The 57,236-nt window shown below is 73.2% G+C and carries 50 protein-coding genes and 1 pseudogene (2 of these 51 cut by a window edge); 28 read left to right on the plus strand and 23 right to left on the minus strand.

The genetic code is table 11. The features are described from left to right. From ACQP2H_RS06840 to ACQP2H_RS06875, 8 genes are all read right to left on the minus strand, one after another. Positions 1–24, minus strand: partial view of an NAD-dependent epimerase/dehydratase family protein gene (locus ACQP2H_RS06840; protein WP_219468218.1) — the start only. 870 nt of this gene lie to the left of the window's left edge; 24 of the gene's 894 nt are visible here — the first part of the coding sequence; the start codon lies at positions 22–24; its stop codon lies off the left edge, out of view. Further along, positions 21–860, minus strand: coding sequence for a nucleotidyltransferase family protein (locus ACQP2H_RS06845; protein ID WP_357534874.1), 840 nt, complete (start codon positions 858–860; stop codon positions 21–23). Before ACQP2H_RS06845 ends, ACQP2H_RS06840 begins: the two co-directional genes overlap by 4 nt. A gap of 37 nt (positions 861–897) precedes the next feature. Continuing rightward, a complete protein-coding gene (locus tag ACQP2H_RS06850; protein WP_433231660.1) occupies positions 898–2,427 on the minus strand; it encodes a hypothetical protein in 1,530 nt (509 codons plus the stop codon). Further along, on the minus strand, positions 2,427–4,238 hold the full coding sequence (pelF, locus tag ACQP2H_RS06855; RefSeq protein WP_433231663.1) for a GT4 family glycosyltransferase PelF: 1,812 nt from the start codon (positions 4,236–4,238) through the stop codon (positions 2,427–2,429). The genes ACQP2H_RS06850 and pelF overlap by 1 nt, the downstream gene beginning before the upstream one ends. Before the next feature lie 46 nt (positions 4,239–4,284). After that, positions 4,285–6,420, minus strand: coding sequence for a hypothetical protein (locus ACQP2H_RS06860; RefSeq protein WP_433231666.1), 2,136 nt, complete (start codon positions 6,418–6,420; stop codon positions 4,285–4,287). 1,055 nt (positions 6,421–7,475) lie between these two features. After that, positions 7,476–8,669, minus strand: a complete 1,194-nt coding sequence (locus ACQP2H_RS06865; RefSeq protein WP_357015578.1) for an MFS transporter — start codon at positions 8,667–8,669, stop codon at positions 7,476–7,478. A gap of 235 nt (positions 8,670–8,904) precedes the next feature. Beyond that, entirely contained in the window at positions 8,905–9,441 is a 537-nt protein-coding gene (locus ACQP2H_RS06870; RefSeq protein WP_208567446.1) for a DUF3515 family protein, read from the minus strand. 198 nt (positions 9,442–9,639) lie between these two features. Further along, positions 9,640–9,873 (minus strand): Lrp/AsnC ligand binding domain-containing protein, encoded by a 234-nt coding sequence (locus ACQP2H_RS06875; protein ID WP_088646044.1) that lies wholly within the window; start codon positions 9,871–9,873, stop codon positions 9,640–9,642. 122 nt (positions 9,874–9,995) lie between these two features. Between ACQP2H_RS06875 and ACQP2H_RS06880 the strand changes: the two genes are divergently transcribed. Together ACQP2H_RS06880 and ACQP2H_RS06885 are read left to right on the plus strand one after the other, a co-directional pair. Beyond that, positions 9,996–10,934, plus strand: coding sequence for a thiamine-phosphate kinase (locus ACQP2H_RS06880; RefSeq protein WP_433231668.1), 939 nt, complete (start codon positions 9,996–9,998; stop codon positions 10,932–10,934). Between the two features lie 73 nt (positions 10,935–11,007). Next, on the plus strand, positions 11,008–11,418 hold the full coding sequence (locus tag ACQP2H_RS06885) for a GNAT family N-acetyltransferase (protein ID WP_433233468.1): 411 nt from the start codon (positions 11,008–11,010) through the stop codon (positions 11,416–11,418). Between the two features lie 63 nt (positions 11,419–11,481). On the opposite strand, the gene ACQP2H_RS06890 is transcribed toward ACQP2H_RS06885, so the two are convergent. Both ACQP2H_RS06890 and rpmB read right to left on the minus strand, forming a co-directional pair. Further along, entirely contained in the window at positions 11,482–12,735 is a 1,254-nt protein-coding gene (locus tag ACQP2H_RS06890) for an ATP-grasp domain-containing protein (RefSeq protein WP_433231671.1), read from the minus strand. Positions 12,736–12,845: 110 nt separating this feature from the next. Next, the gene (gene rpmB / locus ACQP2H_RS06895) at positions 12,846–13,037 is read right to left on the minus strand and encodes a 50S ribosomal protein L28 (protein WP_007456456.1); all 192 of its coding nucleotides are present in this window, start codon (positions 13,035–13,037) and stop codon (positions 12,846–12,848) included. A gap of 252 nt (positions 13,038–13,289) precedes the next feature. Between rpmB and ACQP2H_RS06900 the strand changes: the two genes are divergently transcribed. Continuing rightward, positions 13,290–14,915 carry a DAK2 domain-containing protein gene (locus ACQP2H_RS06900; RefSeq protein ID WP_219468241.1) on the plus strand — a complete coding sequence of 542 codons (1,626 nt, stop codon included), beginning with the start codon at positions 13,290–13,292 and terminating at the stop codon, positions 14,913–14,915. Further along, positions 14,912–17,116, plus strand: coding sequence for an ATP-dependent DNA helicase RecG (gene recG / locus ACQP2H_RS06905; RefSeq protein WP_363820368.1), 2,205 nt, complete (start codon positions 14,912–14,914; stop codon positions 17,114–17,116). Before ACQP2H_RS06900 ends, recG begins: the two co-directional genes overlap by 4 nt. 128 nt (positions 17,117–17,244) lie before the next feature. Here the strand turns inward: recG and ACQP2H_RS06910 are convergent, their stop codons facing one another. The 4 genes from ACQP2H_RS06910 to ACQP2H_RS06925 all read right to left on the minus strand — a co-directional run bounded on the left by ACQP2H_RS06910 (position 17,245) and on the right by ACQP2H_RS06925 (position 21,043). After that, positions 17,245–18,015: a MerR family transcriptional regulator gene (locus ACQP2H_RS06910; protein ID WP_219468248.1), complete on the minus strand. Its 771-nt coding sequence runs from the start codon at positions 18,013–18,015 to the stop codon at positions 17,245–17,247. 30 nt (positions 18,016–18,045) lie between these two features. After that, positions 18,046–18,807, minus strand: a complete 762-nt coding sequence (locus ACQP2H_RS06915; RefSeq protein ID WP_208567217.1) for an ABC transporter permease — start codon at positions 18,805–18,807, stop codon at positions 18,046–18,048. Beyond that, positions 18,804–19,679, minus strand: a complete 876-nt coding sequence (locus ACQP2H_RS06920) for an ABC transporter ATP-binding protein (RefSeq protein WP_255597919.1) — start codon at positions 19,677–19,679, stop codon at positions 18,804–18,806. Before ACQP2H_RS06920 ends, ACQP2H_RS06915 begins: the two co-directional genes overlap by 4 nt. A 98-nt stretch (positions 19,680–19,777) precedes the next feature. Further along, positions 19,778–21,043 (minus strand): cell wall anchor protein, encoded by a 1,266-nt coding sequence (locus ACQP2H_RS06925; protein WP_219468250.1) that lies wholly within the window; start codon positions 21,041–21,043, stop codon positions 19,778–19,780. 306 nt (positions 21,044–21,349) lie between these two features. Here ACQP2H_RS06925 and rsmD point away from each other — a divergent pair, with 306 nt between their 5' ends. From rsmD to ACQP2H_RS06970, 9 genes are all read left to right on the plus strand, one after another. Beyond that, entirely contained in the window at positions 21,350–21,913 is a 564-nt protein-coding gene (gene rsmD / locus ACQP2H_RS06930) for a 16S rRNA (guanine(966)-N(2))-methyltransferase RsmD (RefSeq protein WP_433231678.1), read from the plus strand. Next, a complete protein-coding gene (coaD, locus tag ACQP2H_RS06935; protein WP_208567213.1) occupies positions 21,910–22,395 on the plus strand; it encodes a pantetheine-phosphate adenylyltransferase in 486 nt (161 codons plus the stop codon). The genes rsmD and coaD overlap by 4 nt, the downstream gene beginning before the upstream one ends. A 174-nt stretch (positions 22,396–22,569) precedes the next feature. Beyond that, positions 22,570–23,067: a hypothetical protein gene (locus tag ACQP2H_RS06940; RefSeq protein WP_208567212.1), complete on the plus strand. Its 498-nt coding sequence runs from the start codon at positions 22,570–22,572 to the stop codon at positions 23,065–23,067. Between the two features lie 110 nt (positions 23,068–23,177). Beyond that, positions 23,178–23,741: a YceD family protein gene (locus tag ACQP2H_RS06945; protein WP_208567211.1), complete on the plus strand. Its 564-nt coding sequence runs from the start codon at positions 23,178–23,180 to the stop codon at positions 23,739–23,741. Positions 23,742–23,746: 5 nt separating this feature from the next. Further along, positions 23,747–23,920 (plus strand): 50S ribosomal protein L32, encoded by a 174-nt coding sequence (gene rpmF, locus ACQP2H_RS06950; protein WP_088646032.1) that lies wholly within the window; start codon positions 23,747–23,749, stop codon positions 23,918–23,920. A gap of 114 nt (positions 23,921–24,034) precedes the next feature. Continuing rightward, complete coding sequence (locus ACQP2H_RS06955) at positions 24,035–25,057, plus strand: phosphate acyltransferase PlsX (RefSeq protein ID WP_219470756.1); 1,023 nt, start codon at positions 24,035–24,037, stop codon at positions 25,055–25,057. A gap of 108 nt (positions 25,058–25,165) precedes the next feature. Continuing rightward, entirely contained in the window at positions 25,166–25,963 is a 798-nt protein-coding gene (rnc, locus tag ACQP2H_RS06960; RefSeq protein WP_244252296.1) for a ribonuclease III, read from the plus strand. Then, positions 25,956–26,813: a bifunctional DNA-formamidopyrimidine glycosylase/DNA-(apurinic or apyrimidinic site) lyase gene (gene mutM / locus ACQP2H_RS06965; RefSeq protein ID WP_219468259.1), complete on the plus strand. Its 858-nt coding sequence runs from the start codon at positions 25,956–25,958 to the stop codon at positions 26,811–26,813. Before rnc ends, mutM begins: the two co-directional genes overlap by 8 nt. 223 nt (positions 26,814–27,036) lie before the next feature. Next, positions 27,037–29,256, plus strand: coding sequence for an MMPL family transporter (locus ACQP2H_RS06970; RefSeq protein ID WP_433231683.1), 2,220 nt, complete (start codon positions 27,037–27,039; stop codon positions 29,254–29,256). Positions 29,257–29,379: 123 nt separating this feature from the next. Here the strand turns inward: ACQP2H_RS06970 and ACQP2H_RS06975 are convergent, their stop codons facing one another. Then, entirely contained in the window at positions 29,380–30,285 is a 906-nt protein-coding gene (locus tag ACQP2H_RS06975) for an endo alpha-1,4 polygalactosaminidase (RefSeq protein ID WP_357534581.1), read from the minus strand. A gap of 107 nt (positions 30,286–30,392) precedes the next feature. Continuing rightward, on the minus strand, positions 30,393–32,126 hold the full coding sequence (locus ACQP2H_RS06980) for a CAP domain-containing protein (protein ID WP_433231687.1): 1,734 nt from the start codon (positions 32,124–32,126) through the stop codon (positions 30,393–30,395). Positions 32,127–32,500: 374 nt separating this feature from the next. On the opposite strand from ACQP2H_RS06980, the gene ACQP2H_RS06985 reads away from it, so the two are divergent. From ACQP2H_RS06985 to ACQP2H_RS06995, 3 genes are all read left to right on the plus strand, one after another. Continuing rightward, positions 32,501–32,695, plus strand: a complete 195-nt coding sequence (locus ACQP2H_RS06985; RefSeq protein WP_067305353.1) for a hypothetical protein — start codon at positions 32,501–32,503, stop codon at positions 32,693–32,695. A gap of 290 nt (positions 32,696–32,985) precedes the next feature. Beyond that, the gene (gene smc, locus ACQP2H_RS06990) at positions 32,986–36,594 is read left to right on the plus strand and encodes a chromosome segregation protein SMC (RefSeq protein ID WP_357534576.1); all 3,609 of its coding nucleotides are present in this window, start codon (positions 32,986–32,988) and stop codon (positions 36,592–36,594) included. Then, entirely contained in the window at positions 36,594–37,211 is a 618-nt protein-coding gene (locus tag ACQP2H_RS06995) for an HAD family hydrolase (RefSeq protein ID WP_219468269.1), read from the plus strand. Before smc ends, ACQP2H_RS06995 begins: the two co-directional genes overlap by 1 nt. A 16-nt stretch (positions 37,212–37,227) precedes the next feature. Here ACQP2H_RS06995 and ACQP2H_RS07000 read toward each other — a convergent pair whose 3' ends face one another. The 6 genes from ACQP2H_RS07000 to ACQP2H_RS07025 form a co-directional block, all read right to left on the minus strand. Then, positions 37,228–39,516, minus strand: coding sequence for a tetratricopeptide repeat protein (locus tag ACQP2H_RS07000; RefSeq protein ID WP_433231691.1), 2,289 nt, complete (start codon positions 39,514–39,516; stop codon positions 37,228–37,230). Positions 39,517–39,685: 169 nt separating this feature from the next. Then, positions 39,686–40,207 (minus strand): DinB family protein, encoded by a 522-nt coding sequence (locus ACQP2H_RS07005; RefSeq protein WP_433231693.1) that lies wholly within the window; start codon positions 40,205–40,207, stop codon positions 39,686–39,688. A gap of 126 nt (positions 40,208–40,333) precedes the next feature. Beyond that, positions 40,334–40,825: a universal stress protein gene (locus ACQP2H_RS07010; protein WP_219468277.1), complete on the minus strand. Its 492-nt coding sequence runs from the start codon at positions 40,823–40,825 to the stop codon at positions 40,334–40,336. After that, positions 40,822–42,441, minus strand: a complete 1,620-nt coding sequence (locus ACQP2H_RS07015) for an MDR family MFS transporter (RefSeq protein WP_219468280.1) — start codon at positions 42,439–42,441, stop codon at positions 40,822–40,824. The genes ACQP2H_RS07010 and ACQP2H_RS07015 overlap by 4 nt, the downstream gene beginning before the upstream one ends. A 261-nt stretch (positions 42,442–42,702) precedes the next feature. Further along, positions 42,703–43,140, minus strand: coding sequence for a MarR family winged helix-turn-helix transcriptional regulator (locus ACQP2H_RS07020; protein WP_307826066.1), 438 nt, complete (start codon positions 43,138–43,140; stop codon positions 42,703–42,705). Positions 43,141–43,163: 23 nt separating this feature from the next. Continuing rightward, on the minus strand, positions 43,164–44,876 hold the full coding sequence (locus tag ACQP2H_RS07025) for an alkaline phosphatase D family protein (RefSeq protein WP_363820350.1): 1,713 nt from the start codon (positions 44,874–44,876) through the stop codon (positions 43,164–43,166). A gap of 148 nt (positions 44,877–45,024) precedes the next feature. Here ACQP2H_RS07025 and ftsY point away from each other — a divergent pair, with 148 nt between their 5' ends. From ftsY to ACQP2H_RS07065, 8 genes and pseudogenes are all read left to right on the plus strand, one after another. Then, entirely contained in the window at positions 45,025–46,206 is a 1,182-nt protein-coding gene (ftsY, locus tag ACQP2H_RS07030; protein ID WP_357534564.1) for a signal recognition particle-docking protein FtsY, read from the plus strand. 7 nt (positions 46,207–46,213) lie between these two features. Beyond that, positions 46,214–47,077 carry a phosphotransferase gene (locus tag ACQP2H_RS07035; protein WP_172898393.1) on the plus strand — a complete coding sequence of 288 codons (864 nt, stop codon included), beginning with the start codon at positions 46,214–46,216 and terminating at the stop codon, positions 47,075–47,077. 340 nt (positions 47,078–47,417) lie between these two features. Then, positions 47,418–48,830 carry an ammonium transporter gene (locus ACQP2H_RS07040; RefSeq protein ID WP_208567198.1) on the plus strand — a complete coding sequence of 471 codons (1,413 nt, stop codon included), beginning with the start codon at positions 47,418–47,420 and terminating at the stop codon, positions 48,828–48,830. Positions 48,831–48,855: 25 nt separating this feature from the next. Next, positions 48,856–49,194: a P-II family nitrogen regulator gene (locus ACQP2H_RS07045; RefSeq protein WP_067307311.1), complete on the plus strand. Its 339-nt coding sequence runs from the start codon at positions 48,856–48,858 to the stop codon at positions 49,192–49,194. Between the two features lie 13 nt (positions 49,195–49,207). After that, positions 49,208–51,532 carry a [protein-PII] uridylyltransferase gene (locus tag ACQP2H_RS07050; protein WP_219468292.1) on the plus strand — a complete coding sequence of 775 codons (2,325 nt, stop codon included), beginning with the start codon at positions 49,208–49,210 and terminating at the stop codon, positions 51,530–51,532. A 126-nt stretch (positions 51,533–51,658) separates the two neighbouring features. Continuing rightward, positions 51,659–52,561: an ABC transporter ATP-binding protein gene (locus ACQP2H_RS07055; protein WP_219468294.1), complete on the plus strand. Its 903-nt coding sequence runs from the start codon at positions 51,659–51,661 to the stop codon at positions 52,559–52,561. After that, positions 52,551–53,372, plus strand: coding sequence for an ABC transporter permease subunit (locus tag ACQP2H_RS07060; protein ID WP_219468297.1), 822 nt, complete (start codon positions 52,551–52,553; stop codon positions 53,370–53,372). Before ACQP2H_RS07055 ends, ACQP2H_RS07060 begins: the two co-directional genes overlap by 11 nt. A 19-nt stretch (positions 53,373–53,391) precedes the next feature. After that, positions 53,392–53,769: pseudogene (locus ACQP2H_RS07065) on the plus strand (DUF7134 domain-containing protein); the annotation flags it as partial. Here ACQP2H_RS07065 and ACQP2H_RS07070 read toward each other — a convergent pair. Next, positions 53,673–53,948, minus strand: a complete 276-nt coding sequence (locus ACQP2H_RS07070; protein WP_433231701.1) for a hypothetical protein — start codon at positions 53,946–53,948, stop codon at positions 53,673–53,675. The pseudogene ACQP2H_RS07065 and the gene ACQP2H_RS07070 overlap by 97 nt on opposite strands. Here ACQP2H_RS07070 and ACQP2H_RS07075 point away from each other — a divergent pair. The 4 genes from ACQP2H_RS07075 to ACQP2H_RS07090 form a co-directional block, all read left to right on the plus strand. Next, entirely contained in the window at positions 53,937–54,518 is a 582-nt protein-coding gene (locus tag ACQP2H_RS07075) for a sensor histidine kinase (protein ID WP_433231704.1), read from the plus strand. The genes ACQP2H_RS07070 and ACQP2H_RS07075 overlap by 12 nt on opposite strands. Then, positions 54,515–55,171, plus strand: a complete 657-nt coding sequence (locus tag ACQP2H_RS07080) for a response regulator transcription factor (RefSeq protein ID WP_219468303.1) — start codon at positions 54,515–54,517, stop codon at positions 55,169–55,171. The genes ACQP2H_RS07075 and ACQP2H_RS07080 overlap by 4 nt, the downstream gene beginning before the upstream one ends. A 175-nt stretch (positions 55,172–55,346) precedes the next feature. Next, positions 55,347–56,903, plus strand: a complete 1,557-nt coding sequence (gene ffh / locus ACQP2H_RS07085) for a signal recognition particle protein (protein ID WP_208567196.1) — start codon at positions 55,347–55,349, stop codon at positions 56,901–56,903. A gap of 68 nt (positions 56,904–56,971) precedes the next feature. Beyond that, positions 56,972–57,236, plus strand: the 5' end (the start) of a protein-coding gene (locus tag ACQP2H_RS07090) for a Uma2 family endonuclease (protein ID WP_433231707.1). It continues 317 nt past the right edge of the window; 265 of the gene's 582 nt are visible here — the first part of the coding sequence; its start codon is at positions 56,972–56,974; the stop codon falls past the right edge of the window.

The following is a 57,236-nucleotide window of genomic DNA, read 5'->3' on the forward strand; positions in this document are numbered from 1 at the left end:
CCCGAACAGCAGCACCCGGGTCACGTCAGCTCCCCGGCCCGCACGACGCCCGGCAGGTCCGCGACGCCCGACAGGTCGCCGACGGCCAGCGGCTCGGTCCCCTCGGCAACGGCCAGCGGTGTCGTCCCCTCGCCGATGGCGACCTCGACCGGCCCCGACCGGCTGGGCAGCAGGATCGGCTTGAGCTGGGGGAACGAGCGGTTCGCCTCGTCGTAGTCCTCCGGCCGGCCGATGTCGAGCCAGAACCCGTCGAACGGGTACGTCATCGGCGGGTCACCGCCCGCGAGCAGGTCCAGCACCAGTTGGTCGAAGCCGAGGGCCAGTCCGGCCTGATAGGGCTCCAGGGTCCGCAGCGACATTCCGTAGACGCCCATGCTGACCGGGTAGCGCAGCGCCGGCTTCTCCCGGAACCCGACCACCCGGCCGGCGTCCACGTCGAGCACGCCGAAGTCGATCCGGTGCACCCGCTCGGAGGTCGCCAGGGTCAGGCCGGCGCCGGAGAGCTGGTGGCTGCGCAGCAGGTCGCCGTAGTCCAGATCGGTGAGGACGTCACCGTTCATCACCAGGAACTCGTCGGGCAACCGGTCCTTCAGGCCGAACAGCGGGCCCACCGTGGACAGCGGCTTGTCCTCCTCGATGTAGTCGATGGTCAGGCCCCACCGGTTGCCGTCACCCACGAAGGCCCGGATCAGCGGGCCGAGATGGTTGATCGCCAGGGTCACCGAGGTGAACCCGCGCGAGGCGAGCTGGTCGAGCACGATCTGCAGGATCGAGTGGCTGTCCCCGATGGGCATCAGGGGTTTCGGCAGCGTCGTGGTGTACGGCTTCAGCCGCACCCCTTTGCCGCCGGCAAGGATCACCGCGTGCAACCGGACCTCCCCATAGGTCTCGAGTGGACTATCGGTAGTGCCGAACCTGCCCGATCACCGGAATCAGACCGAGCGCGAACAGTGCCTGGAGCAGCAGCACGCTGCCCAGGTACAGCGAGGTGTCGGTGACCGGGCTGCCGCCCTGCCCGAGCAGCGGGGCGACGCCGAGCAGCGCGCCGAGGCCGACGTGCAGCGCGACCACGACCGTCATGGACAGGCACAACCAGCCGTACCGGCCCTGCCCGGCCAGCAGGAAGGCCAGGTAGTACGCCCCGGCGAGGGCGACGTGCGCGGCCGTCATCACCACCCCGGCGGTGGAGAGCACGCCCAGCTGGGTCAGCCCGGCGAGCAGCAGCACCCCCAGTGCCGCCGGCACCGCGAGGCACGCCGCGACCTCCCGGCCGATCGCCCGCCAGATCCCCACGACGAAGCTGCGCGGGAGCCGGGCCCGCCGGGACAACGCCACCCCGGCTGCCCAGAACCGGCTGGTCCGCCACTCGACGAACCCCATCGACAGGATCAGCGGCACCGCCGACGCCGCGACGTCCCACTGCCCCAGCAGGTACGGCGCCTGCGCGTGGAAGAGCAACGCCGCCGAGCAGAACCCGTAACCGGCGACGCCGAGCAGGGTGGACACCGGTGGCCAGAGCGGGTCCCGGGGCGCCGGCTCCGTCGACCGGGCGGCGGAGCGGGTGGCCCAGAGCCCGGCGGCGAAGGCGACCAGCACGCCGAGGGCCGCCGCGCCCACCGCCCAGCGCCGCTCGGTCGCACCGCCGGTGCTCAGGAAGACCGCGCTGCCCAGCACGGCCGGGACCATCGCCCCGGCCAGCCAGCCCTCCCGCCGGTAGAAGATCAGCAACGTGCTGGCCAGCTGGTACGTCAGTTGACAGAGCATCATCGCGGCGAGCGGCAGGCCACCGTAGGGCAGCATCACCGCACCGGCGGTCAGGCCGAGCAGGGGAGCGGTCAACGCGGCGATCCGCAGCACCCGGCTGGCCGAGCGGGCCCGACCGAGGCCGAGCAGGCGGAACGCCGCGTAAGCGACCATCCCCGACCAGATCCAGCCGACCGTCCCGGCGAGGATCAGGCCGACCACCAGGCCCGGTCGTCCCACGACCGACAACACGGCGGGGAACGCGGCGCTCGGCAGCACGTACAGCAGGCCGTGCGAGATCGTCCGCAGGTCGGCCCACCGGTCGCGGTCGGTCGCCGACGTGGTGCGCGGCCCGTCCACCATCTCCGGGGTCGGCCCCAGCCGCCGGAACACCTCCAGGGCCAGGACGAAGACGTCCCGGTAGCCGTACTCGACCTGGGCGGCCCGGTCGGTGTGCCCGTCGGCCTCCAGGGCGGCGGCGACCTGGAGCGCGTCCACCGCCCGGGTCAGCTGGGGCCGGACCCGCTCGACCAGGTCGTCGACCGGGTCGGTGGAGATCCGGGGCAGCAGGATCGTGCGCTCGGGGTTGTCCGCCCGCCCGTCGGACGGCCCCGGTTCGGTGGTCATCGTGGCGGCGGGGCGGAACAACGGGTCGGTGACGTCCGGGTCCTTGGCTCCGGTCATCAGCGGCCACCGCGCAGGATGGCGATCGTCTGCTCGTCGTCCGGGCCCGGTGTGGTCGGTTGCGGCAGCTCCGGCCCGGACGAGTTCGGGTCGTGGTGGGTCCGGTAGGCGGCCGACGAGTACTGCTCGGGTCCACGCTGGCGGGGCACCCGCCCGGCCATGGGGGTCGCTTCCGGCCGGGCGGTGACGGGGGTCGGCTCGGGCCGGGCGACGGGGGCCACCTCGGGTGGGGCGGCGAACGGGGCGGCGGGGCGGGCGGTGACGGACGCCACTCCGGGGCGGGTCGGCCGGTTCGGGACGCGTACCCAGCCCTGGGCCTGACCGCGCAGCCGCTTCGGCGCGGGGGAGGTGGTCCGGGGCGCGGCGAGTCCCTCGTAGATGTCGCGGTACGCCTGCAACGAGCGTTGCAGGGTGAACCGCTCCAGCACCCGGCCCCGGGCGGCCGCCCCGAGGCGCAGCCGCAGCTCCCGGTCGTTGAGCATCTTGACGCAGGCGGCGGCGATCGCGGGTACGTCACGCGGCGCGACGACGAACCCGGTGTCACCGACCGCCTCGGCGACCCCGCCGACGTTGGTGCACACCGTTGGCCGGCCGCACGCCATCGCCTCCACCACCGTGTAGGGAAAACCCTCGGAGATGCTGGTCAACGCCACCAGGCTGCCGGCGTGGTACGCCTCGACGGCACTGCCGACCCGGCCCTCCAGGACCGCGTGCCCGGTCAGCCCGAGTTCGTCGATCAGCGCCTCGCAGCTCTCGTGGTAGACCTTGTTGGCGGCCGGGGTCCCGCCGAAGATGCGCAGCCGGGCCTCGGGGATCTCGGCCCGTACCAGCGCGAACGCCCGGATCAGGGTGTGCAGGTCCTTGAGCGGGTCGATCCGGCCCATGAACGAGATGGTCGGCACGTCCGGCTCGCCGGCCGCGGGTGGGAACTCGTCCGGGTCGACGCCGTTGTACATCGTCCACATCCGCTCGGGGTCGGCGCCGTTGTGCAGCTGCCACCGCCGGTTGTACTGCGAGTGCGGCGCGAGCGCGCCGGTGATCAGGTAGGCCGCGCCGGCCAGCGAGCGGAAGAAGCTCAGCACCAGCACCCGGACCGGGTGCGGTGCGTCGTCGTGCAGGTAGGAGATGTAGCGCTCGCGCAGGTAGATGCCGTGCTCCGAGAGCACCAGCGGGGTGCCGTACGTCCAGGTGGCGGCCATCCCGACGAGGGTGGAGAGACCGTTCATCGACGAGTGCACGATGTCGGCGCGTACCGGTGGCGCGCTCAGCGGCCGCAGCATGTGCGAGATGAGCCAGGCCGCCTCCAGCGCGTCGGCGACGGTGGGGGCGGGCCCGGTCTCCTCGACCCGCAGGGTGTGCCAGGCCTCCAGCATCATCCGCAGCGCCTCGTTGGACAGCAGGGCCGCGCTCAGGTCACCACCGCCGGAGGCGTACTCGAACATGCCGCGCAGGGCGAGCAGGAAGGTGCTGCGGTTGACCGCGCCGGCCTGGGAGCGGGTCGATTCCAGCGGGGTGACCAGGGCCCGCAGGAACACCTCGTAGGACTGCATGAACTCGGTGCCGGGTCGCCCGGCGGGGACCAGCACCCCCCGCCGGGGGCGGCCGGTCGGCCGGCCGCCCCACAGCGGGATCGAGTGCACACGGTCGAGGTTGGCCGGCCGGTCGAACACCGGCTCCTCGGTGCCGTCCACGGTGAGCGCCACGACCTCCCACCGGTAGTCCGGCATTCCCCGGATGAGCTGTTCGCACCAGATGCTCACCCCACCCATCGCGTACGGGTAGGTGCCCTCCGAGACCAGTGCGATCCTCACCAATTGCTCCCGTTTACCTTTGCTGTTCTGAAGTCGCCGTCTCGCCCTACAGGCGAGGCGCGGCGGTGAACGTGACCGGGGTGTTCGCCGCCAGCGTCACCGGGACGGTGACGTCGGTGCCGTAGGTGCCGGCACCGGTGGTGGTGGCGGCCACGCCCCCGAGTTGGAGCGAGCCGGCGGCCGGCGAGGTCACCGTGATCTCACCGGTGGTCCGGTCGTAGATCGCCGACGCCCCGGCGCTGAGCGCGGCGAAGTGGGCCGTACGCGCCCTGGTGTAGGTGGCGATGTCGGTCCACGCCGTGTTCAGCAGCGGCACCGAGTAGTAGGAGCTGTACTTGGTCAGCACCGCGCCCACCCAGTCGGTGACCAGGCTGTTGCCCGAGCCGTAGTCGCGCACGTTGGCGACGTGGAACGTGTGCGCGTAGATCGAGCCGGACGTCACGTGCTGCAGGCCCACCGAGGCCTCGTAGTCCAGGAGCTGGGCGTAGGTGCGGTCGGTGGGCCAGTAGGGGAAGTGGCCGTTCGGGCCGTAGAAGGCGTTGTAGAAGTGCGTCTCCTCGGCCTGGTTGGTGGTGTGGTAGGCGATGTTGGTCGGCCAGCACGGCACCACCGCGATGCTCGGGTCCAGCGGGTGCGCGGTGGCCGCGTTGAAGTGCGCCGGCACGTGACTGGCGAACGACATGTTGCCCGCCAGCGTGGTGATGCCGAGGTCGCCGGCCGCGTCGATCAGGTCCGGGTTGGACGCGGCGAGGCCGTAGTCGGTGAGCACGCCGCTGGAGTTGTTGTAGACCCCGAGGCCGGAGTATTCGGGGGTCTTCAGCACGCTGGCCGGCGGGTTCAGCCCGATCGAGGTGCCCGCGGTCTGGTTCGCGGTGATCTCGTCGTGGGTGGTGGTGTAGTCGGTAGTGTTCAGCGCGGGGTGGGTCAGGGTGTGGTTGATCCACCGGAAGTTGTTCTTCAGGCACTTCGTGGTGGCGGTCAGCGTGGTGGCGTCGCCGTTCGGGCTGCACGTGTTGCCGGCGAACGGGTCGATCTCGGCGCCGTTGTAGGGGACGTTGAAGGTGAACCCGGACGCCAGCGGGTGCGCGGCGCGCAGCGCGGTCTGCTTCGCGTCGAGGTTGACCGCGTCGTGCCCGGTGATCTGGAAGCCGGGGCTGTACTCGACGGTGCCGTCGTCCTTGTAGTGGTCGGAGAAGCTGAACCAGTCGTCGACGTCGACGTTGAGGTGGTGCTTCTGCTCACCGAAGTGCAGGCCCTTGGTCGCCCACCGGATCAGGCCGTAGACCAGCAGGTCCGAGTGGAGCAGGTACTGGTTCGAGGTGAACGTCAGGGCGAGGCGCTCCCGACCGTCGGTCGACGTCGTGCGTACGGCCAGCACGTTGGACCCGTTGGTCAGCAGGGCGTCGGCGTTGCAGCCGCTCTTGATCGACGTCTTGTAGACGTAGGACTGCGTCACCGGGATCTCGGCGGTGCTCTTGAGGTAGTCGAAGACCCCGGCACCGGCGGTGGTCAGCGAGACCGGCAGGGCGGTGTCGCCGACCGCGGTCTCTCCTGCGGAGTTGAGGCAGTAGTCCTCCGGCCAGGTGCCGTAGCTGGTGTAGAGGGCCACCTGCCGGACCTGGAAGTTGCGCTCGTAGGCCCAGAGGGTGGTCCACTCCGTGCTGCTGAGGCCCTCCAGGTAGTTGCCACCCGACTCGTAGATCAACATGCTGTTGGTGAGCAGGACCGCGTTGTACTTGCCGACCCCGTTGGAGTCGACGAGCGTGCTCGCCGAGAGGGTCTGGCTGGCGGTGTAGATGATGTCGTAGCTCGCGCCGACCCGGTCGAGGGTGGTGGTGAGCGTGGCTACGCCGAAGTCCGCCGTGTTGGTGGCCACGATCAGCGACCGGAGAGCGACCTTGTCGTTGATCGCCTGGGTGCCCACGCCGCCGCTGCGGGCACCCGACGACGACGGGGCGACCTTGACGGTGCCGGCCCGGGTGGGCAGCGGGCCGGGGCGGGACTCCTTCTTGCTCGCGACCTGGCCGAGGCCGGGTGCGCTCGGCGGCTGGGCCAGCGTGCGCGGCGCGGTCGGCGGCTGGGCGAGGCCCGGGGTCTGGGTGCCGAGCAGGACCGTGAGTGCGGTCAGCCCGGCGAGGGCGAATCGGTTCGCGCGACGACGGGTAGGTCCGGTGTGGACCATGTGGTGACCTCCGATGAGGAGATGTGAACAATGCCGCCGATCCTGTATGGATGACGGGGTTGCCATCGAAGGCTAGCAATTGTTGGTGCGGATTCCGTGCATGATCCTGTCGCATGTGGACCATTGACGCAAGCGGGGTCGGGTGTTAGTGCCGGGCACCCGGGCGTGACTTCCGGTAACGCGTTTTTTGCTGATCTTGACGGTGTTGCCGGTCGGTGTCAGCCATGCTGACGTGCTCTTTTTCAGAGGAGCCGAAACACCTCATTCACGTTCACTTCACACGGCTGTAGCCGGCGGTGGCCAAAATGTGGGCCGTGGTCGGGCGTGGAACCGGGCTTACCTCAGCCATTCGCTCGGGTTGCGGCAATTGAGGTGCGGCAAGAATGGCCGATCAGTCCATGCTGGCCCGCCGATCAGCCGATTACCCGACCATCCCTTCGGTTGACGGTGCCCCGTGCGGCCGGTACGCGGTGGGCCGGGGCGTGGAGTGATCGACGTTTTCCCAGCTCAAAGCCCTGTTTGGTGGTGCGGGTGGGGTCGTGCGTGCCTTTTGTCGGGCAATCGCTTGATCGGCGGCACATAGTGGAGAATGTTGAGTTTCCTCGACCCTGCGGGTGTGTGAACTCGGCCGGAAATGGCGAATACCACGGCGCTGACCGCCGAATCAGCCAGTTTCGGCAGAAGCGGTTCCCAGCGTCAGGAGTTGCCCATTCCCATCCTTTGGAAGTCGTCCGCTGTCTCCCTTATCAGCACCGTCCGGGCCAAATCGTTTTACTATCCGATCGGTTTCGTGGAACTTCCACGGGACGCAAATGCAGGAGTAGATGTGCGCGTCCTGAGCCGAAGGTGATGCCGGGACGAAACGGCAGACGCCGGATCGGCGCACCCCCCGGCACGGTCCCACTCGGCGGCTCGGTGGACAGGGCCCGACACCATCGGCCGCGCAGTTTCTCCCGGGCCCGGCCGGCCGGCTGTCCGCCGGTGCCACCGCCGACGTGGGCCGACCGGCAGCTCCGGACGGCCCGACGCCTGCGGGTGACACCGGCGTCGACAGGTCAGGGCCGGCGCAGATCGGGTGTCGTGGCCAGCAGGAGCGTCGAGCCGGCCGCCCAGCCGGCCGCCCCGGCGAGGACCAGGCCCGGCGACGCGTGGGACAGCGACCAGGCGAAGACCGCGCCGGCCAGGACCGGCACCACCGACTCGGCGGCGGCCCCGATCCCGGTCAACGCCCCCTGCACGGTGCCCTGCTCGTCGGCCCGCACGATCCGGGAGAGCCACGCCTGCGCGGCGACGCCGCCGACCGTGGCGAGCACACCCACCGCCTGGAGCACGTGGAGCAGCCAGGGCGTCGAGACGAACGCCGTACCCGCCAGCGTGGCGACGCCGAGCACCCCGCCGAACACCGCGGCCCGCTTGTCCCCGAGCCGGCGCACGATCGGCCCGACGGCCCTGGCCTGGAAGAGCGCGCCGGCCAGGGCCCCCGCCGCCAGCACCACGCCGACCCGCGCGGTGCCCCAGGCGAACTGGTGGGTGAGGAAGAACGTCCAGGTCGACTGGTGGGTCATCCGGGCGACGTCGGCGCAGAACCGGGCGTACGCGAGCCGCCCGAGCACCGGTCGACGCAGCACGACGACGATGGCGCTGACCGGGTTCGCCGTCCGCAGGGTCAACGGGGTGCTCCGGTCGCCGGGCCGCGACTCGGGCAGCACGAGCCAGCCGTACCCGACGTTGGCGAAGGACAGCGCGGCGGCGGCGAGGAACGGTAGGCGTACGTCGACGGTGCCGAGCAGGCCGCCGACGACCGGCCCGGCCACGAAACCCAGCCCGAACGCGGCACCCACCGCCCCGAACGCACCGGCCCGGTCCTCGGGTGCCGTGACGTCCGCCAGGTATGCGTTGACCACGGTGTAGGTGCCCGCGCAGGCGCCGGCGAGGCTGTGGAACACCAGCAGCGTCCACGGGCCGGGGGAACTGGCGTGGGCCAGCCAGTCGACGCCGAGGCAACCCAGCGAGACGAGCAGGACCGGCCGCCGGCCGTACCGGTCGGAGAGTTGGCCGAGCAGCGGCGAGACGACGAACTGCAACAGGCCGTAGAGCGAGCCGAGCAGGCCGGACCAGCGGACCGCGGCGGCGGCGTCGGCGGTGACGGCGGTCAACAGGGCCGGCACCGTCGGCACGATCAGGCCGAGCCCGAGCATGTCCAGGAAGACGGTGACGAGCAGGAAGGAGAGGGCGGGCGTCCGACGCATGGCGGCTCCTGGGCGGTGAGGGGGCAGGGCCCCCTCGCCACCCACGGTCAGCCGCAGGTACGGAGGATCAGATTATCGGTGCCGTCAAACGATTTTCCGGACCGTCGCGTCACCCTCACCCCGGTCCGGTCGACCGGTGCGGGCACGGGCACGCGGGTCCGGTGCGGGCACGGGCACGCGGGTCCGGTCGGGTGGGGCGGGCGCGGGCCGGAGCCCGGTCGGGCGGGGTGGAACCTCAGCGTCGGCACCCGGACGGGCCGTCGCCGCCGGACGGCACGGAGGCGACCACCGCGTCGGAGACCGGGGTGAGCCACTGCAACGGCCCCTCGTACGCCCGGGGCACCGTCACCGTGACCGCCGTCTCCCGGTCGAGCGTGGTGAGCACGGTGGCATCCGACCGTTCGTCGGCATACCAGCAGACCCCGTTGACGGTCCACACGTCGGCGGTGGCGTCCACGGTCGGCTCGGGGCCACCGCAGGCGACGGTCAACGCCGGGTCACCGTAGGCGGCGTTCTGCTCGGCACCGGCGGTCACCGGGCGCTGGGCGAGTTCCCGGACGGTGGCCGGCAGCTGCGACACCAGCGCACGGCACACCACCCCCGGGCGCTCGGCCAACGCCGGGGCGGCCATCTCGACCGGGGCGCTGGACTGGGGGCGCAGGGTGGTCGGCGAGGCACTCGGCGCGGCGACCGGCGGGTCCGGGGACAGCTTGGCGAAGGTGAACCCCGCCACGGCCACCGTCACCGGCACGGCGACCAGGGTGGCCCACAACGCGGCCCGCCGGGTCGACCGGTCCGCAGCGGGCCGGTCGGTGCTGTCCCGGTCGCTGGTGGGTTGGCCGGTGCTGGGCCGGCCGGTGCTGCCCTGGTCGGTGCTGGGCCGGTCGGTGGTGGGTGCGCCGGTGGCGGGCCGGTCGGTGCCGGGCGCGGCGTCGGTCGGGGTCTCGGGGGAGGGAGTCTTCTCGTCCACTTACAGGCGCACCACCGAACACGTGAGGGTGCGGGTGATGCCGGGCACCATCTGCACGTTGCTGACGATCAGTTTGCCGAGCTCGTCGACGGTGTTCGCCTCGGTGAGGACCACCACGTCGTACGGCCCGGTGACGGCGTCGACGCGTACCACGCCGGCAAGGTCCGCGATCAGACCGGCCACGTCCCGCGCCCGGCCCACCTCGGTCTGGATGAGGATGTACGCCTGTACCACGACTCGACCTCCGTCCGTCGCCGCCCAGGGGCGGCCCGAAGGGTGAAAATACCCTACGGAGCAGGCGCGATCCCTATCGGTGGTCGAGGTCAAGCAGCTAGCGAGCGTGTCGGAAGGAAGACATGGGTGTCGCGGACGTGGGCGAGTTCGGTCTCATCGACCGGGTGACCGCCCGGCTGACGTACGGAGCGTCATGCCTGCTCGGGCCGGGTGACGACGCCGCCGTGGTGGCCGCCCCCGACCGGCGGGTGGTCGCCTCCACCGACGTGCTGGTCGAGGGGCGGCACTTCCGGCGGGACTGGTCGAGCGCCCGCGACGTCGGGCACCGGGCGGCGGCGGCCAACCTCGCCGACGTCGCCGCGATGGGCGCGACCCCCACCGCCCTGCTGGTGGCCCTGTGCATCCCCGCCGACCTGGACACCGCCTGGGCGGAGGAGCTGGCCGACGGGCTGGCCGCCGAGGCTGCGCTGGTCGGCGCGGGCGTGGTCGGCGGCGACATGTCCGCCAGCCCCACCCTGACCATCGCGGTGACCGCCCTCGGCGACCTGGCCGGCCGGGCACCGGTGGTCCGCTCCGGTGCCCGGCCGGGTGACGTGGTGGCGCTGGCCGGCCGGACCGGGTGGGCCGCCGCCGGGCTGACCGTGCTCTCCCGGGGGTTCCGGACCCCGCGCCTGCTGGTCGAGGCGTACCGGCGGCCGGAGGTGCCGTACCCGGCCGGACCGGAGGCCGCCCGGCTCGGCGCCACCGCCATGATCGACGTGTCGGACGGGTTGCTGGCCGATCTGGGTCACCTGGCGAAGGCCAGCGGCGTCGGGGTCGACCTGCGCCGGGACGCCTTCGAGGTGCCCCCGCAGATGCGTGACGCCGCCCAGGCGCTCGGCGTCGACCCGTACACCTGGATCCTGGCCGGTGGCGACGATCACGCCCTGGTCGCCACCTTCCCGGCGACGGTGGCGCTGCCGGACCGGTGGCGTCCGGTGGGCCGGGTGGTCGAGGGCGTCGGGGTGACCGTCGACGGTGACGCGTACGACGGACCGGCCGGCTGGGAGCACTTCCGGTAAGGGGCAGTCGTACCCTTCACCCGTGAGTGAGATCGAGATCCGGCCGCTCGGCTTCGACTCGCCGGTGGCGCAGATGCTGATCCGGGCGACCATGGCCGACCTGGGCGTCCGGTACGGCGGCAGCGGCGACGACACCCCCATCGACCCGACCGAGTTCGTCCCACCGCACGGTGAGTTCCTCGTCGCCCACCTCGACGGTGCCCCGGTCGGCTGCGCGGGGTGGCGCAGCCACGGCGACGACGCCGCGGAGCTGAAGCGGATGTACACCGTGCCGGCCGTGCGGGGGCGCGGTGCGGCCCGCGCCCTGCTCGCCGCCGTCGAGGAGTCGGCCCGCCGGCACGGTCGCCGGCGGATCATCCTGGAGTGCGGCGACCGGCAGCCCGAGGCGGTCGCCCTCTACACCTCGGCGGGGTACGAGCGGATCGCCAACTTCGGCTACTACGCCGACGCTCCCGGCTGCCTGTCGTTCGGCCGGCCACTCTGACCCGCCCGCCGCAGGGCCGTGCCACCGGGTGAATCCCCGACCCACCCGGCCGGTGCGGCGCTGTCAGGCGACGGTGAAGCGGAACCGGTCGGCACCGGCACGGGCCGTGGCGGTCGCCTCCGCCGGGTCGGCGCCCCAGGCCAGCACGTGCCCGCCGCGCCGCACCGACGAGGTGACGTCACCGACCCGGTCGCCGACCGCCACGTCGAGCTGCACGGCCAGCACACCGGGCACCCGCCGGGCGTCGCGCAGCCCGTCGATCGCGGTGAGCGTCCCCGGCGGTGGCAGCAGGAACTCCACCGCCGCCGCCCCGGACGGCCGGGCCGGGAGCCGGGGCCGCTCGCCGCGCAGCGTCCGCAGGTAGGCGTCGATGAAACCGCACTCGTACGCCACCGAGACCAACGCGGAGATCATGTCGCCGGGCAGCCGGGCGGCGCACTCCACCAACGTCGGCACCCCGTCGGCGACGATCCACTCGCTGTGCAGCACACCGGTGCGGAAACCGGCCGCCGTCGCCAGCCGGGTGGCTGCCTCGACCAGTTCCGCCCGGCGGGCCGCCGGCAGCGCCGAGGGGACCGTGTGCCCGGTCTCCACCGGGCGACGACCCGGCAGCACCCGCTTGTCGGTGACGTTGCCGAAGCACACCTCGCCGTCGGCGACCAGCAGCTCGACGCTGTATTCCGGGCCGACCAGGGTCTGCTCGACCAGCACCTCGGTGGGCAGGTCGCTGGCCGCCTCCACCGGTTCCTCCGGGGCGGCGGTCGCCGACCAGGCCGCCGACACGTCGTCACCGGGGGCGATCAGTTGCACGCCGAGGCTGCCGGAGCGGCGGGTCGGCTTCAACACGCAGCGGCCACCGAACCGGGCCGCGAACGTCGCCGCCCGCTGCGGGGAGTCGACCAGCTCGTACGCCGGATTGGCCAGCCCGGCCCGGTCGGCGAGCAGGCGCATCCGGTGCTTGTCGGAGAAGACGTCGGCGGCCTGCGGGCCGGCCCCGGGCAGGCCCAGCCGGTCGGCGAGCCGGGCGGCGGCACCGACCGCGTACTCCAGGCCGGGCATCACCAGCCGGGCGGTGGTCAGCCCCGGCTCGCGGGCCAGCAACTCCTCGACGTCCAACCCGGTCTGGTAGCGGGCGGACACCACCCGCGAGACCACCGGCAGGCGGGTCACCGTCGTGGTGACGTCCCGCCGGGCGATGATCTCCGGCTCCTCGACGAGTACCACGCTGCCCGGCGGCAGCTCCTCGGCGAACCAGTGCATCATGCCGATCGAGGCGCCCACCACGATCATCTCGTCAGGGCCCAGGTCAAGGTCCAACGGTCGTCCTCCGTACGGGTCGGCCACCGGGTGCGGGGACACGACAGTACCGGCGGGCCAGGACGGCCCGCCGGTACTGTCGGAGCTGGAGCGGTGGTGGTGTTACCTGGTCAGGCGCGGGTGACCTTGCCGGCCTTGATGCACGAGGTGCAGACCTGGAGCTTCTTGGTGTTGCCGCCACCGGCCGGGGTACGCACCGACTGGATGTTCGGGTTCCAGCGGCGGTTGGTCCGCCGGTGCGAGTGGGACACGTTGTGGCCGAAGCCCGGCCCCTTGCCACAGACGTCGCACACGCTAGCCACGGGATACTCCTGAGATTGATACGTTCATGAGGTCGCCGGCAGGCGCTGCGCGGACAACCTGGCCAGGTTACCCGATGCACCCCCGCCCCGCCCAACCGGCCCGTCCCGGCCCCCTGTGGCGGCCAGCCCGCCACCGTCCCGCACGGCGCGCGGACCGGGCCGGCCACCGTCGGAAGGCGTCGCCGCCGGCCGGCCCAGGGACACGCCGGCCGACCCCGGCGGGTGTCGGCCGCCGCCAGTAGGCTTCTGGCCGTGCTGGACACCCTCGACGCCGCCGCGGTACGCCGCTGGTGCGCGAGCGGTCTCGCCGCGCTGCGCCGGCACCAGGGTGAGATCGACGACCTCAACGTCTATCCCGTGCCCGACGGGGACACCGGCACCAACCTCGTGCTCACCCTCACCTCGGCCCAGCAGGCGCTGTCGGTGGGCCTCGGCACCCTGCCGGAGGACGGCGACACCGCGCACGGGCACGCGCTGCGGCTGATGGCCAGGGGTGCGTTGCTCGGTGCCCGGGGCAACTCCGGGGTGATCCTCTCGCAGCTCCTGCGCGGGCTCGCCGAGGCACTCGGCGGTGTGCCCACCGTCGCCGGCCGGGCGTTGGCCGGTGCGCTGCGCGACGCCACCACCGCCGCCTACGCCGCGGTGGCCCAGCCGGTCGAGGGCACGGTGCTCAGCGTGGTCGCCGCCGCCGCGACCGCCGCCGAGCAGGCCGACAGCGACGACCTGCGCACGGTTGTCCGGGCCGCCGCCGGGGAGGCGGCCCGCGCGCTGGCCCGTACCCCCGACCAGTTGCCCGCGCTGGCCCGTGCCGGGGTGGTCGACGCCGGTGGCCGGGGACTCTGCCTGCTGCTCGACGCCCTGGTCGAGGTGGTCACGGGGGAGCCTGCGGCCGGGCCTGCGCCGGTGACCCGTCCGGCCCGTGGGCCGCTGACCGCCGTCCGGGAGACCGGCTCCTCCGACTACGCCTACGAGGTGCAGTTCCTGCTCGACGCGCCGCACGAGGCGGTGACCCGGATGCGCGCCGAGCTGGCCACGCTGGGCGACTCGCTGGTGGTGGTAGGTGACGCCGGTACGCCGGCGGAGTCCGGCACCTGGAACGTCCACGTCCACGTCAACGACGTCGGGGCGGCCGTCGAGGCCGGGGTGGCCGCCGGCCGGCCGTACCGGATATCGGTGACCCGGTTCGCCGACCAGGCCGCGCCGGCCCGGCGACCCGGCCCCGCCGCCGACGGCCGGGCGGCCGTGGTGGTCGCGCCCGGCGTCGGCATCGCCGAGCTGTTCGGCGGGGAGGGCGCGACGGTGGTGCCGGGCAACCCGTCCACCGGCGAGCTGCTGGACGCGATCCGGGCCACCGCCGCCGCCCGGGTGGTGGTGCTCCCCAACGACCCGAACACCCAGGCGGTGGCGAACGCCGCCGCCCGGGAGGCGCACCGGCTCGGGGTGGAGGTGAGCGTGGTGCCGACCCGCTCGCCGGTGCAGGCGCTCGCCGCGCTCGCCGTCCGCGACCCGCAGCGCCGGTTCGCCGACGACGTCATCGCGATGGCCGAGGCCGCCGGTGCCTGCCGGTACGCCGAGGTGTGCCACGCCAGCCGGGAGGCGCTCACCGTGGCCGGCCCGTGCCGCCCCGGTGACGTGCTGGCCCTGGTCGAGGGGGAGGTCCACCTGATCGGCAGCGACCTGGTCGACACCTGCGCCGCCGTGGTCGACCGGATGCTCGGCGGCGGCGGTGAACTGGTCACCCTGCTCACCGGCGCGGACGCCCCCGCCGGCCTCGCCGAGGCGGTCCGGGCGCACGTGACCCGGCGCTGGCCCTTCGTCGAGGTGCAGGCGTATTCGGGTGGGCAACCGCACTATCCGCTCCTGGTGGGGGTCGAATGACGACGTCCGAGCCGGCCACGGTGGACACCGCGCTCACCAAGCTGGTGGGGGAGAAGACCGCCAAGGCGCTCGCCGGTCACCTCGACCTGCACACCGCCGGTGACCTGATCTACCACTTCCCGCGCCGGTACGACGAGCGCGGCGAGCACACCGACATCCGTTCGTTGGACGTCGGTGAGCAGGTCACCGTCCTGGCCCAGGTGCAGCGCACGGCGGTCCGCCCGATGCGGCAGCGGCGGGGCAACCTGCTGGAGGTGACCGTCGGCGACAACTCCGGCGGGACGCTGACGCTCACCTTCTTCGGCAACCAGGCGTGGCGGGAGCGGGAACTGCGCCCCGGCCGGTGGGGGCTGTTCGCCGGCAAGGTCACCGAGTTCCGGGGCAAGCGGCAGCTCAACGGCCCGGAGTACGTCCTGCTCGGTGAGGGGGGCGAGGGTGAGGTGGCGGCCTCCGAGGAGGTCGAGGAGTTCGCCGGGGCGCTGATTCCGGTCTACCCGGCCGCCGCAGCCGTGCCGACCTGGGTGATCGCCCGCTGCGTCCGGGTGGTGCTGGACACCGTCACCCCGCCGGACGACCCGCTGCCCACGCCGATGCGGGTCGGCCGGAAGCTGGTCGGCATCGACACCGCGCTGCGCGAGATCCACCGGCCGTCCAGCAAGGAGGAGCTGTACCGGGCCCGCCGCCGGCTCAAGTGGGACGAGGCGTTCGCCGTGCAGCTGACCCTGGTGCAGCGCAAGCTGCGGTCGGCGTCCTCGCCGGCCACCCCGCGCCCCGCGAAGGCGGATGGCCTGCTCGACGCGTTCGACGCCCGGCTGCCCTACGAGCTGACCCCCGGCCAGCGTGACGTCGGCGTCGAGATCGCCGCCGACCTGGCCACCCCGCACCCGATGCACCGGCTGTTGCAGGGCGAGGTCGGTTCCGGCAAGACGGTGGTGGCGTTGCGGGCGATGCTCCAGGTGGTCGACGCGGGAGGTCAGGCGGCACTGCTCGCCCCGACCGAGGTGCTCGCCGCCCAGCACCACCGGGGCATGCTCGACCTGCTCGGCCCGCTGGCACAGGCCGGTGAGCTGGGGGCGGCCGACGACGCGACCCGAGTGGAGCTGGTCACCGGCTCGCTGGGCGCGGCAGCCCGACGGCGGGCCCTGGCCGAGGTGGCGCAGGGGCGGGCCGGCATCGTGCTCGGCACCCACGCCCTGCTCTACGAGGGGGTCGACTTCGCCGACCTGGGCCTGGTGGTGGTCGACGAGCAGCACCGTTTCGGCGTGGAGCAGCGCGACGCCCTGCGCGCCAAGGCCGACCAGCCACCGCACGTGCTGGTGATGACCGCCACCCCGATCCCCCGCACGGTGGCGATGACCGTCTACGGCGACCTGGAGACCTCCACCCTGTCCCAGTTGCCGCAGGGACGCTCCCCGATCGCCTCGCACGTGGTGCCGGTGGCGGAGAAACCAGCCTTCCTGGACCGGGCCTGGCGGCGGGTGCGCGAGGAGGTCACCGCCGGCCACCAGGCGTACGTGGTGTGCCCGCGCATCGGCGAGGGTCCGGCGGCCGAGGAGGAGCCACCCCGCGAGGACGACAACGGACGACGTCCACCGCTGGCGGTGACCGAGGTGGCGCCGCTGCTCGCCGAGGGGCCGCTGCACGGGCTGCGGATCGGCGTCCTGCACGGGCGGCTGCCCGCCGACGAGAAGGACGCGGTGATGCGGTCCTTCGCCGACGGCGACCTGGACGTGCTGGTCGCGACCACGGTGGTGGAGGTCGGCGTGAACGTGCCCAACGCCACCGTGATGATCGTGCTGGACGCAGACCGGTTCGGTGTCTCCCAGCTGCACCAGCTGCGGGGGCGGGTCGGCCGGGGCGCGGCCCCCGGGCTCTGCCTGCTGGTCAGCGAGGCGGCCGAGGGTTCGTCGGCGCGGGAACGGTTGGACGCGGTCGCCTCCACCACCGACGGGTTCAAGCTGGCCGAGCTGGATCTGGAGCAGCGCCGGGAGGGTGACGTGCTGGGGGCGACCCAGTCCGGTCGTCGCTCGCACCTGCGGCTGCTGTCCCTGCTGCGCGACGCCGACCTGATCCGGGACGCCCGCGCCGAGGCGCTCACCCTGGTCGAGCAGGACCCGCAGTTGGCGCGGCACCCGGCGCTGGCCGCCTCGGTCGCCGCCCTGGTCGACGAGGAACGCGCGGAATACCTGGAGAAGGGCTGACCGCCGCCCCCGGGCGTGGGGGACGGCGGTCGGCCGTCGGGGTGCCGGTCGACCCGTCGGCCGGCGTCCCCGGGACGGGGGCTACCGCCCGGCGGCGTCCCCCGGACGGAGGGCTACCGCCCGGCGGCTCAGGGGCGGCGTTTCTCGACGACGGTCCAGCCGGTCCAGCCCCGGTCGGCGACGAGTCTGCGCAGTCGCCTGACGACGGGATGGGCGGCGTCGGCGAACGAGTCCATCAACCGGACGAACGCGGGGTCCGGGGTGACCTCCTCCTGCATCTCCAGCTCCCCGGCGGCCTCCGCCTGCGCGAACAGGTCGGCCATCAGGTCGGCCGTCTCGCGCAGCAACTCCTCGTCCTGCCAGTTCTCGGCGACCCGGCCGATCAGCCGGTAGAGCTGGATGACCTGGGGGTTGTCCAGCTGGGCCACCTTGTCGGCCATCAGCCCCTTGATGGCGTCCGGCCACCGCGCCGCCATCAGGATCCACCCGTCGCGTTCGGCCTCGACGGCGACCGGTGGCACCCCGGCGGCGCGGAGCCGGTCCAGGTAGTCGACCACCTCCGCGGGGACGGCGAGGGTGTCACCGCCGCTGAGCCGGGCGATCCGCCGTCGGTGCTCCTGCAGCGCCCGGATCTGGGCCCGCAGCTGGCGGTCGATCTCGGCGGTGGCGGCGGTGAACGTCTCCGCGTCGGCGTCGAGCAGTTCGCGGACCCGGGCCAGCGGGACGCCGGCCTCGGCGAGCGTCCGGATCCTCACCAGCCGGACCACCGCAGCCGCGTCGTACGTCCGGTAGCCGGAGGCGTCGCGTTCCGGCTCCGGCAGCAACCCGATCTGGTGGTAGTGCCGTACGGCGCGGATGGTCACCCCGGCGTAGGACGCCAACCGTCCGATCGTCAACATGGCCTCAGCCTGCCCGACCCGGGAGCACCGTCAACCGACCTTGCGGTGGTGGACGGCCATCGCGCCGGCGTACGCGAGGACGAGGAGGCCGGCGCACCAGGCGAGCGCGGTCCAGATGTCGCCGCCCACCGGCTGGCCGGCGAACAGGGCGCGGATCGTGTTCACGATGGACGTCACCGGCTGGTGTTCGGCGAACGCGCGCACCGGGCCGGGCATGGTGTCGGTGGGCACGAAGGCCGAGCTGACGAACGGCAGCAGGATGAGCGGGTAGGAGAACGCGCTCGCACCGTCGACGGAGGTGGCGGTGAGGCCCGGGATGACCGCGAGCCAGGTCAGCGCCAGGGTGAACAGCAGCATGATGCCGGCGACCGCCAGCCAGCCCAGCACGCCGGCCCCCGAACGGAAGCCCATGGCCAGCGCCACCAGCACCACCACCACGAGTGAGATCAGGTTGGCCACCAGCGAGGTCAGCACGTGCGCCCAGAGCACGGCCGAGCGGGCGATCGGCATGGACTGGAACCGTTCGAAGATGCCGCCCTTGAGGTCCAGGAAGAGCCGGTAGGCGGTGTAGGAGATGCCGGAGACGACGGTGATGAGCAGGATGCCGGGCAGCAGGTAGTTGACGTACCGGTCGGACCCGGTTTCGATCGCGCCGCCGAACACGTAGACGAAGAGCAGCAGGAACGCGATCGGCATGATCGCGGTGGTGATGATGGTGTCCGGGCTGCGGCTGATGTGTCGCAGTGACCGCCCCAGCAGGGCGGCGGTGTCACCGAGGAAGTGTCTGGTCATCGGGGTTCCTCAACTGCTCGTGCCGTCGGGGCGACGGCGTCCACGGTGTCGTCGGTGCGGGTGCGGGTGCGGGTGCTGGTGCCGTCGTCGCCGCCGTCGCCGACGATGGCGAGGAACACGTCCTCCAGGGTGGGCTGCTTCTCGACGTACTCGACGGTGGCGGGCGGGAGCAGCCGGCGGAGTTCGGCGAGCGTGCCGTCGGCGATGATGCGCCCGTGGTGCAGGACGGCGATCCGGTCGGCGAGCTGCTCTGCCTCGTCGAGGTACTGCGTGGTGAGCAGCACCGTCGTGCCCTGCCGGGCGAGTTCCCGGACGGCCTGCCACACCTCCAGCCGGCCCTGCGGGTCGAGCCCGGTGGTCGGTTCGTCGAGGAAGATCACCGGCGGGTCGCCGATGAGGCTCATCGCGATGTCGAGGCGACGGCGCATCCCACCGGAGTACGTGCCCACCCGCCGGCCTCCCGCCTCGGTGAGCGCGAAGCGGCCGAGCAGGTCGTCGGCGACCCGACCGGGGTCGCGCAGGTGGCGCAGCCGGGCGACCAGCACCAGGTTCTCCCGGCCGGTGAGGATCTCGTCGACGGCGGCGAACTGGCCGGTGAGGCTGACGGACTCCCGTACCCTCGCCGCCCGGGTGGTGACGTCGAGACCGTGCACGTGGGCCGTCCCGCCGTCGGGTTTGAGCAGGGTGGCCAGGATGCGTACCAGGGTGGTCTTCCCCGCCCCGTTGGCGCCGAGCAGGGCGAGGATGCTGCCCGGTGCCACGTCGAGGTCCACCCCGCGCAGCACGCGCAGTTCCCGGTAGGACTTCGTCAGGCTCCGGACCTGGATGGCGGGCCCGCGGGCCGGCGACATTGTCGATTGATCGGCTGACATGGCGTCAGCATCCGGGGTTGACGCTGCGGCAGGGTCAAGCCCGAAACGCGCGGGGCGCGTCGACCGGTCGGTCGACGCGCCCCGGGGGCGTGCTGCGGTCAGACGGTGAAGTGGATCCGTCGGCGTCGGGCGACGAGGAAGAGCACCGCGCCGGCCACCAGCAGGGTGGCCGCGCCGGCGGCGATGGCGCCGGCCGCCGCACCGGTCACCGGGAGGCCGCCGTCCTGGTCGCCGCCGCCACCGCCACCACCGGTGGACGGGCAGTCCTCCGGCTGCTCCCACTTCACCGGGCCGCCGGAGTCGAGGTCACCGGTGACGGTGACGGTGAGCCCCTTGGTGGCGGGGAAGCTGACCGTCCCGGTCCGTCCCGGTTCGACGGTGAGCTTCTTCGGCTCGCCCTTGTTGGGGGTGAAGACCGAGGTCAGCGGGGTGCCGTCCTCCGGGTTGCTGATCCGGAAGACCATCTTGTCGCAGCTGGACTCATAGCTGGCGTCGGGCGTGCCGACCTCGGGCTGCTGGCAGTCCTCGGGCTTCTGCCACCCACCGGTGAAGTCCTTCATGCCGGCGGCGGCCACGGTGATCTCCTGCGCCTCCCCGGCGCTGAGCTTGCGGGTCTCGATCTTGCGCAGGGGGACGGTCACCTTCTCGGTGAAGCCACCGCTGCCGGTGATGGTGAACGTCGCCGCGGCGTTGCCGCTGCGGTTGACCAGGGTCAGTTCGACGTTGCCGTCGCAGTCGGACTCGGCGATCACCTCGGGGGCCGCCGAGCAGGTGCCCGAACCGCCGTTGAACCAGGCACGCGGGCCGGTGGAGCGGGCGCCGATGCCGGACGGGCTGCCGACCTTGCGGTCGCCGTACCGGTCACTGGTGTCGGTCAGCGGGTCGATCAGCTTGCTGCCGAAGACGAAGTCGACCTGGGTGTGGCAGTTCGGCACCTCGACGGCGAAGTCGAGGGTGGCCACCCCCAGCTCGCCCGGGGCGACCCCGGTGAACTTCTTGATCGACTTGTCGAGCACGTACTGCGGCACGGCGAACGTCGCCGACGGCGTCACGTACGACACCAGGGCCAGGTCCTGCTCCTCGCCCCGGCAGAGTGGGCCGTTGGTCAGGGTGATCGAGGCGCGGCCCGCCGGACCGTCGAAGGTGTGCGTGTAACGCGCGTCGGCGGCGGCGACACAGGACGACGTGGACTGCCCGCCCGCCGGGGTGGTGGCGGTCGCGCTCGCCGTCGTGGTGGGCGTGGGGGACGGCGAGGGTGAGCTGGCGCCCGCCGGGGTGGTGCAGGCGAGGACCGTGGCCAGGCCGGCCAGGGCGGCGGCGGTCACGGCGAGCGGTCGCCGGAGCGACAGCTGGGGACGGATCACGCGTACTCCCGGGGTGAGGGTGCGTCAGGGCGCGGCGGGGGTGGCGTTGCCTGGTCACGGCGCGTGTCGGGAGCGCCGTGACGACGCCGTGCGACGCCCTGGCCGGCGGAGCGGCACCGGCACCGGGCCGACCCTAGTGGGCCCGTCGATACGGACATAGTGCACGGCGGGCACCGGGAGTGTTGTTATGTATTTGAGATCATTGATTCACTGGGGGTGATGTTTCGGTCACCCGGACGGGGCGCACCGCGCCGCCGGCCCGCGTCGGTGGTCGCGTAGCGTCACAGGCATGCGCAGGGAAAGACGGTGACCCGGATCGTGGCCGGCACGCTCGGCGGTCGGCGGATCGCCGCACCCCCCGGCGCCGGCACCCGCCCCACCTCCGACCGGGTGCGCGAGGCCCTGTTCAGCGCCGTCGCCGCCGAGGTGGACCTGGTCGGCGCGCGCTTCGCCGACCTGTACGCCGGCTCCGGCGCGGTCGGGCTGGAGGCGCTGTCCCGGGGGGCCGAGCACGTGCTGCTGGTCGAGTCCGATCCCCGGGCCGCCCGGGTGATCCGGGAGAACGTCGCCGCGCTCCGGGCCGCCCCGGCCGCCCGGCTGGTCACCGGCAAGGTGGCCGGCGTGCTCGCGGCCGGCCCCGGCGACGCGTCGTACGACGTGGTCTTCGCCGACCCCCCCTACGCGGTGCCGGACACCGAGATCACCGCCCTGCTGACCGCGCTGGTGGAGCACGACTGGCTCGCCCCCGACGCGCTGGTGGTGGTCGAGCGGTCCACCCGTACCGGCCCGGTCGACTGGGTGCGGGGCATCACCGCCGAACGCAGCCGGCGTTACGGCGAGACCACTCTTTGGTACGGTCGCCGATCATGAGACGTGCGGTGTGTCCCGGCTCGTTCGACCCGGTCACCAACGGACACCTCGACATCATCGGACGGGCCAGCCGGCTCTTCGACGAGGTGATCGTCGGTGTGCTGGTGAACCAGTCCAAGAGTGGCCTGTTCACCGTCGAGGAGCGGATCGACATGCTCCACGAGGTGACCTCCTCGTACGGCAACGTGCGGGTGGCGTCCTTCCGTGGGCTGCTCGTCGATTTCTGCCGGGCGCAGGAGGCGAGCGTGCTGATCAAGGGCCTGCGGGCGGTCAGCGACTTCGACTACGAGTTGCAGATGGCCCAGATGAACATCGGCCTGGCCGGCGTGGAGACCCTGTTCATGCCGACCAACCCGCTCTACTCGTTCCTCTCCTCCAGCCTGGTCAAGGACGTGGCCAAGTGGGGCGGCGACATCTCCTCCCACGTCCCCGACACCGTCCGGCAGGCGCTCGCGGCCCGGCTCACCACCCCGCGCCCCTGACCGCCCGCCGCCGGCCCACCGACGCCGGGGCAGCGGATCGGAGGCGGGCGGCGCGTCGGGGCGGGGTGGTGAGGGCGGTGGTGGCCCGGGCACGACATCATGTGGTGCAGCGCCGAAGTCGGGCGCAGGCCGCATCATGTAGGTCGGCAGACGAACGACAGGGGTGAGGTACCGGTGGACCCGCTCGATCGCATCGACGAACTGATCGGCGTGCTGGAGCAGGCGCGCTCCGTCCCGATGTCGCGCAACAACTGCATGGTCGACCGGGGCGAGATGATCGCGGCTCTCGACGAGATGCGCGCCGACCTCCCTGCCGACCTGCGTCGCGCCGCCGCCCTCCTGGAGGAGCGCGACAAGATCATGGATGCCGGTAAGCGGGAGGCCGACCGGATCATCAGCGAAGGTGAGGCGGAACACGCCCGCCTGGTCTCGGTGAACGAGATCACGGTCTCCGCCGAGCACGAGGGGGCCCGGATCATCGCCGAGGCCCGCGCCGAGGCACAGCGGCTGCGGGAGGAGGTCGACGACTACGTCGACACCGCGCTGGCGAACTTCGAGCAGTTCCTCACCCGGGCGCTGGCGTCGATCGAGCGTGGGCGGGACAAGATGCACGCGCTGCGGGAGATCGGCACCTTCGGTGGGGACGAGGCGGAGCGCCCGCTACCCTTCTGAGCGGCACCTCATCGCACCGACGGACGGGTCGGGCGTCGCCCCCGGTTCGACGATCCGGCGGTCGCCCAGGTAACCTTTTTTGTCGGCCTCTCACCGGCCGGAGTCTGACTATGCCCAAACACTCGCCTTCATCACTCAACCCCAGGGCGCCGCTGGTCCTCGACACGAGGGACCTGCCGCGTCGCCCTGGTGCGTTGCGTACGCATCGGCGGGTCGTGCCGGCACCGGCGGACCTCGGCGGAGAGTTGATCAGCGTGCCGGAGGGTGCGGACCTCGACCTCGACCTGAGGTTGGAGTCGGTGTCCGAGGGCGTGCTCGTCTCCGGGACCATCACCGGTCCCGTCCAGGGCGAGTGCGGTCGTTGCCTGCGCGCGATCGACTACTCGTTGACCGTGAACGTCCAGGAGCTGTACGCGTACGAGAACAGCACCACGGACATCACGACCGACGAGGACGAGGTGGGCCGGATGCAGGACGATCTGATCGACCTGGAGCCGGCGCTGCGGGACGCGGTGGTGCTCACGCTGCCGACCAACCCGCTCTGCCGGGAGGACTGCCCAGGACTGTGCCCCGAGTGCGGGGTGCACTGGGACGATCTGCCGGCCGATCACAGCCACCAGCAGATCGACCCGCGTTGGGCGAGCCTGTCGCAACTGAACCGTACAGAGGAGTAGGAACCGTGGCCGTCCCGAAGCGCAAGATGTCGCGCAGCAACACCCGGTCCCGCCGGGCGAACTGGAAGGCGGCTGTGGTCGCGACCGTGGCCTGCCCGCAGTGCAAGTCCCCCAAGCTGCCGCACGCGGCGTGCTCCGTCTGCGGCACGTACAACGGCCGCCAGGTTCTCGAGGTCTGACCTGGACGCCGAGTGACACCCCCGACCACAGGTCGGGTGGCGCGCGCACCCCGGCGATCGCCCGGTGCCCCGGCTCCCTCCGACGTCGACCGGCCCGCTCCGGCCGGCGTGGCGATGGAGCCGGGCACCGCGCGGATCGCCGTTGACCTCCTCGGCGGGGACGATGCTCCCGCCGTCGTGGTTGACGGCGCTCTGCGGGCGGTGCGTGCCGACCCGGACCTGCACCTGCTGCTCGTCGGCCCGACCGAGGTCGCGGCCGGGGTGGTCGACGCCCTGACCCCGGAGCAACGGACCCGGATCACCATCCGCGCGACCCGTACCGCCGCCGGGCCGGCCGACCACGCCCCACGGGCCGACAGCACCGTCCGCGCGGCCGTCTCCGCCGTCCGCGACGGCGCCGCCGACGCCCTGGTCTCCGCCGGGTCCACCGGCGCCACCGTCTCCGCCGCCGCCCTCGGCTTCGGCCGTTGGGCCGACGTGCGCCGGCCCGCGCTGGTGGCGAGCCTGCCGGCCGTCTCCGGCCCGGTGATCCTGCTCGACGTCGGCGGCTCGCTGGAGCCCCGCCCCGCCACCCTGGCCCGGCACGCCGTGCTCGGAGCGGCCTACGCCGCCGTCGCGCACGCCATCGTCGCACCCCGGGTCGGCCTGCTCTCGGTGGGCACCGAGACCGGCAAGGGGGACCGCCCCCGCCGCACCGCCGACCCCCTCCTCGCCGCCGCCCCACTGCCCTGCGCCGCCCGCTACGTCGGGCTGGTCGAGGGCTACGACGTGACGCTCGGCCTGCGCGCCGACGTGGTGGTAACCGACGGTTTCACCGGTAACGTCCTGCTCAAGGCCATCGAGGGGGCGTACACGATGACCGGGGGCCCACCCGCCGGCGGTGACGCCCCGCGGGCGGCGGCCCTGCTCGGGGTGGCCGGCACCGTGGTGGTCTGCCACGGCGCGGCGACCCCCGACGACGTCGCCTCCGGCATCGCCCTGGCCGCCCACCTGTGGCGTCGCCGGGCCACCGACCGGGTCCGGGAACAGGTCGCCGGCCTGCCGACCGGCGGCGGCACCGACCAGGAGGACCCGCAGGCATCGGCCGGGTCCGATCCTCCCGGTGCGGATCGCCGCGAGCCGAGGAGACGGCCATGAGCACCAGGTGTGCGCCGGCCAGCCTCGCAGTCCTGAACGAACAGGTCACCGGCGTACGGGCCATGAGTCCGCGTACCCCGCCGGCGGGAACGGAGCAGAGGTAGGAGCATGACCAACGACAAGCGGCGGCGCGCGCCCGTCGCCCACCTGGAGACGGCGTTCGGGGTGACCCTCGACCCCGAGCTGCTGGAGCGGGCGTTGACCCACCGGTCGTACGCCTACGAGAACGGTGGGCTGCCCACCAACGAGCGGCTGGAGTTCCTCGGTGACTCGGTGCTCGGCGTGGTGATCACCACCGCGTTGTTCCGCAACCACCCTGACCTGCCCGAGGGGCAACTGGCGAAGCTGCGGGCCAGCGTGGTCAACATGCGTGCCCTGGCCGACGTCGCCCGGGGGCTCGGCCCCGACGGGCTCGGCGCCTACCTGCTGCTCGGCAAGGGGGAGGAGAGCACCGGCGGCCGGGACAAGGCGAGCATCCTCGCCGACACCCTGGAGGCGTTGCTCGGCGCGATCTACCTCCAGTACGGGCTGGACACCGCAGCGGAGGTCATCCACCGGCTGTTCGATCCGCTGATGGCCGAGTCGGCGGGCCGGGGCGCCGCCCTGGACTGGAAGACCAGCCTCCAGGAGCTGACCGCCGCGCTGGGGCTGGGCGTGCCCGAGTACCGGATCGAGGGCACCGGACCCGACCACCTGAAGACCTTCACCGCCTGGGTGGTGGTGGCCGGCAACCGCTACGGCGGATCCGAGGGGCGCAGTAAGAAGGAGGCCGAACAGCGGGCCGCCGACGCGGCCTGGCGGGAGCTGACCGCGCAGGCCGAGCGGGACCGCGCGGACGCCGCACCACCCGACGCGCAGGAGCCGGCGGCCGACGAGACCGCCGAGGCGGGTCTGGGTCGTGCCTGAACTGCCCGAGGTCGAGACGGTGCGGCAGGGGCTGGCCCAGTGGGTCACCGGTCGACGGATCTCGACGGTGGAGGTGCGCCACCCCCGGGCCGTGCGGCGACACGTCCCCGGCCCGGCGCACTTCGCCGACGTGCTCGCCGGCCGGACGGTGACCGACGTACGCCGGCGCGGCAAGTACCTCTGGCTGCCACTGGACAGCGGTGACGCGCTCGTCGGCCACCTGGGCATGTCGGGGCAGTTGCTGCTCCAGCCGGCCGAGGCGGCCGACGAGCTGCACCTGCGGGTCCGGTTCCGGTTCACCGACGACGGCCCGCAACTGCGCTTCGTCGACCAGCGGACGTTCGGTGGGCTCGCGGTCAGCGAGGGCGGCGCCGTTCTGCCCGCCGAGATCGCGCATATCGCCCGCGACCCGATGGACCCGGAATTCTCCGACACCGGATTCGTCACCGCCCTGCGCCGACGGCGTACGGAGGTCAAGCGGGCCCTGCTGGACCAGACGCTGATCTCCGGGGTGGGCAACATCTACGCCGACGAGGCGCTGTGGCGGGCCCGGCTGCACGGGGCCCGCCCCACCGACGCGGTGACCGCCCCCGCCGCAGGTCGGCTGCTCGGGCACGTACGGGACGTCCTGGCCGAGGCGATCAAGCAGGGCGGCACGAGCTTCGACGACCTGTACGTCAACGTCAACGGGGAGAGCGGCTACTTCGACAGGTCGCTCAACGCCTACGGCCGGGAAGGGGAACCCTGCCGGCGTTGCGGGGCGCCGATCCGCCGGGAGGCGTTCATGAACCGGTCGTCGTACAGCTGCCCGCGCTGTCAGCCCCGCCCCCGGGGTGCCCTCAGGGGGTGACCCCGACCCGGTTCGGGGTTGCACCGGTGTGCCGCGCCGACGGCACTCCGGGCCGGTGCCGGATTTACGCTGATCCACCCGGTCGGTCGTCCCGGGCGGCCCGGCCCGGCCGCCTCCGCGGCGTCCGGGGTGGGCCGGGGCCGATCCCCGATGTGCCCCGGCGTCGCCGTCCCTAGCGTCAGCACGGTCGGCAGGGCGCCGACGGGAAGGGGGCCCGACGGAGATGGGCGGCAGACCGGTGACGGTGCGGTTGGCGCGGTGGAGCGCCGAGCACCCGTGGCGCGCGATCGCGCTCTGGGTGGTCTTCGTGGCGGTGTGTTTCGTCGGTGGCAACGCCGCCGGCCTGAACGAGGCCACCGGCGCGGACCAGGCGATCGGCGAGTCCGGTCACGCCGACGTGATCGTCACCGAGGGAAAGTTCACCGATCCGGCGGTGGAGAACATCCTGATCACCCCGCGTACCGGCACCCTGGACCGGGCCGCCGCGCAGGCCGCGGCGACCGACGCGGCCGACCGGCTGCGGCAGATCACCGGGGTGGCGTCGGTGGGCGAGCCGGTGCCGTCGCGCGACGGTGCCGCGCTGCTGGTGCCGGTCACCATGGCCGGCGATCCGGAGACCGCCGCCGACCGGGTGCAGCCGCTGCGTGACGCCACCGCCGCCGCCCAGGCCGCCCACCCGCAGTTGCGGATCGAGCAGGTCGGCGGCCCGTCGATCAACCAGGCCCTGGACGACACCCTGGGCCGGGACTTCAAGCGGGCCGAGTTGCTCAGCCTGCCGGTCACCCTGGCCATCCTGATCGTCGCGTTCGGCGCGCTGATCGCCGCCGGGGTGCCGGTGCTGCTGGCGCTCTCCTCGGTGGCCGCCGCGATGGGGCTGTCCACCCTCGCCTCCCACCTGGTGCCCGCCACCGACACCACCTCCAGCGTGATCCTGCTGATCGGGATGGCCGTCGGGGTGGACTACTCGCTGTTCTACGTCCGACGGGAACGGGAGGAACGGGCCAAGGGCCGGTCCGGGCTGGACGCGGTGGAGATCGCCGCCGAGACCTCCGGGCACGCCGTGGTCGTCTCCGGCTTCGCGGTGATCATCTCGATGGCCGGCCTGATGCTCGCCGACGACGTGGTCTTCTCGTCCCTCGCCGTCGGCTCGATCCTGGTGGTCGCCGTCGCGGTGACCGGCTCGCTGACCGTGCTGCCGGCACTGCTGGCCAAGCTGGGCCGCTGGGTGGACCGCCCCCGGGTGCCGCTGCTGTGGCGGCTCACCGCGCCCCGCACCGGACGGCACGGGCAGCCGGCCCGGCCCCGGTTCTGGCCGGCGGTGCTGCGGCCCGCGCTGCGCGCGCCCCGGGCCACCCTGATCGTCTCGGTGGGGCTGCTGCTCGCCCTGGCCGCCCCGGCGCTCGGCATGAAGCTGAAGTTCCCCGGCATGGAGGACCTGCCCCGGACCACCCCGGCGATGCAGGCGTACGACCGGCTGACCGCCGCCTTCCCGAGCACCGGCACCAGCCACACGGTCGCCGTCCGGGCCCCCGCCGACCAGGCCGAACAGGTGCGCGCCGCGCTGACCGGGCTGGCCCGCACCGCCGCCGCCGACCCGCTGTTCGCCCCCGTGGAGGCGGACGGCCCGAAGATCGAGGTGTCGGCGGACCGCCGGGTGTCGGTGCTGGAGGTGGCCACCCCGTACGCCAGCCGGGACGACCGGTCGGTGAGCTCCCTGCACGAACTCCGCGACGACCTGCTGCCCGCCGCACTGCGTGGCATCCCCGGCGTCGAGTACGCCGTCGGTGGCGGGGTGGCCGCCAGCGAGGACTACGCCCGGCACATCCGGGAGAAGCTGCCGCTGGTGATGGCGTTCGTGCTGGCGCTGACCTTCCTCGTGATGACCTGGACGTTCCGGTCGGTGGTGGTCGCCCTCACCTCGATCCTGCTCAACCTGCTCTCCGCCGGGGCCGCCTACGGCCTGCTGGTGCTGGTCTTCCAGGGCGACTGGGCGCAGGACCTGCTCGGTTTCACCTCGATGGGGGCGATCGTCTCCTGGCTGCCGCTGTTCCTGTTCGTGGTGCTCTTCGGGCTCTCCATGGACTACCACGTCTTCGTGGTCAGCCGGATCCGGGAGGCGGTACGCGCCGGCCGGTCCAACGCCGACGCGGTCGCCTACGGCATCACCTCCTCGGCGGGGGTGGTGACCAGCGCGGCGATCGTGATGGTCGGGGTGTTCGCGATCTTCGCCTCGCTCAGCACGATCGACATGAAGCAGCTCGGCATCGGGCTGGCCGCGGCGATCCTGCTGGACGCCACGATCATCCGGGCGGTGGTGCTGCCGTCGGTGATGACCCTGCTCGGCGAGGCCAACTGGTGGGCGCCCCGCTTCCTGCGCGGGCGCAGCCGGCCCGCCGCCACCCCACCGGCCGACCCGACGCCGGAGCTGGTCGGGGCACACTGACCGGCCGTTCCACCAGCGCCGGGGCCGCCGCCCTGCCCACTCGCCGCCGGTGACCGCCCTTGCGGGTGGTGCAGCGCCGTGGCCGGCGGCGCGGGTGACCCGGACCGCAGCTCGCGGTCCGGGTCACCCCGGCGTGCCGGGGACCGGCCCGGGGACGGTGGGACAGGGCACGCGCCAGGCGTCCAGGGTGCGGTTCTTGCGGATCGAGGCGAAGCCGTAGCCGACGGTCGTCACGCAGAAACCCGCCGGGTCCCCGGCGTACTCGACCTGGAAGACCGGCTTGTCCGCGTCGGCGAAGGGGAGCAGCTTGGCGCAGCGGCGCAGCCGGACGCACTCCTCGTCGACCGCGAAGTCGAATTCCGGGGCCAGCGCGGCCACCTGCGCGACGTCGCCGACCAGGCCGGGGGAGAGACCCAGGGCCCGGGCCAGCGCGGCGGACCGCCGGTTGAAAGCCAACTGGTCGTCGAAGTCGAGCGGGAAACCCGACCGGTGGGCGTACCCGTCGGCGTCGACGAGGGCCACCGCGCCGAAACCCTTGCCCCGGCAGAGCCGGAACCGGTCGGCCAGGACGGGACGCAGCAGGTCCCACCGCCGGATGTCGACCCACCGGCTCCCGGGCCGCCCGGCCGCACCGCCGCCGACCGCCGCCGGGTAGCGCGCGGCGTCCGGATCCGTCCCGGCGTACGTCCCGACCGGCACGTGACAGATCAGCCGCCGGTCGCGCCGACGCAACGCCCCGGTCTCGGCGGTGCTCACCCGGACCGGGTCGAGGAGGAAGACGTCGGCGTCGACGGTGGTGTCGACCGGGCCGGTGAGCTGCCACTGCCACCGCCACTGCCGGGCCGTGCCGGGCGGCCACGGGGTCGGTGCGCCGGGCGGGCCGAGGTCGGGACGGCAGGCGTACACCGGGGTCAGCAGGGTGAGTGCCAGCGTGGCCGACAGCACCCGGCGGGCCGGGTGGCGCAGCGGTGGCCGGGTGGGCAGCGGCGAGCCGCCGCGCGTCGCGGACGCTGACGGCCGGATGCGCATCGGCGGCTCCCGGGTCCCGTGCGGTACGTCGCACGCCTCACCCGGTCAAACGAGAAGCCCCCGGCGACGACGCGGTCACGTCGTCGCCGGGGGCCGGCCGTCCCCGGTCAGCGCGGGGCGGCGAAGTCCTGCGTCCAGTACGGCCCGTTGCTGTCGGCCACACCCACGCCGATCTCGGTGAACGCGCAGTTGAGGATGTTGGCCCGGTGGCCGGAGCTGTTCATCCAGGCGTCCATCACCGCAGCCGGGGTCTGCTGGTTCCAGGCGACGTTCTCGCCGTAGGTGCGCCAGGTGTAACCGGCCCGGTCCAGCCGCTGGCCGGCGTCGCTGCCGTCGCTGCCGGTGTGCGTCATGTTCTTGTGGTCGGCCTGGTCCTGGCTGTGCTGCTGGGCGGCGAGGGTCAGCTTGGCGTCCACCGTGACGGCGGCGCAGCCGGCCTTGGCCCGTTCGGCGTTGACCAGGTCGACGACCTGCTGGACCTGGCTGCCCCCGCCGCCGCTGACCGCGGCCCGGGTGGTGGTCGCCGCGGTGGGGATGCTGCCGCCCCGGGTGGTCTGCCGGGACGCCGGCTGGGTCCGGCTCGGGGCGGGCGTCGGCGTGACGCTCCGGCTCGGCGACGGGCTCGGCGACGCCGCCGACGGGCTCGGCGACGGGCTGGGGGAGGTCGGGGCGGTGGTGCTCGGTGCGGTGTCCGGGATGACCGGCGCGGTGGCCACCGGTTCGTCGAGGGCGGCCGGGTCGGTGCGCTCGTCGTCGGGCAGCATCAGCGCGCCGATGCCCAGGCTCACCACCAGGGTCGCCGCGGCGGCGGCCCCGCCGATGAGCAGTGGACGCTTCAGCCGGCGACGCGGCCGGCCGGGGCCGGTGGGTGTCGGCCGGACGTTGCCGGTGGGTGTCGTCGGTCCGCCGGCCGGCACGACCGCCGAGGCGAGCGCGGTGGCGTTCCGGTCGGCAGGCCCGCAACCGGCTCCGCTCAGGTACGCCTGCCGCCCGTCCGGTTCGCCCACCCAGGGCCCGTCCTGCCCGGTGGCCGGGTGCGTGTCCCCACCCCACGTCCCGGCCGATTCGCCCTGCCACCGCCCGGTCTGCTCGTCCTGCCACCGGTCGGCCGGCTCGCCGTGCGTGTCCTGCCAGCGGTCGGCGGCATCGCCGTGCCACGGCCCGGCCTGCTCGCCACCCCGCGGCCCGGCCTGCTCGCCGTGCCACTGGTCGGTCTGCCCGCCCTGCGTGTCCGGCCACCGGTCGGCGTGCCCGCCCTGCCAGCCACCGGCCGGTTCGCCCTGCCACTGCCCGTCGGTTTCGCCGTGCCACGGCCCGGTCGGCGTGTCCTGCCACGAACCGGCGGGCCCGCCCTGCGTGGGACCGGTCTGGTCAGCCTGCCAGCGGTCGGTCCGGTCGTCCTGCCAGGTCCCGGTCGGTCCGTCCTGCCAGGTCCCGGTCGGTTCGTCCTGCCGACGGTCGGTCCGGTCGGCGGTCGGCCACTGCCCGACGGCCGCTGCGGTCCACCGGCCGGTCGGCTCGTCGCGCCACCGGTCCGCCGGCTCGTTCCGCCACGTTCCGGTCGGTTCCGCCGGGTGCTGGCCGGGTGCCGCGTCGGGCCGGTGGTCACCGGCGGGTGGCGGTCCGGCGGCCCAGCGGTCGGGTCCACCCGCGAAGCGCCCGGCGGAGGTGCCGGCCGGGTCGGGGCCGGTCCGATCCGGGCCGTCCGGCGTCGGGTCGTCACCGAAGAGGTACGCCGAGCGGGGCTCGGGACGGTCGGTCAGCCAGGCCGGGTCGTCCGCCAACGGCTGCGGCCGTCGGTATGCGGCGTCCGGGTCGTTCGGATCGGTCGAGCCGTACACGCCTGTCGCCTCCACGGGTCGGTTGCGGGCCGGGGTGACGCTACGGCGGCAACGGGAACAGCGGCAACGCGGCTAAGGAAGAGTTAAGGCCGGGCAGACATCCAGGGTCACCGTAGCCGCCGGGGAAGGCGTAGAGTCAAGAAGTCCGGACAGAGAGTGTCCGAGCCTTACGGCCCCCGGCGCAGTCGTCAGGGTAGGCGTGTAGATGATCTACGGCCTGCGAGAACTTGACGAACGGCGGATTATCGCTCAATATGTAGGTGTCGCCAGTCGCGCCCAGCCACGCCCGGAACTCGGTGGCCCGGTAGTAGTCGCGAACACGAAATGGGCGCGCGTTGGCCGGCTTTTCCGGCAGCGCATATCAAGGAGTTAGCATGGCGAAGGCCCTGTACGGCCACGTAGGTGCAGCGCCCGACCGGCGTCTGCTCGACGAGGTCACCCGACTGCGTTCCAGGGTGCAGGCCCTGGAGTTCGAGATCACGCGCCTGCGCGCCGACAATGATCGGCTCGCGGCGGCTGCGGCGGAGGTGGACGACCTCCTCCGGCTGGCCGAGCCGGCGCTCACCTGATCTTCGGCACCGCAGAAAACTGAACAGCACCACCGCGAAATAGCGCGCCGACACTTTTTTGTGCCGGCGCGCAGTGCTGTCGCCGGCAATTCTCCCGGGCGTCAATTCGTGATCTTGTCACTCGATGTGGCGTAGCACACCCGATCATTTTCCGGACCGTACGGGGTGCGGCACCGGGGGCCGGGGCGGGTCGCGTGCCGGCCACCGCGTACCGACGGGTTAGTCTGCGGGTTCACCAGGTCCGCGCAGCCCGCGACGCCTGCGGTGGCCACCGGACGAGGATCGGACAGGTGCATCTCAAGAGTCTGACGGTGAAGGGGTTCAAGTCCTTCGCCTCCGCCACGACGTTGAAGCTGGAGCCCGGGATCACCTGCGTGGTCGGCCCGAACGGCTCCGGCAAGTCCAACGTCGTCGACGCGATCGCCTGGGTGCTGGGCGAGCAGGGCGCCAAGGCGCTGCGCGGCGGCAAGATGGAGGACGTCATCTTCGCCGGCACCGCCGGGCGGGCGCCGCTGGGCCGGGCCGAGGTCACCCTCACCATCGACAACACCGACGGCGCGCTGCCGATCGAGTACACCGAGGTCTCCATCACCCGCCGGATGTTCCGCTCCGGCGAGAGCGAGTACGAGATCAACGGCGACTCGTGCCGGCTGCTCGACATCCAGGAGCTGCTCAGCGACTCCGGCATCGGCCGGGAGATGCACATCATCGTCGGTCAGGGCCGGCTCGACGGCATGTTGCACGCCAAACCGGAGGACCGCCGCTCGTTCATCGAGGAGGCGGCCGGCGTGCTCAAGCACCGCAAGCGCAAGGAGAAAGCGCTGCGGAAGCTCGACGCGATGCAGGTCAACCTCAACCGGCTGACCGACCTCACCGCCGAGCTGCGCCGCCAGCTCAAGCCACTGGGCCGGCAGGCCGAGGTGGCCCGCCGGGCCGCCGCCATCCAGGCCAACCTGCGCGACGCCCGGCTCCGGCTGCTCGCCGACGACCTGCACACCCTGCGGGTCACCCTGGACAAGGAGATCGCCGACGAGACGGCGCTGCGGGAGCGGCGCGAACAGATCGAGGGCGAGCACACCGAGGTGCAGGGCCGTCTCGGTGAGCTGGAGGCGGCGCTCGCCGAGGACGCGCCGCTGCTCGCCGCCGCCCAGGACACCTGGTACAAGCTCTCCGCCCTCGCCGAACGGTTCCGCTCGGTGGAGCAGGTGGCCCGGGAACGGCTGCGCCACCTCAGCGCCACCGGCGACGACGAGCGACCCGGCCGGGACCCCGACCAGCTGGAGGCCGAGTCGCAGCGGGTCCGCGAGCAGGAGGAGGAGCTGCGCGCGGCGCTCACCGACGACCAGATCCGGCTCGCCGAGGCCGTCGAGCACCGGCAGGAGCTGGAACGCCAGCTCGCCGCCGCCGAACGGGAACTCGTCGCCGCCGCCAAGGCGATCGCCGACCGGCGGGAGGGCCTGGCCCGGCTGACCGGGCAGGTGAACTCGGCGCGGGCCCGCACCACCAGCGCCGGCGAGGAGATCGACCGGCTCGCCGCCGCGCATGCCGATGCCCTGGCCCGCGCCGACCAGGCCCAGGCCGAGCTGGACGCGGTCGCCGAACAGTCCACCGAGGCCGACCGGGACAACGCCGAACTCGACGACCGGCACGCCGAGGCGGTGGCCGCCCACGAACGGGCCCAGGCCATCGTCCGGGCGTTGACCGACACCGAGCGGGCCGCCGAGAAGGACGCCGCGACGTGGAAGGCCCGCGAGGAGGCGCTCGCCCTGGGCCTGCGCCGCAAGGACGGTGCCGGGGCGCTGCTGGCCCGCGCCGACGAGGTGCCCGGCCTGCTGGGCAGCCTGGCCGGGCTGCTCACCGTCGCCGCCGGCCATGAGGCGGCGCTCGCCGCCGCGCTCGGTGGGCTCGCCGACGCGGTGGCGGTCACCGGGGTGGACGAGGCCGTCGAGGCGATGCGGCTGCTGAAGATCTCCGACGCCGGCCGGGCCGGCCTGCTGGTCGGCGGCCCCGCCGGACCCGGCATGACCGGCTCCGCCGACGCGCTGCGCCCCCGGCTTCCGGAGTCCGCCCGGTGGGCGCCGGACCTGGTGGAGTGCGCCCCCGAGCTGCGTCCCGCCGTACACCGGGCGCTGCGTGACGTGGCGCTGGTCGACGACCTCGCCGCCGCCGCCGAGCTGGTCGCGGACAACCCGGAGCTGCGCGCGGTCACCCCGGACGGCGACGTGGTCGGGGCGTACGCGGCGGCCGGCGGGTCGGCCAAGGCGGCCAGCTTCATCGAGGTGCAGGCCGCCGTGGAGGAGGCCCGCACCAACCGGCTCACCGCTGAACGGACCGGTGCGGAGCTGCGCGACCAGCTCGTCGACGCCCGGGCCGAGGTGGCCGCCGCGAAGGAGGCGGTGCAGCACGCCGCCGCCGCGAAACGGGAGGCGGAGAGCCACCGCAACGCCGCCGCCCGCCGGCTGGCCGAGCTGGGTGCGGCGGCCCGTTCGGCCAGGGCGGAGACCGACCGGCTCGGTGAGAGCCGGTCCCGCGCCGAGGCGGCCCGGGAACGTGACCTGACCGCCCTCGCCGAGCTGGCGGAGCGGCTGCGGCTCGCCGAGGACACCCCGATCGACGCGGAACCCTCCACCGAGGACCGGGACCAGCTCGCCGCGATGGTGCCCCGGGCCCGGCAGAACGAGATGGAGGTCCGGCTCGCGGTGCGTACCGCCGAGGAGCGCGTCGCCTCGATCGCCGGCCGGGCCGACTCGCTGGCCCGGCAGGCCACCGCCGAGCGGGCGGCCCGGGAGCGGGCGGCGGCCCGGCGGGCGGCCCGGACCCGGGGTGCGGCGATCGCCCGAGCCGTGGTCGGCGGGGCCCGCGAGGCACTCACCCGGCTGGGCACCTCCGTCGCGCGCGCCGAGGAGCACCGCGACGCGGTCGCCCGCGAACGCGCCGCCCGGGAAGCCGAACTCCAGGAGGTACGCGGGGCGGCGAAGCGGCTCGGCGCGGAGCTGGAGCGGTTGACCAGCCAGGTGCACCGCGACGAGGTGGCCCGCGCCGAGCAGCGGCTGCGCATCGAGCAGTTGGAAGCCAAGGCCGCCGAGGATTTCGGCCTGGACCTGGAGACCCTGCTCGCCGAGTACGGCCCGGCGCAGCCCGTCCCGCCGACCCCGGTGGACGTCGCGACCGCCGAACGCGACGGCCTGCCGGTGCCCGAGCCGGTCCGCTACGAGCGGCCGGTGCAGGAGAAGCGGGCCGCCAAGGCGGAACGGGAACTGGCCCTGCTCGGCAAGGTCAACCCGCTCGCGCTGGAGGAGTTCGCCGCCCTGGAGGAGCGCTTCAAGTTCCTCTCCGAGCAGCTGGAGGACCTCAAGGCCACCCGGCGTGACCTGCTCACCGTGGTCAAGGACGTCGACGAGCGGATCCTGGAGGTCTTCGCCAGCGCGTTCGCCGACACCGCCCGCGAGTTCGAGCAGGTCTTCACCGTGCTCTTCCCCGGCGGCGAGGGCCGGTTGATCCTCACCGAACCCGACGACCTGCTCACCACCGGCGTGGAGGTGGAGGCCCGGCCACCCGGCAAGAAGATCAAACGGTTGTCGCTGCTCTCCGGTGGTGAGCGGTCGCTGACGGCGGTGGCGATGCTGGTGGCGATCTTCCGGGCCCGGCCCAGCCCGTTCTACATCATGGACGAGGTGGAGGCGGCCCTCGACGACGTGAACCTGGGTCGGTTGATCACGCTGCTGGCCCAGTTGCGGGAGAAGAGCCAGCTGATCGTCATCACCCACCAGAAGCGGACCATGGAGATCGCCGACGCGCTCTACGGCGTGACCATGCGCAGCGGCGTCACCCAGGTGATCAGCCAACGGCTCAACCGGACCGACGACGAGCGGTCCGACCGAACTGAGGAGAATCAGTAGTGGCACGGGAACGGCCGACGGCGCTCCTGCTCGACTTCGACGGCGTGCTGCGCCACTGGGACCCGGCGGTGGCCGCCGGCATCGAGCGGGAGTACGGCCTCTCCGCCGGGGTGCTCGGCGAGATCGCCATGCACTGGGGGAGGCTGCAACCGGTGCTGACCGGTCAGGTCAGCCACGCCGACTGGGTGTCCAGCGTGGCTGACGCGCTGACCGAGTCGGTCGGCCCGGACCGGGCGCGGGCGGCGGTGCAGCAGTGGCAGCGCTACCGGGGTGAGCTCGACGCCGACGTGCTGGCGTTCGTCCGCGAGGTGCGGGCCGCCGGGGTCCGGGTGGGTCTCGGCACCAACGCCACCGACCTGCTCGACACCGACCTCGCCGAGCTGGGCCTGGTCGGCGAGCTGGACGTGGTGGTCAACTCCTCGGTCGTCGGGGTGCACAAGCCGGCGAAGGAGTACTTCCAGGCGGCCTGTGCGGCGCTGGAGACCCCGCCCGCGCGGGTGCTCTTCGTCGACGACGAGGACTGGGCGGTCCGGGGAGCGCGGGCGGCCGGGCTGTCGGCGTACCGGTGGAGTGGGCCGGAGGGGCTGCGCTACCTGCGGGCGGCGCTGGCCCACTGACCCCGGGCGGCGGGGGTCATCCGTCGCTGACGTCGTGGGGCTGGCTCTGCTGTCGCCAGTACGTCAGGGCCTCGGCGGCTTCGGCGGTGAGCGGATGGTCCGGGCCGACCACCCGCAGACAGGTGGCCAGCAACTGCTCCAGGGCGTCGGCGGCACCCGCCGGATCCCCTGCGTGCCCCCGCCACGAGGCCAGGTTCCGTTGCGCGGACAGGGTCTGCGGATGCTCGGCGCCGAGCACCCGGATGTAGTCCGCGACCAGTGCCCGCGTCTCGCTCACCGCGGCGGCGTGCTCACCGGTGACGCCGAGCTGGAAGGCCAGGCCGTTGCGGGCTTTCAGGGTCACGTCGTGCTCGGGGCCCAGCAGCCGATGGCAGTCGGCGAGCAGCTCACGGAGCGCGACGACCGCACCGGCCGGATCACCGGCCTGTCCCCGTAGCCAGGCCAGGCTTCCCCGGGAGTTCAGTGTCTCGGGGTGGTCCGGGCCGTTCACCCGTAGGCGGTCGGCGAAGACCTCGGCGGTGGCTTCGGCGGCCCCGGCGGGATCGCCCGCCTCGCCCCGCCAGAAGGCGATGTTGTGCCGGGTGGTCAATGTGAGCGGGGCGTCCGGGCCCAGCACCCGGATGCAGTCGGCGGCGAGCGTGACGAATTCGTCCGCCGCCCCGGCGGCATCTCCGCCCCAACCCCGGTGGAAGGCGTGCAGAAAACGGAAGTTGAGTGTTCCGGCGTGGTCCGGCCCGTACAGCCGCAGCGAGTCGGCGATGGTCCGATCCAGGCCGTCGCTGGCGGCCCTGACCAGCCCGGCGTCACCCAGGCTGCTGTAGAGGCTGATCAACACGTCCCGAGATTCGTCGCGGAGCAGCAGGTCACCGACATGATCACGGAGCGCGACGGTGTTCGCCCGGAACGCCTGACTGAGGGCCGGGCGGGTCTCGCTCTCGGGCCACTGGTCCAGCAGCGCGGCGGCGGCGGTCCGGGTGGCCCGGCTGAGCTGGTCGCCGGTGAGCTGATCCCGTGCGGCGCGCTGCACCAGCGCGTGCACCCGCAGGCTGCCACCGTGCGGGTCGTGCGTGATCAGGTTGAGCCGGTGCAGGTTGTGCAGGGCGCGACCCACGTCGTCCACCCCGACGACGTCGTCGGTGCCGCGTGCCTCGGTCAGATAGGCCAGTACGGCCGTGGTGGTGAGCAGGGTGGTGGGGACGCCGTTGGGGTCCAGCAGCGCGACCAGATTCAGCACCGGCCGGGCCAGGCCGGCGGGGGCCGCCGCGTCGGCGGCGTCGATGGACAGCGCCCAGGTCGCCGCCACCGTGGCCCGGTGGTCGTCGGGGAGGGCGTCCGGCTGGGGCACCAACTCGTCGAGCCGCCGTCGGCGGTCGGTGAGCAGCCGGCGGTAACCGGCGCAGTCGAGCCCCCGGTCCCGGATGAAGGCGGCGGCCTGGGCGACGGCCAGCGGCAGATGGCCGAGGTCGGCGGCGAGTTGACCGGCCTCGGCCAGCCGACCCGGGTCGGCGATGGCCCGGTGCAGGTAGCCTGCGGCCTCGGCCTCGCTGAAGAGCCCCACCTCGACCAGGACGCGACCCTCGGCGGCGAGGACGGCGTCACGTCGGCGGGTGGTGACGATCGTGCGCCCGTGGCGGTTGGCGGGCGGCCACCAGCCGGCCGCGTGGGCCGGCGTGTCGAGGTTGTCCAGCACCACCAGCCAGCGGCGGTCGGTGCGTTCGCACCAGTTCAGCAGTGTCGCGGCGGCCTGCTCCAGGTCCACCGTCGGATCGACCAGACGTAGTTGCCAGGCAGCCTGGGCGTAACCGGCGAGGATGGCGTCCCGGCTGATGGCGGTGATCCAGACCAGCAGGTCGAGTTCGCCGGTGTGGGCCAGGCGTCGGGCGAACTGGGCCGCGAGTTGGGTCTTGCCGACACCGCCCATCCCGGAGAGCACCTGGGTGAGCACTGCGGTGCGGCCGGTCCGGGCGACGCGGGTCAGGTCCAGCTGCGCACGTCGGTCCTGGAACCAGGACGCGGACTGCGGCAGCCGTCCGACCTGCACCAGACGGCCGGTCGCCGGGGCACGGTCGGCTCGGCCGACCCGCAGCGCCTGCACGGCGGCGATGGTGCCGACCAGGGAGAACACCGCGCTGACGATGCCGGCGATCCAACCGGCCTGCTCGGTGCCGGCCCAGCCGGGGCGCAGCGCTGCGCCATCGACGGGACGACGCAGCAGCACGATGGCCACGGCGGCAGCCAGCAACGCCGCCAGCAGCAACATCACCGCCCGCCGGCCGGGCGGGCGACGGCGGAAGACCTCACCCATGTCTCCATCATCCCGTGTGGACGCACGCCGCTCATCGGTGCTCCGGAGCGCTCCTGCGGCCTCACGGATGGTGATGTCCGGTCATCTGGTCACGACGGGTGCCCGCAACACCCCAGGCCGGGGTCGGGCCGGCCGGCGGACGGGTGGGCCGCGCCGACCGGCGACGGGGTCACTCGCCGGTGACCCCGTCGAGGCGTTCCCGGAGCAGGTCGGCGTGACCGTTGTGCCGGGCGTACTCCTCGATCAGGTGCAGGTAGACCCAGCGCAGGCTGAAGGTCCGCCCCTTGGTGCCGACCTCGGTGAACGTCTCGTCGAGCGAGCGGCCCACGGCGGCGGCCCGGGCCAGCTCGACCTGCTCGTGGTAGGTGGCGAAGTCGGCCTCGGCGTCGGCGTGGCTCACGTCGAGGTCGGCGTCCGGGTCGTCCACGGAACCGTATGGGTAGTCGACCTGCTGCCCGGCGAAGTTCTCCCGGAACCACCAGGCCTCCACCTCGCCCAGGTGCCGGACCAGGCCGAGCAGGGTGAGCTCGGACGGCGGCACGCTCGGGGTGCGCAACTGCTCGCCGGTGAGCCCGGCACACTTGAGCAGCAGGGTCTGCCGGTGGTAGTCGAGCCAGCTCTCCAGCATGGCCCGCTCGTCGCCGACGGGGAGTTCAGGGGTCCGGGTGATGTCCGGTGCTCGCCAGGTCATGCCCGGCATCCTCGTCGCCCGGTCCGACATTCCGCGACCGTTATTCGTCGCGTCGTCGGCGGCACCACCCGGCCCGGATGCCCGGCGACGACCCGGCGCAGGCGGCGGTCGCCGACCCTGCCCCGGTCAGGGGACGACGAGGACCGGCCAGCGGCCGGTGCGGACCAGGCGGGTGGCGACGGAACCGACCAGCCGGTGCCCGGCCTGCTCGGAGGAGCCGACCACCACCAGGTCCGCCCGGGACTCGTCGGCTGCCGCCCGCAACTCGGTGTACGCGTCGCCGCGCCGGCACAGGAACGTCACCGGCAGCCCCAGTTCCTCCGCGCCCCGGCGGCACTCCTGTCGCAGGTCGTCGGCGAGTTCGTCGTGGGTCTGCTGGACCGCCCCGGCCACCACCCCGGGCATCAGGCTGGTGTAGCCGGCCGGTGCGCTGACGAAGACCACCACCAGTCCGGCGCCCTGTCGACGGGCCAGCCCTGCCGCGTAGGAGGCGGCCCGTAGCGAGGTGCGGCTGCCGTCGACCCCGACCAGCACGACCCGGGGTCCGTCGGTGCCCCGCTCGAACTCCTGCGGGCGGGCCTGCGGGCCGTACTGCTCACGCTCGACGGGGACGCTCACCGGTCGGTCCCGGTGCGGACCACCGCCGCCCCGGCAGCCGCCGCGACGGTGGACTCCTGCGCGACGGTGTCGGTCCGGGCGTCCCCGGTGTGCTGGCGTAGCGGGATCTCCTTGATGAAGATCACCGCGATCAGGGAGATCAGCCCGAACGGGGCGGCGACCAGGAAGATGTCACCCGCGCCGTGGCCGTAGGCGCTCTCCACCACGGTCCGGATCGGCCCCGGCAGGGTGTGCACGTTGGGCAGCACGCCGCCGCTGCCCGAGCCGGTGGCCGGGATGCCCAGCGCGGTGAGTCCGTCGGCGATGTAGTCCTTGACCCGGTGGCTGAGGACCGCGCCGAGCACGGACACGCCGACCGCGCCGCCGAGGCTGCGGAAGAACGCCACCACCGAGCTGGCCGCGCCGAGTTCGTGGGCGTCGACGGTGTTCTGCACGGCGAGGACGAGGTTCTGCATGGTCATGCCGAGCCCGAGCCCGATCAGCGCCATGTAGATGGACAGGTGCCAGTAGGGGGTGTCGTAGCGGATCGTGCCCATCAGCGCGAAGCCGGCGGTGAGCAGCGCCGATCCGGCGACCAGGTAGCGCTTCCAGCGGCCGGTCCGGGTGATGATCCGGCCGACGACGACGGAGGAGATCAGCAGGCCGAGGATCATCGGCATGGTCATCAGACCGGACATGGTCGGGCTCTCGCCCCGGCTGATCTGGAAGTACTGGCCGAGGAAGACCGATGCGCCGAACATCCCGACGCCGACGGCGATGCTGGCGACGACGGCGAGGGTGATGGTCCGGTTGCGGAACAGCCTCGGCGGGATCATCGGCTCGCTGGCCCGGTTCTCGACGCGGACGGCGAGCACGCCGAGGGCGATCGCGCCGATCACCATGGCGGCGCTCTGCCCGGAGATCCAGTCGTACTTGTCGCCGGCCAGGGTGACCCAGATCAGCAGCAGCGACACGGCGGCGGTGATCAGGGTCGCGCCCCACCAGTCGATCTTCACCTGGCGCCTGACGACCGGCAGGTGCAGGGTCTTCTGGAGCACCACCAGGGCGGCGATGGCGAACGGCACGCCGACGTAGAAGCACCAGCGCCAGCCGAGCCAGGAGGTGTCGACGATGACGCCGCCGATCAGCGGGCCGCCGATGGTGCCGACGGCCAGCACCGCGCCGAGGTAGCCGCTGTACCGGCCGCGCTCGCGGGGCGCGATCATCGTCGCCATGATCACCTGGGCCAGGGCGGTGAGGCCGCCCGCGCCGACGCCCTGGAGCACCCGGCAGGCGATGAGCTGCTCGGTGGACTGGGACAGGCCGGCCAGCACGGAGCCCAGCACGAAGATGGCCAGGGAGAGCTGGACCAGCAGCTTCTTGCTGGTCAGGTCGGCGAGCTTGCCCCAGATCGGGGTGGTCGCGGTGGTCGCCAGCAGGGTCGAGGTGACCACCCACGTGTAGGCGGACTGGCCGCCCTTGAGTTCGGTGATGATCCGCGGCAGCGCGTTGGAGACGACCGTGGAGGAGAGGATCGCGACGAACATGCCCAGCAGCAGTCCGGAGAGGGCCTCCAGGATCTGCCGGTGGGTCATCTCGACGCCGGTCGCCCGGGTGGGCGCTGTCGCCTGGGTCATCGTCGTTGCCTCCGCTGGTGGTGAAAAGGGTGCCTCGGGCAACCGTAAGCGTTCGTTGCCCCAAGCAACAACCGGAGGTGACCTGGCTCTATTCCCTTGACCCCAGGCCGGGCCGGGCGGGGTCGGGCCGGGGCGCGGCGGGGCCGGGGCGCGGCGGGGTCGGGCCGGGCCGGGGTGCGGCGGGGTCGGCGCGTCGCACCGCCGGGCCGCAACGGGGTCAGCAGGTGACGCCCGCCGGAGCCGGGGAGTGGCGCGACAGGGTCAGAAGGTCTCGTTGAACCGGTGCATCAGGCGGGCGAACTCCTCGACGTCCCGCTTCGGCCAGGTCTCCATCGACCGGTTGATCTGGTCCATCCGGGCGGACCGGGCGGCGTCGAACCGCCGGGTGCCCTCCTCGGTCAGCCGCAGCTGCGCCGCCCGCCGGTCGACCGGGTCCGGATCGCGGCGCACCAGGCCCAGCGCCTCCAGCCCCTGGATCTGCCGGCTCAGCGTGCCCTTGCCGATGCCCAGCTCAGCGGCCAGGTCGGTCAGTCGGGTCGACCCGGACCGGCGCAACCACAGCAGCAGGCCGTACGCGTTCGGCTCCAGGTTGGGGTGCACCTCCCGGGCGATCTCCCAGGACAGTGCCCGGCCCCGGCGGAGCAGCGCCGTGAGTTCGTGCTCCAACACGCGCAGCGTCTCGGGCAGATGATCGTCCACGGCACGAGGGTACGTGGCGGAGGTCACTTCGCCGAGGAGAGCCGCTGCCGGGCCACCTCACGCAGGTGCCCGTCGCTGGTGGTGCCCTCGATCAGCACCACCGCCTCCCGCCCGGTGTGCCGCAGCGTGCTCACCGCGTTGCCGAAGTACGGGCCGGCCAGCTTCTTCCAGCGCACCGTCGGGCGGCGTACCCCGGCGGAGCGGGCCAGCGCCCGGGTGGCCGCCGCCGGTCCGGCGCTCCAGCCCAGCTTCATCAGCGGGCGCATCGCCGCCGGCACCTGGTTGTGGATCGGGGAACAGGTGAGCTGGTGCACCGGGGTACGCACCGCCGGGTCGTCGAACCGGGCGCGGGCCACGTACGAGTGGTGCACGTCGCCGGAGAGCACGCTGATCGACGCCGGCGCCGGGTACGCGGGCCCCGCGCCGATCCGGTCCCCGGTGCTGGCCGGGGTGCCGCTGCCCAGCCGCACGAACAGCGCGCCGAGGGCGTCGAACGAACGGCGGAACGCGGCCCAGTGCTCCAGGTCGAGCGCCCGGCGCAGCTTCTCGGCCAGCCCGGCGACCCACGGCCGGCCGGAGTCGGCCAGTTTCTCGTTCCACGCCTCCACGTGGTGGATGCCCGGCGGCAGCAGCCAGGGCAGCGACGCGCCGATCACCAGGTGGTCGTAGACCCCGTGGGCCCGGTCCAGGAACCAGGACCACTCACCGGCGGGCAGCATCGACCGGACGCCCGGTTCGAGCACCCGGCTGCACCGGTTGTCCAGCATGACCAGCCGGGTCCGGCCCAGGTCCAGCGCGTAGCTCCACTGGTACTGCACGGCCCGCCAGCGTTCGGTGTCGTGCGCCTCGTCGGCCTCGGAGTCCACCCGCTCGCCGAACTCGCGCAGCACCGCGGTGGCGTCCTCGGCGGCGACCACCTTGGCATAGAGCGGGTCGGCGGCGATCTCGTCCGGGGCGAGGTTGCCCAGGTGCTGGTAGACCCAGTAGGAGGCCAGGCCGCTGCGGATCCGCTCGGCCCACCAGGCCTGCTCGCGCATGTCGGCCCGCCACGACTTCGAGGTGTTCCAGTCGTCGATCACCTCGTGGTCGTCGAAGATCATCACGCTCGGCACCGTGGACAGCAGCCAGCGGATCTCCGGGTCGCGCCACGACTCCAGATAGAGCTTGGTGTACTCGTCGAAGCTGACCACCTGGTCGGCCGGGGCGTCCTTCGGCCGCCGCCGACGCCGCTTGAGCAACCGTTTGACCGTGGGCGAGGTGACGTCGGCATAGACCTGGTCGCCGAGCAGCACCAGCAGGTCGGGCAGGTCGTCCGGGTCGGGCGCGGCCATCAACCGCCGGGCGTACGCGTCAAGCGCGTCCGGGGGCAGCTTGCGGGTGGTGTTGTGCTGGGTGGTCTCCCGGCACGACCCGAAGATCAGGCTGACCGGCTGGTCCTGGTCGTCGGCCGCCCTGGTCCGGATCACGCTGGGCGGGAAGCCGTCCCGGGCCACCGGCCAGACCAGCTCGTCGTCGACAAGCACCTCGTAGCTGGTGGTGTGGTCCGGGGTGAGCCCCTCCACCACCACCAGCGCGTAGTGGTGCTCGTACGCGGAGAAGGTCGGCGCGGAGCCGGTGGCGCCGTCGGCCGTGCGGACGGTGACCACCGCGGGCCCGCTGGTCTCCACCCACACCGTCGCCCGGGTGCCGACGACCCGGCGCAGCAACGGGCCGATGAGCAGACGGGGCTCAGGCATGGGTGGCACCTCCGAGGAGAGGACGTTTCATCTTTTCTACCCCGTGGGTGGGTGGGTCACCCCCGGCAGCGGCGAGCGTACCCGCAGCTCGCTCAGCTCCGGAGGCGGTGAGTGGGACGCCGTCGCCGGCATCTGACAGGATTTCGGCATGACGGACTACCTCCTCGTCGCACTGGCCCTGCTCGGCGTGCTGATCCTCGGCGGCCTCGGCCTGGTCGTGCCCCGGCTGCGTCGGCGTGCCGCACCCCCGCTGCCGCAGACCGAGGTCGACACCCGGGCCGAGGAGGACCTCGCCGGGCCACCCGTCGAGGCGGCGGAGTCCGACCTGTCCACCGGTGTCCTGGTCGAGCCGCCGGTGGTCACGGCCCCACCGCTGGAGGTCCCCGAGCCGACCGCGGGCCGGCTGGTCCGGCTGCGGTCGCGGCTGGCCCGCTCGCAGAACGCCTTCGGCAAGGGCCTGCTCGGCCTGCTCGCCCGCGACCACCTCGACGAGGACGCCTGGGAGGAGATCGAGGACAGCCTGATCACCGCCGACGTCGGCATCGACGCCACCCGGGACATCGTCGACCGGCTCCGCGAGCGGACCCGGGTGCTCGGCACCCGCTCCGCCGGTGAGCTGCGCGACCTGCTCGCCACCGAGCTGGTCACCGCCCTCGACCCGGGACTGGACCGCTCGTTGCGCACCACCGGCCGCGACGGCATGCCGGCGGTGCTGCTGGTGGTCGGGGTCAACGGCGCCGGCAAGACCACCACCTGCGGCAAGATCGCCCGGGTGCTGGTCGCCGACGGCCGCTCGGTCACCCTCGGCGCGGCCGACACCTTCCGCGCCGCCGCCGCCGACCAGCTGGAGACCTGGGGCGGCCGGGTGGGCGCCGAGACGGTCCGGGGCGCCGAGGGCGCCGACCCGGCCAGCGTGGCCTTCGACGCGGTCCGCCGGGGCATCGACGCCGGCACCGACACCGTGCTCATCGACACCGCCGGCCGGTTGCAGAACAAGATCGGCCTGATGGACGAGCTGGGCAAGGTCAAGCGGGTGGTGGAGAAGCACGGCCCGATCGACGAGACGCTGCTGATCCTGGACGCCACCACCGGGCAGAACGGGCTGGAACAGGCCCGGGTCTTCACCGAGGTGGTGAACGTGACGGGCGTGGTGCTGACCAAGCTCGACGGGACGGCCAAGGGCGGCATCGTGATCGCCGTCCAGCGCAAGCTCGGCATCCCGGTCAAGCTGGTCGGTCTCGGCGAGGGCGCGGACGATCTGGCCCCGTTCGACCCGGCGCAGTTCGTCGACGCGCTGCTCGGCACCGAGCCGCTCGCCCGGGACGCGTAACCTCGCGGTGAGCAACGACGATCGCGCGTACGCCGGGTGGCGTGACCCCCGCCATGCGGCGCCGGGCCTGGGGAGACCGTACGTGACCTCGCAGGAGATCCCGCTGCACGGCGGGAACGTGAGCACCGTGGTCCGGGTCGGCGACACCGTCCGGCGCAACGCCGGCCCGTGGACGCCCTCGGTGCACGCCCTCCTGCGCCACCTGGAGTACGTCGGGTTCACCGGCGCTCCCCGGGCGCTGGGGATGGACGAGCGCAACCGGGAGGTGCTGTCCTACCTCGAAGGGGAGTGCGGGGAGTACCCGCTGGCCCCGCACTGGGTCACCGACGAGGCGCTGGTGACGGTGGCCACCATGCTGCGGATGTTCCACGACGCCCAGTACGGTTTCGCCCCGCCGCCCGGCGCGGTCTGGCGCTCGTTCGGGCCGCCGCCACCGGACACCGAGGTGATCTGCCACCACGACGCCGCCCCGCACAACGTGATCTGGCGGCCCGACGGCACTCTCGGCCTGATCGACTTCGACCTCGCCTCGCCCGGGGCCCGGATCTACGACGTGGCGTACGCGGCGTGGACCTGGGTGCCGATCTTCGCCGACCGGGACTCGATCACGCTCGGCTGGAAGCACCCGGACCGCCCCCGCCGGCTGCGGCTGTTCGCCGACGCGTACGGGCTGATCCCCCGGGACCGGCACCGGCTGATCCGGACCATCCGCAAGCGGATCGTCGACCACGTGGAGGGCATCCGGCGGATGGCCGCGGCGGGGGAGCCGGCGTTCGTCCGGATCGTGCACAAGGGTCACCTTCGGCGCCCGATGCGCGACCTGCGCCTGCTCGACTACGAACGGCACGCCCTGGAGCACGCCCTCCGCTGACCCGCTCGGGGCCGGTGCGCGCCCGGCGCGTCCCGCGCGCCCGGCCCGGCGGCCCCACGCGAGCCGGGCCCGGTCACCCCACGCGCCCACCACCCGGACCACCCCGGCGATCAGCCGCCATCGGGGAAAGAGCGGCCGTTCGTCACCGGACGGCCACTCTTTCGTTTCCCGGTTTTCATGATCGAGGTTCTTCACACGCCGGAAACAACCCGTCACGTGTCGGAAATCGAGGGGTGTCGGTCCAGGAAACAGCCGCCGACCAAGCTTCCGCCCAACCGGCGTACGGGCGACGCTGCCCCGGAAGCCGCGAAGGAGGGAACTTCACCTTTAGGAGGCCAGCGTGCCTGAAGCACCGACGATCGACGGCGGCAACACCGTTTGGCTGCTGGTTTCGACCGCTCTCGTGCTGCTCATGACCCCGGGACTGGCGCTGTTCTACGGCGGCCTCAACCGGGCCAAGGGCGTGCTCAACATGATGATGATGAGCTTCTCCGCCATCGGGCTCATCTCTGTTCTGTGGTGGTTCTACGGTTTCAGCATCGCCTTCGGGACCGACGTCAACGGTTTCTGGGGCGACCCCGGTGCCTACCTGGGCACCAAGACCTTCCTCGCCGAGACCGACCTGTGGGGCGCCACGGCGGAGAACCCCAGCGGCATCGGCGTCCCGCTGTACGTGTTCATGGCGTTCCAGATGGTCTTCGCGGTGATCACCGTCGCGCTGATCAGCGGCGCGATCTCCGACCGGGCCAAGTTCGGCGGCTGGCTGCTGTTCGCCTTCGGCTGGGCCACCCTGGTCTACTTCCCGGTCGCCCACTGGGTGTGGGGCGGCGGCATCATCGGTGCCAAGATCCACGCGTTGGACTTCGCCGGTGGTACCGCGGTGCACATCAACGCCGGTGCGGCGGCTCTCGCCGTCGCCCTGGTGCTCGGCAAGCGGCTGGGCTGGCCGCGTGAGGGCATGAAGCCGCACAACATCCCGCTGGTCGCGCTCGGCGCCGGCCTGCTGTGGTTCGGCTGGTTCGGCTTCAACGCCGGGTCGGAGCTCACCGTCGACTCGGTCGCCGGGCTGGCCTTCATCAACACCCAGCTCGCCACCGCCGCTGCGGTGCTCGGCTGGATCGCGGTGGAGTGGATCAAGGACAAGAAGCCGACCATGGTCGGTGCCTCGTCCGGTGCCGTCGCCGGTCTGGTCGCCATCACCCCGGCCTGTGGGTTCATCGCCCCCTGGGCGGCGGTCCTGCTCGGCATCGTCGCCGGTGTGGTCTGCGCCCTGGCCATCAGCCTGAAGTACAAGCTCGGCTACGACGACTCGCTCGACGTGGTCGGCGTGCACTTCGTCGGTGGCTGGATCGGGTCGCTCTGGCTCGGCCTGTTCGCCACCAACTCGGTCAACGCCGCGATCAGCGACGTGGTCGGCGCCTCCGACGGCCTGTTCTACGGCGGCGGCGTCACCCAGTTCGGCCGCCAGGCCCTCGCCGGCCTGATCGTGACCGCCTGGTCGTTCGGTGTCGCCTGGGTGCTCGCCTTCGTCATCGACAAGACCCTCGGTTTCCGGGTCAAGGCCGACGACGAGGTCGAGGGCATCGACATCAGCGAGCACGCGGAGAGCGGTTACGACCTGTCCCCGAGCACCGGCGGTGCCGGTGGCGGTGCGTTCGCGATGGCCGGGATCACCCCCGGCGGCGCGAAGCCGGCCTCCCCGGGGGCCCCCGAACCGGCCACCGCGCCCGTGGACGAGAAGGTCGCCGGTTAACGTTCGGAGAATGGAGGGCTTGGACATGAAGCTGGTGACCGCGGTCATCAAGCCGTACCAACTGGACGCGGTGAAGGAGGCCCTGCACGCCCTCGGCGTGGCCGGCCTGACCGTCAGCGAGGTCCAGGGGTACGGACGTCAGAAGGGGCACACCGAGGTCTACCGGGGTGCCGAGTACACGGTCGAGTTCCTGCCCAAGATCCGGGTCGAGGTGCTCACCGACGAGATGGACGTCGACAAGGTCGTCGACGCGATCGTGGCCGCCGCCCGGACCGGCAAGATCGGTGACGGCAAGGTCTGGGTGACCGGCGTGGAAGAGGTCGTCCGGGTCCGTACCGGCGAACGCGGCCTCGACGCCCTGTAGGAGGACCCCCCAGATGACCCCGTCGATCAAGAGGAACACGTCGGATGACACCGGAAACGGAGACGGGAACCTCTTGGTCGACGGGGTCGTCGGGGTCCCGGCGGGGATCGGGGAACCGGCCCGGGTGGGCCGGGCGGAGGCCTTCGACACCTGGCTGCGCGGGCTGCTGCCGAAGCGGGAGGGCATCGCGCTGATCGCCGTCGGTGGACTCGGCCGTCGACAGTGCGCCCCGTACGGCGACCTCGACCTGGTGCTGCTGCACGCCGGGGTGGCCGGGGTGGACGAGCTGGCCGCCTCGCTGTGGTACCCGATCTGGGACGCCGGGGTCCGGCTCGACCACTCGGTGCGTACCCTCGCCGAGGCGCTGTCGGTGGCCCAGGACGACGTCAAGGTCGCCCTGGCCCTGCTCGACGCCCGCTTCGTCGCCGGTGACCCGGCGCTGGCCGACACCCTCACCCGCACCGCCACCGACCACTGGCGGCGGACTGCCGTACGCCAGCTGCCCGCCCTGCGGGAGATCACCGAGGTGCGCTGGCGTACCCACGGTGAACTGGCCTTCCTGCTCGAAGGCGACCTGAAGGAGGCCGCCGGCGGGCTGCGCGACGTGGGCATCCTGCGGGCCATCGCCACCGCCGGGATCACCGACGCGCTGCGCCCCGCCGTCCGCGCCGCCCACCTGCGGCTGCTGGACACCCGCGACGCCCTGCACCGGCAGGTGGGCCGCCGGGTCGACCGGCTGGTCGCCCAGGAACGCGCCGGGGTGGCCGCGCTGCTCGGCCTGCGCCAGCCGACCCCGGAGGCCACCGACGCCGGGACGCGGGCGGAGACCGGCGACGGCGACGCCCTGCTGCGCCGGGTCGCCGGTGACGCCCGCACCGTCAGCCACGCCCTCGACGACGCCTGGCGGGCCGCCGACCGGCTCCGCTCCGGCCGCCGCCGGGGCGCCGACGGCCGGCCGCTGCGCCGCCCGGTGGCCCGGGACGTCGTCGAGCACGACGGGGAGCTGGTGCTCGCCCGGACCGCCATCGGGGCCCGCCCCGACCCGAGCCTGTCGCTGCGGATCGCCGCCGCCGCCGCCACCACCCGACTGCCGATCGCCCGGGCCACCTGCGAGTGGCTGGCCGCGTACTGCCCGCCGCTGCCCGCGCCCTGGCCACCGGCCGCCCGGTCCGCGTTCGTCACCCTGCTCGGTGCCGGCCCCGGCCTGGTGCCCGCCTGGGAGACCTGCGACCGGTACGGCCTGATCGACGGCTGGCTGCCCGAGTGGACCCGGCTGCGCAGCCTGCCGCAGCACAACCCGGTGCACCGGTTCACCCTCGACCGGCACCTGGTGCAGGCCGCGTACGAGGCGAGCCGGCACACCCGTGACGTCGAGCGCCCCGACCTGCTGCTGATCGGCGCGTTCCTGCACGACATCGGCAAGGGGCTGGACGGCGACCACTCGACCGTCGGTGCCCCGCTCGCCCAGGCGGTGGCCACCCGGATCGGCCTGCCCGCCGGGGAGGCGGCGTTGATCGGCACGCTGGTCCGGCTGCACCTGCTGCTGCCCGACGTGGCCACCCGCCGCGACCTGTCCGACCCGAAGACGATCGCCGGGGTGGCCGAGCGGGTCGGTGACACCACCACCCTGGAGCTGCTGCACGCCCTGGTGCTGGCCGACGCCGCCGCCACCGGCCCGGCCGCCTGGTCCGGCTGGAAGGGGCGGCTGATCGCCGAGCTGGTCGCCCGGGTACGGACCACCCTGGACACCGGCGTGGTGCCCGCCCCGCCGGACCCCGACCCGGCGCTGGTCGCCGGGCCGCTGCCGGTCGTGCACCTGACCGACGACCGGGTGGCGGTGGCCGCAGCCGACCGGCGGGGACTGCTCGCCACGGTGGCCGGCTGCCTGGCCCTGCACCGGCTGGACGTGATCTCGGCGGACGCCGCCACGGTCGACGACCGGGCCCTGGTCGAGTGCCGGGTGCAGCCGCGCTACGGGATGGCCCCGGACCCGATCGCGCTCAGTGCCGACCTGCGCCGCGCGGTCACCGGCGACGTCTCGGTCACCCAGCGGCTGCGGGGCCGGGCGCTCGCCGCGCGCAGCCAGGGTGCCGCGCCGAGGGTGGTCTGGCACCGGGAGGCGGCCACCGACGCGGTCCTGCTGGAGCTGCGCGCCGCCGACGCGGCGGGCCTGCTCTACCGGGTCACCTGCGCGTTGGACGAGGCCGGGGCGCAGGTGCGCGCCGCCCGGATCTCCACCCTCGGCGGTGACGTGGTCGACGCGTTCTACCTGGTCGGTGGTTGGCCGTCGGACGAGCAGCGGGCCCACATCGAGGCCGCCGTCCTCGCCGCCGTGTAGGACCGCGCCGCCGTCTCTCCCGGCCTTGCCGGGCAACTTCCGGGCAGTGCGGTACGCCCGTCGACGTATGCCGGGAGCCGCCGCCGGGCCGACGCGCCGAAGGCCCGGCGACGCGATCCTCGGGGCATGAACCTGCCAGTGCAGACCGAAGCGCTCACCAAGCGGTACGGCGGACTGACCGCCGTGCGGGATCTCGACCTGACCGTCCGGGCCGGCGAGGTGTACGGCTTCCTCGGCCCCAACGGCGCCGGTAAGACCACCACCCTGCGCATGCTGCTGGGCCTGGTCCGTCCCAGCACCGGGGCGGTGCGGCTGTTCGGCCGTACGCCTGGTGCGGGGTGGCTCGCCGGTGTCGGCGCGCTGATCGAGGGGCCGGCCTTCTACCCGTACCTGTCCGGGCGGGAGAACCTGCGGGTGCTGGCCCGCCTCGCCGGGGTCGGGGCGGACCGGGTCGACGCGGTCCTCGGCCTGGTCGACCTCGCCGACCGGGCGGGCGACCGGTACGCCGGCTACTCGTTGGGCATGAAACAGCGGCTCGGGGTAGCCGCCGCCCTGCTCAAGGACCCGCCGCTGCTGATCCTGGACGAGCCGACGAACGGCCTGGACCCGGCCGGCATGGCGGACATGCGGACGTTGATCCGGCGGCTCGGCGCGGCCGGTCGCACCGTGCTGGTCTCCAGCCACCTGCTCGGCGAGGTCGAGCAGGTCTGCGACCGGGTCGGTGTGCTCGCCCGGGGTGCACTGGTGGCCGAGGGCAGCGTCGCGGAGTTGCGTGGCGCGGCCGGGCTGCGACTGCTCGCCGACCCGTTGGACGAGGCGGCGGCCCGGGCCCGGGAACTCGTCGGCGTCGACCGGGTCCGGATCGTCGACGGTGGACTGGAGCTTTCGGTCGAGCCGGAGCGGGCGGCGTGGCTGAACACCGAACTGGTCGGTGCCGGCCTGGCCGTACGCGAACTGCGGCCCCGGGAACGGGATCTGGAGGAGGTCTTCTTCGACCTGGTGGGAAAGGGGACGGCCGATGTCGCGTAGTTTCCGCGCCGAACTGGTCAAGCTGGTCCGACGCCCGGCCGGCTGGCTGCTGCTGGCCGTCGCGCTGGCGCTCTCGCTGATCTTCACCTACCTCTTCCCGTACGCCGGGGTGGCCGGCGACGCCGACGGACCGAACACCGACCGGGCGCTGCCCGCGATGCTCCCCGACCACCTGGTCGGCAACTCCCTCGGCGGGTTGCCGATCTTCCTCGGCGCGATCCTGCTGATCCTCGGCGTGCTCACGGTCGGCGGGGAGTACGGCTGGGGGACCTGGAAGACCCTGCTCACCCAGGGACCCACCCGGCTCCAGGTGTACGGCGGCAAGCTGCTCACCCTCGCGGTCGCCGCGCTGGCCGTGGTGCTGGCGGTGTTCGTGGTCGGCGCGGTGGCCGCCGCGCTCATCGCGTCCGTCGAGGGACAGCCGGTGCGTTGGCCGTCGACCGGTGACCTGGTGACCGGTATCGGCGCGGGCTGGCTCATCGCCACCATGTGGGCCATGCTCGGTGCCGTACTGGCGGTCGCGCTGCGTGCGGTGGCGCTGCCGGTCGGCCTGGGACTGGTGTGGATGCTCGTCGTGCAGAATCTGCTCGCCGCGATCGCCGCGCCGCTTGTCGACTGGGTGGCGACGGCTCAACTGGGGCTGCCCGGCCCGAACGCCGGGGCGCTGGTGGCCGCGTTGGGTGCGCCCGGCGACACCCCCGGCGTCGCGGCCACGGTCGGTGGTGGGCAGGCGGCGCTGGTGGTCACCGCGTACCTGGTGGGTTTCGCGGCGGTCGGCGCGGTGCTGCTGCGCCGGCGGGACATCGGCTGAGCCGGGACGGGGGAGGGACGTGGCGCGTGAGAGCGGGGACCGGGGACGGTGGCTCCTCGACGGCCTGCTCGCCCTGGTCCTGCTGGCGATCGGGTTGGTCGGCACCGCGCCGGCCGGCCTGAACCAGGGCGTGCCCGCAGGCCCGGGCGCCTACCCGCTGGTCGTGGTGGCGGCGCTCGTGGTGGCGGTGCGCCGGCGCTGGCCGGCGGCCACGCTGGCGGTGGCCGCCGCCGCGACCACCGGCTACCTGGTGCTCGGGCAGCCGTACGGGCCGATCCTGCTGTCGTTCCTGGTGGCGGTCTACACGGTGGCTGCGCACCGGCCGGTCCGCGTCGCGGCGACGGCCGGCGCGGTCGTGCTGGCGGCGCTGCTGGTCCAGGTGTTCGTCGGCGTGCGTCCACTCGGCCCGGTCGCGTTGATGCCGGTCGCCGCGTGGGTGGTGGTGCCGTTCGCGGTGGGGGCGGCGGTGCGGCTGAGCCGGGAGGGCGCCGCCGGGGGCGGGCGGACGAGGCCCGCCGGCTGGCCGACGCGGAGCGGCTGCGGGTGGCCCGCGAGGTGCACGACGTGGTGGGCCATGGCCTCGCCGCGATCCACCTCCAGGCCGAGATCGCGCTGCACCTGCTCGCGCGCCGGCCGGAGCAGGCCGAGACGGCGCTCACCGCGATCAGCCGGACCAGCAAGGCGGCCCTGGACGAGCTGCGGGTCACCCTCACCGTGGTGCGCCGCGAGGAGGCGGTCGGCGGGCGCGGGCCGACACCCGGGCTGGCCCAGCTCACGCAGTTGCGCGAGCGGCTGGCCGGCACCGGCGTGTCGGTGGCCGTGGCGACGACCGGGACGCCGCGGCTACTGCCGGTGGCGGTGGACCTCGCCGTGTACCGGGTGGCGCAGGAGGCGCTGACCAATGTGCTGCGGCACGCCGGGCCGGCCACCGCCGAGGTCCGCATCGGCTATGCCGAGGACGAGGTCACGGTGGAGGTCACCGACACTGGCCGGGGCCGGCCCGCCGTGCCCGAGCCGTCCACCGGTTTCGGTCTGGCCGGCATGCGGGAGCGGGTCACCGCGCTGGGCGGTACCTTCAGCGCCGGGCCGGCCGCGTCCGGCGGTTTCCGGGTGTACGCCACGCTGCCGACGCGGGAGGTCGCATGATCCGGGTGCTGCTCGCCGACGACCAGGACCTGGTCCGGATCGGGTTGCGGACGCTGGTGGAGAGCGAGGACGACCTGACCGTCGTCGGGGAGGCCGCCGACGGGCTCGCCGCCGTGGAGGTGGCCCGTCGGGAACGCCCCGACGTGGTGTTGATGGACGTGCGGATGCCCGGCGTCGACGGCATCGAGGCCACCCGGCGCATCGTCGGGGATCCGACGCTGGCCGGTACCCGGGTGGTGGTGCTGACCACGTTCGAGCTGGACGAGTACGTCTTTGACGCCCTCCGGCACGGGGCCAGCGGTTTTCTCACCAAGGACACCCGCCCGGTCGAGCTGCTGCGGGCGATCCGCCTGGTCGCCGAGGGTGAGGCGCTGCTGTCGCCGTCGGTGACCAGGCGGGTGGTGCGGGAGTTCGCCACCCGCCCGGCCCGGGTCCCGCGTCCGCATCCCCGGCTGGGGTCGCTCACCCACCGGGAGCGCGAGGTGGTGGCCCTGGTCGGCGAGGGGTTGAGCAACGCCGAGATCGCCGACCGGCTGTGGGTCAGCCCGGCCACCGCGCGTACCCATGTCAGCCGGGCCATGGTCAAGCTGGGTACCCGGGACCGGGCCCAACTGGTGGTCTTCGCCTACCAGTCGGGACTGGTGGTGTCCTGACCCGGGTGGTGCCGGCGGGGGGTGGGGAAACGCGCGTCCGCTGCCTTCGGCGTGGCGCGGGGCGTGGCGTGCGGGGCCGGAGCGGGCGTGCGGCCGGCGGGCTACCCTAACGGTGGGCTGGACAGCCGGCCCGGCCGCACCTGTGCCCGCCGCTGACGACAAACGGGATGTTCGCGTGTTTGACACCTTGAGTGACCGCCTGTCCGGAATCTTCACCAAGCTCCGGGGCAAGGGCCGGCTCACCGATGCCGACATCGACGCCACCGCCCGTGAGATCCGGCTGGCGCTGCTGGAGGCGGACGTCGCGCTGCCGGTGGTCAAGGGCTTCATCACCAACGTCAAGGAGCGGGCCCGCAGCGCGGAGGTCTCCCAGGCGCTCAACCCGGCCCAGCAGATCGTCAAGATCGTCAACGAAGAGCTGATCAACGTGCTCGGCGGCGAGGGCCGCCGGCTCCAGTTCGCCAAGCAGCCGCCGACCGTGATCATGCTGGCCGGCCTCCAGGGTTCCGGTAAGACCACCCTCGCCGGCAAGCTGGCCCGCTGGCTCAAGGCGCAGGGGCACCAGCCGCTGCTGGTCGCCGCCGACCTCCAGCGTCCCAACGCCGTCGGGCAGCTCCAGGTGCTCGGTGGCCGCGCCGGCGTCGAGGTGTACGCCCCGGAGCCCGGCAACGGCACCGGTGACCCGGTGCAGGTCGCCCGCGCCTCGATCGAGCACGCCAAGCGGGCCGCCCGGGACATCGTCATCGTCGACACCGCCGGCCGGCTCGGCATCGACGCCGAGATGATGCAGCAGGCCGCCGACATCCGCGACGCGGTCGACCCCGACGAGGTCATCTTCGTCATCGACGCGATGGTCGGTCAGGACGCGGTCCGCACCGCCGAGGCGTTCCGCGACGGCGTCGGCATCACCGGCGTGGTGCTGTCCAAGCTCGACGGCGACGCCCGGGGTGGCGCCGCACTGTCGGTACGCGAGGTCACCGGCCAGCCGATCCTGTTCGCCTCCACCGGTGAAAAGCTGGAGGACTTCGACGTCTTCCACCCCGACCGGATGGCCAGCCGGATCCTCGGCATGGGCGACGTCCTCACTCTGATCGAGCAGGCCGAACAGGCCTTCGACACCGATCAGAAGGAGAAGATGACCGCCAAGCTGATGGGCGGTGAGCAGTTCACCCTGGAGGACTTCCTCGACCAGCTCATCGCGGTGCGGCGGATGGGCCCGATCGCCAACGTGCTGGCCATGATGCCCGGCATGGGGCAGATGAAGGACCAGCTCGCCGAGCTGGACGACAAGCACTTCGACCGGGTCACCGCGATCATCCGGTCGATGACCCCGGCCGAGCGGACCAACCCGAAGATCATCAACGGGTCCCGGCGGGCCCGTATCGCCGGTGGTTCCGGGGTGACCGTCATGGACGTCAACCAGCTGCTCAACCGCTTCGCCGACGCGCAGAAGATGATGAAGCAGATGGGCGGCATGATGGGCCTGCCCGGCGGGGGCCGGCGCAAGGCCACCAAGTCGCCGAAGAACAAGCGCAAGGGCACCAAGGGCGGCAACCGGCCGCGTAGCGGCGCGGGCGCCGGGCTGCCGGGCGGCTTCCCGGGTGGCATGCCGCAGCTCCCGCCGGGGATGGACCCGAACGACCTGGCGGGCGGCCAGGGCCTGCCGCCGGGCTTCAAGCTTCCGAAGATCGACTTCAACAAGCTCGGCAGGGGCGACAACCGGCCCCGCTGACGCGTGTCGGTTACGGTGGGCGACGGGGCGGGCGCTTAGGGTGGTTCCGCCCCCTGGGAGGAGATGTCATGACCGCAGCCCCGATCCTGCCCGAACGGCACGAGTGGACGGTCGACGACCTCGGCGACCTGCCGAAGGACCTTCCGTACGAACTGATCAACGGAAGGTTGATCGTGCCGTCGCCGACTCTGCTGCACCAAGACATGTGCGTCGAGCTGCTGCTCGCTCTTCGAGTGAACTGCCCGAGGGAATACCAGGTCGGAATCGATCTCTCGATGCGGGTGGACCGACGCAACGAGCCCCGGCCGGACGTCGTCGTGGTCCGGCGGGGGA

It is taken from the genome of Micromonospora sp. CA-248260 (assembly GCF_050942205.1).
GTDB lineage: Bacteria > Actinomycetota > Actinomycetes > Mycobacteriales > Micromonosporaceae > Micromonospora > Micromonospora antibiotica.

Excerpts from the sequence above, each read along its gene's own strand:
- ACQP2H_RS06850 (WP_433231660.1), bottom strand. The coding sequence starts at position 2,427 with ATGACCGGAGCCAAGGACCCGGACGTCACCGACCCGTTGTTCCGCCCC.
- ACQP2H_RS06860 (WP_433231666.1), bottom strand. The coding sequence starts at position 6,420 with ATGGTCCACACCGGACCTACCCGTCGTCGCGCGAACCGATTCGCCCTC.
- ACQP2H_RS06865 (WP_357015578.1), bottom strand. The coding sequence starts at position 8,669 with ATGCGTCGGACGCCCGCCCTCTCCTTCCTGCTCGTCACCGTCTTCCTG.
- ACQP2H_RS06880 (WP_433231668.1), top strand. The coding sequence starts at position 9,996 with ATGGGTGTCGCGGACGTGGGCGAGTTCGGTCTCATCGACCGGGTGACC.
- ACQP2H_RS06885 (WP_433233468.1), top strand. The coding sequence starts at position 11,008 with ATGCTGATCCGGGCGACCATGGCCGACCTGGGCGTCCGGTACGGCGGC.
- recG (WP_363820368.1), top strand. The coding sequence starts at position 14,912 with ATGACGACGTCCGAGCCGGCCACGGTGGACACCGCGCTCACCAAGCTG.
- ACQP2H_RS06910 (WP_219468248.1), bottom strand. The coding sequence starts at position 18,015 with ATGTTGACGATCGGACGGTTGGCGTCCTACGCCGGGGTGACCATCCGC.
- ACQP2H_RS06915 (WP_208567217.1), bottom strand. The coding sequence starts at position 18,807 with ATGACCAGACACTTCCTCGGTGACACCGCCGCCCTGCTGGGGCGGTCA.
- ACQP2H_RS06920 (WP_255597919.1), bottom strand. The coding sequence starts at position 19,679 with ATGTCAGCCGATCAATCGACAATGTCGCCGGCCCGCGGGCCCGCCATC.
- coaD (WP_208567213.1), top strand. The coding sequence starts at position 21,910 with ATGAGACGTGCGGTGTGTCCCGGCTCGTTCGACCCGGTCACCAACGGA.
- ACQP2H_RS06945 (WP_208567211.1), top strand. The coding sequence starts at position 23,178 with ATGCCCAAACACTCGCCTTCATCACTCAACCCCAGGGCGCCGCTGGTC.
- ACQP2H_RS06955 (WP_219470756.1), top strand. The coding sequence starts at position 24,035 with ATGGAGCCGGGCACCGCGCGGATCGCCGTTGACCTCCTCGGCGGGGAC.
- rnc (WP_244252296.1), top strand. The coding sequence starts at position 25,166 with ATGACCAACGACAAGCGGCGGCGCGCGCCCGTCGCCCACCTGGAGACG.
- ACQP2H_RS06970 (WP_433231683.1), top strand. The coding sequence starts at position 27,037 with ATGGGCGGCAGACCGGTGACGGTGCGGTTGGCGCGGTGGAGCGCCGAG.
- ACQP2H_RS06975 (WP_357534581.1), bottom strand. The coding sequence starts at position 30,285 with ATGCGCATCCGGCCGTCAGCGTCCGCGACGCGCGGCGGCTCGCCGCTG.
- ACQP2H_RS06985 (WP_067305353.1), top strand. The coding sequence starts at position 32,501 with ATGGCGAAGGCCCTGTACGGCCACGTAGGTGCAGCGCCCGACCGGCGT.
- ACQP2H_RS07000 (WP_433231691.1), bottom strand. The coding sequence starts at position 39,516 with ATGGGTGAGGTCTTCCGCCGTCGCCCGCCCGGCCGGCGGGCGGTGATG.
- ACQP2H_RS07005 (WP_433231693.1), bottom strand. The coding sequence starts at position 40,207 with ATGACCTGGCGAGCACCGGACATCACCCGGACCCCTGAACTCCCCGTC.
- ACQP2H_RS07015 (WP_219468280.1), bottom strand. The coding sequence starts at position 42,441 with ATGACCCAGGCGACAGCGCCCACCCGGGCGACCGGCGTCGAGATGACC.
- ACQP2H_RS07025 (WP_363820350.1), bottom strand. The coding sequence starts at position 44,876 with ATGCCTGAGCCCCGTCTGCTCATCGGCCCGTTGCTGCGCCGGGTCGTC.
- ftsY (WP_357534564.1), top strand. The coding sequence starts at position 45,025 with ATGACGGACTACCTCCTCGTCGCACTGGCCCTGCTCGGCGTGCTGATC.
- ACQP2H_RS07045 (WP_067307311.1), top strand. The coding sequence starts at position 48,856 with ATGAAGCTGGTGACCGCGGTCATCAAGCCGTACCAACTGGACGCGGTG.
- ACQP2H_RS07050 (WP_219468292.1), top strand. The coding sequence starts at position 49,208 with ATGACCCCGTCGATCAAGAGGAACACGTCGGATGACACCGGAAACGGA.
- ACQP2H_RS07055 (WP_219468294.1), top strand. The coding sequence starts at position 51,659 with ATGAACCTGCCAGTGCAGACCGAAGCGCTCACCAAGCGGTACGGCGGA.
- ACQP2H_RS07060 (WP_219468297.1), top strand. The coding sequence starts at position 52,551 with ATGTCGCGTAGTTTCCGCGCCGAACTGGTCAAGCTGGTCCGACGCCCG.
- ACQP2H_RS07070 (WP_433231701.1), bottom strand. The coding sequence starts at position 53,948 with ATGGCCCACCACGTCGTGCACCTCGCGGGCCACCCGCAGCCGCTCCGC.
- ACQP2H_RS07080 (WP_219468303.1), top strand. The coding sequence starts at position 54,515 with ATGATCCGGGTGCTGCTCGCCGACGACCAGGACCTGGTCCGGATCGGG.